This is a genomic window from Sandaracinobacter neustonicus (assembly GCF_006385875.1).
GTDB lineage: Bacteria > Pseudomonadota > Alphaproteobacteria > Sphingomonadales > Sphingomonadaceae > Sandaracinobacteroides > Sandaracinobacteroides neustonicus.
Genome location: NZ_VFSU01000018.1, coordinates 1 through 54,356, shown reverse-complemented (window position 1 = coordinate 54,356; position 54,356 = coordinate 1). Strand labels below are relative to the sequence as shown.

Here is a 54,356-nt window from a genome sequence, read left to right as displayed (position 1 = left end):
GGTGGCGATGGGTTCTCCCCCCTCCGTCGCGCTGACGGCCACATCCAGCCGCACAAGGTCCGGCATCAGCACCGGGTCCGGCGCGGGTTGCGGCGTCACCTGCCAATACCATGGCCGCCCGGCCACTTCCGTCACGCCGGTTGTGGCGGCGGCGGGCGCGGCCGGGGCCACCAGCAGGTCGATCGCCAGATTGTCCGCCGCCAGCCGCCCGGCTGCGCCCACCGCCAGAGAGGCGGTGCTGCGCATCTGGAAACTCTGAAACCGCGCCAGCGTCAGCCCGACAAGGCTGAGGATCAGCATGGCGACCAGCATTTCAACGAGTGTGAATCCGGCCTCCGCCGACTTCACACGCGTGAAACGCCTATTTCGTGTCAGAGCGCAGGTCCGCATTCTCACCGTCGCCGCCTTCCGCGCCATCGGCGCCCAGCGAATAGACGACATAGGGCTGCCCGTTCGCCCCCGGCACGGCATAGCCATAGGGCTTGCCCCACGGATCGTTCGGCAGATTCTTCAGCTTCGCCCCCATCGGCCCGGGCGCGGCCAGCACCGCCAACCCTTCCTCGGGCGTGGGATAGCGGCCCGCATCAATGCGCCAGAACTCCAGCCCCTGCTCGATCAGCGCGATATCGGCCTGCGCCTTCTGCACCTGCGCCCGGCCCTGCATCGGCAGCACGTTGATCACCACCACGGTCGTCAGCAGGCCGATGATCGCCAGCACGACCAGCAGTTCCACAAGCGTGAAGCCCTGCTCCGATTGCGGGCGGCGGCGGATGGCGGGGGCAGACATGTCAATGGGCTCCAAGCGGTGCACCGGCTAGGGTGTTGAGTTCAAGGATGGGCAGCAGCACGGCAAGGATGATCACACCCACCATGCCGCCCAGTATCACGATGATGGCCGGTTCCGCCAGCGCCAGAAGCGTCCGGCTGCGGTCGGACAATTGCCGGTCGAGGCTGGTCGCCGCCGAATCGAGCAGCGGGGCCAGCCGCCCGGAACTTTCGCCCGATTGCACCAGAGACACCAGCAGCCCCGGCGGGTTCGGCAACAGCGGCAGCGTGGCGGAAAGGGAGGTGCCCGCCCGCACCTGCGCCACCATCTTCGTCGTCGCCTCGCGCCATGCGCTGTTGCCCAGCGTCGGCGCGGTGATCTGCAACGCCTCCGCCAGCGGCAGCCCCGCCCCCAGCATGGTGGCGAGCAGGCGCGACCAGCGCACCGCCTCCAGCGCGGACAGCCAGCCGCCCACGCCGGGCAGGCCCAGCAGCCAGCGGTCCATCTTCAGCCGGTTGTCCGGCTGCTTGCGCCACTGCCAGAGCGCCGCCGCCGCCAGCAGCGGGATCGCCAGCATCAGCCACCACCATCGCTGCACGAAGCCGGAAATGGCAAGGATGATGCGCGTCAGCAGCGGCAGCGGCTGGCCCGATCCCGTCAGCTGCTCGGCGATGGCCGGCACCACGAACAGCAGCATGGCCACGATCACCCCCAGCGCCACCAGCATCAGCAGCGCCGGATAGGCGAGCGAGGCGATCAGCCGCGAGCGCAGCGCCACCTGCGCTTCCAGCGTATCCGCCAGCCGGTTCAGCAGCAGCGGCAACCGGCCGGATGCCTCGCCCGCCGCCACGGTGGATTTCACTTCCGGCGGGAAGGCGGAGGCGGGCAGGGCGGCGGCCAGCGAACTGCCCGCCTGCAACGCCCGGTTCGTGCGTTGCAGCACCAGCCGCTCATTCTCTTTCCCCGGCTGGCGCGCCAGCGTGGCGACCGCGTCGGAAATGGGCATCACGGCGGCGAGCGTCGCCATCTGCCGGATCAATGTCGCCCGCGCCTGCGCCCCCAGCTTCGGTGCGGTGGGATCGGCTTTCTGGCCGCCGATCTGGATTGGCCGCTTCCAGAAGGGCAGCTGCTCAGCGCCCTTCGCGGCCTTCAGCGGCGCGTTCACGGCCTGTCAGACCGGATCGCCGCCGGGTCGATCCCGCCCGCCACGCCCGCATGGCTCAGGTCCCGCGCGGGTTCGCCCTGAAATAGCGGCAGCACTTCGGTGGGGGTGGTGCGACGCGCCCGCACGGCCTCGCGCGCGGATTCCTTCAGGCTGCGGTGCAGGCCCGCCGCTTCCAGCCGCCCTTCGCCCGCGCCTTCGTTGATCAGATTGCGCACCGGCCCATCCGCCGTGATCAGCTCGAACAGCCCGCGCCGCTTCAGATAGCCGGTCTGGCGGCAGCTGGGGCAGCCGTTCGCCTTCGCCACCGGAATGCCCGCCGGAAGCCCCAGCCGCCCGGCCAGCGGTGCCGCGAGCGGCTCCTCGCCCACGCACACCGGGCACACCTGCCGGGCGAGCCGCTGCGCCACCACCGCGCGCAGCGTGGCGGCGATCAGGAAGGTCTCCACCCCGAAATCGCGCAGCCGGGTGATGGCCCCGGCCGCTGAATTGGCGTGCACGGTGGACAGCACGAGGTGCCCCGTCAGCGCCGCCTGCACGGCGATCTCCGCCGTCTCGCGGTCGCGGATTTCCCCCACCATCACCACGTCCGGGTCTTGCCGCAGGATGGCGCGCAACCCCTGCGCGAAGGTCAGGCCCACGCGGGTGTCCACCTGCGTCTGCCCCACGCCGGGCACGGCATATTCCACCGGGTCTTCCACGGTCAGGATGTTGCGCTTGCCGTCGTTCAGCAGCTTCAGCGCGGCGTACAGCGTGGTGGTTTTCCCAGCCCCCGTCGGCCCCGTCACCAGCACGATTCCGTTCGGCGCGCCCAGCGCCTCGGTCAGCGCGCCCAGCGTCGTCGGGTCCAGCCCAAGGTCAGTCAGCTCCAGCCCCACCGAGGACTGGTCGAGAATCCGCATCACCACCCGCTCACCGCCGCGCGCGGGCAGGGTGGAAACCCGCACGTCCAGCGCGCGCGCGCCCAGCGTCAGCGAAATCCGCCCGTCCTGCGGCAGGCGTTTCTCCGCGATATCCAGCCGCGCCATCACCTTCACCCGGCTGACGAGCATCGGCGCCACCTGCGCGGGGAGGCGCAGCACTTCCTCCATCACCCCGTCTCGCCGCAGCCGAACAGCCATGCCATCTTCTTGGGGTTCAAGGTGAATATCGGAGGCACCCTGCTGCACCGCCTGCGCCACCAGCGCGTTGATCAGCCGGATCACCGGCGCGGCGTCGTCATTGTCCAGCAAGTCGGCGGTGTCGCGCGCCAGCGTGGCGAGGTTGGACGAAGCCGCCGCATCGGCCGCCGCCGAAAGCCCGTCGGTTGCATAGGTTTCAGACAGCAGCCGGTCGAACGCCTCGTCGCTGAGCGTGTCGATCTGGATCGGCTGCCCCGCCACCCGCCGCGCTTCCAGCAGGGCGGCGGGCTTCGCCCCGCGCCGCACCGCCAGCCGCCCGCTGCCGGGCGCGATCAGCACGCCCTGCGCGCGGGCAAAGGCATAGGGCAGCAGCAGCAGAGGCCCCATCCTCGGCCCGCCTGCCGTGGGGGGCGTTTCCGCCATGCTCAGCGCTTCTTCTGAACGGGCGCGGGGGCCGGCTGTGCTGTCGCTGCGGGCGGCGGGAACGGCGCGGGCTTGTAGGGCGGCGCCACCCGTAGATAATCCCACGCCATCGCATCGAGCGAACTGAAGCCCAGCATCGCCTCCTGCGATTCGCGGATGCTGTCCCAGCGGTTCGCCGTCACCGCGTCGCCATCCGCCTGCGAGCGGATGATGGTGGGGCGGATGAAGATCATCAGATTGGTTTTCACCCGGCTTTTGCCGGTGGAACGGAAGAACACGCCCAGCCCCGGAATATCCCCCAACAGGGGAATTTTCTGCAGCGATTTCCGTTCATTGTCGTCCAGCAGGCCGCCCAGCGCCAAGATCTGCCCGTCGCCCACCGTCACGGCGGTTTCCAGCTCGCGCTTGTTCAGGATGAAATCCGTGTCCGCCACCGTCGCGGCGATGGAGGAGACGATCTGGTTGATCGTCAGCGTCACCGTGCCGCCCGCGTTGATCTGCGGCTTCACCGCCAGCTGGATGCCCACATCCTGCCGCGACACCGTGCGGAAGCTGTTGTCCAGATTGTTGCCCAGCGCTTCGCCGGTGGTCACCGGGATTTCCTGCCCCACCAGAATCCGCGCGGGCTGATTGTCCAGCGTCAGGATCGAAGGGGTGGAGAGCACGTTGGAATTCACGTCGCTTTTCACGGCGTTGATGACGAAGCCGAAAATCGTGTTGCCCGCAAGACTGGCGATGCCGGAAGTGAGGCCCGTGGTGCCCAGCAAAGAGGTGACGGCGGCCTCCTTGAACTGGTCCGCCGCGTCGCCGGTGATCACGCCCTTTTCCGCCGCCACCGCGCCCGCAATCGCCAGCAGATTGGGGGCCGCGTTGGAGAAGTTGGAGGAGATCAGCGGCACGGTGCCGTCTTTCCCGGCCAGCATGAACTGCACGCCCAGCTGCCGCGCCGCCGTGTCGGAAATCTCCACGATGATCGCTTCCACCTGCACCTGCGCGCGGCGGGTATCCAGCTGGCGGATCACCTCACCCAACTCGCGCTGGATTTCCGGCGGGGCCGCGATGATCAGCGCGTTCGCGCCTTCATAACGGGTGATGATAGCGCGGCGGCGGCTGTTCCCGGCGGCCACCCCCACATTGGCGGCCGTGGCGGCAACCGGCGCGGCGGCGGCCTGTTGCTGCGCCTGCTGCTGGCGGTTGCCGAACGGCGTGCCCGCCAGCCCCTGAATCCCCGTGCTGCTCTGCACCGGCGTCGGCGTCTGCCCCATCAGCTGTTGCAGCACCGGCATCACCGCGCTGGCATCGGCATGCTGCAGGAAGATCACCCGCGATTCCGACCCGCCCGCCGCCTTCTGATCCAGATCGCGGGCGATCTTCGCCACCCGCGCCACCTGCGTCTGCTCGCCCCGGATGGCGATCGCGTTGGAGGCATCCACCGGCACCACGGACACCGCCGTCGCCGTGGCGCCATCGGTGCCGCCCGGCTGCCGCACCAATTGCTGCAACGACGTGGCGAGATCGCGCGCCCCGGCGTTGCGCAACTGCACCACCTGCGTGGTGGAGCGGTCGCGGTCCACGTCGCGCAGCACCTGCCGCGCGCGGCTGATATTGTCGGCGAAGTCCGTGACGATCACGGCATTGCCCGCGCGGTTGGCCGAAGCTGAGCCATTGCGGCTGAGCACCGGGCGCAGCGAATCGACCGCCTGCTGTGCGTCGATATTGGTCAGCTGGATCACCGCCGTGGAAAAGCGCGCGCCGCCCACACCGGCCCCGGCCTCGGCCGGCTGGACGCGATATTGCCCCGTGCCGGACGGCACCGCGACATAGCCATTGGCCCTCAGCGTCGCCAGAAACAGCTCGAAATACTGGCTGCGCCCCAACGGCTTTTCGGACACCACCGAAACCTTGCCCTGCACGCGCGGGTCGATCACGAAGGTCGCGCCCGTCACCCGCGCCACATCGTCGATGAAGGCGCGGATATCGGCTTCGCGCAGGTTCACCGTCGTCTGCGCGGGCGAGGGCATCGCCGCCATCAGCGCGATTGCGGCCACGGCATGCCGCCACAGAGGGATGCCGCGCCTCATGGCTGCGGCTCGTCCGCCTGTTGCGCCTGCTGCCGAACGGCGCGCGCGGGGGCGGGTTGCTCATCCTCGTCTCCGGGCATCACCGAAGGCGGCGCGTTTTCCGGGGTCAGCCCTTCACCGCTTCCATTGCCTGCCCCAGCCTGCTGCCGCGACATACCGGGCGGCGGCGGGGGCGGGCCGGGATCGAAGCGCTGCACCGCTTCCCCGCCGCCCGAATCCAGCCACAGGGCCTCGCGCGTGCCGCCACGTTCCAGCACCACATGATCCGCAGCGATAGCCGCCAGCGACACGCCGTCGGCAAGGGTTTCGCCCACGGCATAGACCTTCTGCATCCCGTCTCCGCCCGCGATGATCGCGCTGCCCCGGCCCGTCGCCGAATCGGCGCGCACGCCGTGCAGGGTGAAGGGCAGGGCGGTTACCGGCAGGCCCTCCCCGCTGTCTGCGCGGGCGGGGAAGAAGGGATCGAATCGCGCCAGCAGCGCCCGGTCTGCCAGCCATGGGGCCTGAAACGGCGGCGCCGAGGGGAAGGGTTTCGTGGCCAGCGCCACCGCGCGCCAGCCCAGCGCCAGCACAACCAGCAGCAGCAGGCCCAGAAGCAAATGGCCCGGATTGAATCGCGATGCCGTCACGCCGAAAACCCGGAATCGGTTACGCCGGAACCCGCCCGGAGAGATACGCCCAACAGGCCGGAATGGTTGCACGGAAACAGAGTCAAACTGGCCTCAAGGCTCGATTTTCGGGATGCCGAAGCCCATGGCGTAAGGCTGTTACCGATTCGTTTCAAGCGCTTGTCCCCCACCCTCTGCTCCGCTTATCCGATTCCTAACCGATTCAAACGACTGCATTTGCCGCCACTCAGACAGCCGCCGTCGCGGCAAACTAAACAGCCGCCGTCGCGGCCAGCCAGATCGGAAACCCGGCCAGAGCCAGACAGGCCCCGAACGGCACCCGCAACGGCCCATCCGCGCTGCTCTCTCCGCGCCAGCGGGAAACGCCCGCGAACAACAGCCCCGCCACAGAGGCCAGCAACAGCAACGGCCCGATCCAAATGAAGCTTAACCATGCGCCCAGCGCCGCCATCAGCTTCACATCGCCCATCCCCAGCCCTTCTCGCCCACGAATGGCGCGATAGCCCAGCGCCAGCGCCCACAGCGCCCCACCGCCAATGGCCGCTCCCAGCAGCCGATCCGGGAAACTGCCCACACCGCCCGCCAGCCCCAGCGCCAGCAGCGGCAGCGTCAGCCTGTCGGGCAGCCAGTAATGCTCAAGGTCCAGCGCCAGCAGCGCCAGCAGCCCCCAGCCCAGCAACGCCCCCCACAGCCCCTGCGGCCCCGGCACCGCCACGAACGCCAGCGCCCCGATCAGCGCGGCGGCCGCCTCGAACGCCGGATGCGTGCGGTCGATTGCGCCGCCACAGGCCCGGCAGCGCCCGCGCAGCCAGAGGAATCCGAAAAGCGGAACCAGATCGAACCAGTTCACCACCGCGCCGCAATGATCGCAGCGGGACCGCCCCGACAGCGGCTCGCCGCGCGGCCAGCGCAGCACCAAGGTCGCCAGAAAAGACCCGGCGATCAGCCCCAGCAGGGCGCCCAGACTCGGCCAGATCAGCATCGCCATCCGGCACGCGTCCGGTAGGGCGCGGCAAATGTAAAGGCCGGGAAAGGTCCGGCCCGACTTGCAACACTGTTAATATCCGTCAATAAACCGGCCGGGGTCAGATCGGGGGGATAGCAACGTGTCGAACGTCGCCGGCAAGGCCTATGCGATGAACGTGGTCACACCCATGCGCCCGGGGCTGGGCAGCCGGGTGAACCATTTCCTGTTCTACGCGGCGCGCGCGCTGCCGGAACGGCTGATGGGCCTGCTGGGGCTGTCCATCATCCATTTCGCCCGATGGGTGATCGTGAAGCAGGATGAATGGCCCGATCTCGGCCAGCCGAAAGAGGAATTGCTGAACGATTACACGATCTTCATTTCCAACTTCAACGGCACCTGGGATCAGTATATCGATGCCTTCGCCGATGGCCTGCCGTCGGGGCTGGACCTTTTCTGGTATGCCGCCACCAAATATCCGAAGTCGATTCCGGTCAGCCCGTTCAAGGCCTATATCCGCGCCAACCAGATCGACACCGATCATTATTACAACGCCACCCCGGGCGCGGCGCAACGCGACATCAAGGCGGCGCTGAGGGTCAGGCGCGCGGTGCTGCGGCTGGAACAGGCGCATGCCGCCGGGCCGGATGCGTTCAAGGCCGCATGGGCGAAGGAATTGCGCACAATCCAGAACGATCTCGGCTCGCCCGGCTTCGCCCCCGTCGCCTCCAACGACACCGCCCGCGCCGATCTGAATCGCCAGCCCCTCGTGCTGGCGCGCTGGGCCCCGCGCGGCGGCGCGAAAACGGGAGACAAATAATGCCCAACATAGACGGCGGCCATTATTTCCTCACCCTGCTTGCCCCGGTGAAAACCGGCGAGCCGGTGACGGACGGCGGCGTGGTGACGACGCACGGCAATCTGCTGCGCGAGGAACTGGCAAATCTGCCCACCGCGATGCAAAGCCCGGTCTCCATCGACACCGGGCTGATCAGCCCGTTCGCCCGCTGCCGCCGCACGCATTTCCTGCGGCTGTTCGTGATCGATCAGCCGATGTTCAACGGCCGCGATTCGATTGATCCGCTGTGGAACATCATCAAGAAACGCGATCAACTGGTGCATCAGCCGTTCGACACGCTGTCCCGGCCATGGCTGGTGCTCTCCGCCGATTTCGACCTTCGCCCCAACGAGCCGGACCAAGGCCTGCGCAGCTGGGCCGAAGCGCTATGGACCCGCACGGAAGCGGAAATGCGCGCCATCTTCACCCACTGCCACGGCTTTGAAGATGTGAACTCCGCCAGCCAGTTCGCCGATTATGTCGCGCGCTGTCAGGTGGAAACCACCATGAGCTTCAACGATTACTGGCCCGAACGCCCGCCGCTGAAGGGGCCGTCGCTGAACGGCCTGCTGGCGCGCGCGCTGGCCCCGGCGGTGGTGCTGGCGGCTCTCGCGCTGCTGCTCGGCTGGGGCTGGTGGGCGCTGCCCGTCGCGCTGATCGGCCTTGTGCTCGGCATCGGGCTCGTGCTGCGGATGCTGTGGACGAAGGGCAAGGCTCCGTTCCCGCCTGCGCCAGACAGCGATCTGCCCAGCGTGCTGAAGGCGCTGCACGTGCAACAGCGCTTCGCCTTCTTCGCCGAAGCCGTGCAGGGGATGGAGGCGGATGCGCTGCACAACAGCTTCGGCCAGTGGCTGGCGGGCGTCCGCCCCGCAGATGTCGAAAGCCCCACACAGGCCCCCGGCGTGATCCGCTCTGACGGGGTGCAGCTGGAACGCCCTGAACTGGTGACAGACAAACAGGTGGACGCGCAAGGAAAGGCCATGACGCTGTGAGTGCTCCGCTTCCCGTCGAGCTGGAACTGGGCGACCTGCAGGGCGGAATCCTCTCCGCCTATGGCAAGCTGGGGTTCCCCAAGGCGCGTTACATCCTGTTCCATGTGGAAACCCCCAAGGGCGGCCGCGCCTTCGTAGAGGCGCTGCGCCCGAAGATCACCACCGCCCGGCGCTGGCCCAGCAGCAAGGGCATTTCCACCGGCAGCAGCCCCGTCAGCCGCCCGGATTGCACGCTGAACATCGCCTTCACCTTCTGGGGCCTGTTCGCGCTGGATGTGCCCACCCGCACCCTGCGCGGCCTGCCGGACGAGTTCATCGACGGCATGGGCGTGCGCGCGCCGATTTTGGGCGATGATGTGCAGGACAATGGCGCAGACCATTGGGACGACGTGTGGAAACCCGGCCTGCCCAAGCCGCACATCCTGATCATGCTGAACGCCCGGGCCGATGCAGACGGCAACCCGCTGCCTGCGCTGGCGGACATGACGGACTTCGTTCTGAAGGCCGCCGCCGCCAATGGCGTCACCCTGCTGCAAGGCCATAAGGGCGACGATCCGCGTTGGCAGGACCTCTCCGCCATCTATGCGCTGGGCGCAGACGGCAAGCCGCAGCCGCAACCCACCGAACATTTCGGCTTCGTCGACGCCATCGGAGACCCGGTGTTCGAAGGCCAATATCCCGGCGGCGAGGAAAAGCTGCGCTGCGTGGGGCAGGGCGCGGTGGACGGAAAGGGCAATTGGCGGCCGCTGGCGCCGGGCGAATTCATCCTGGGCTGGACAGACGAGGCGCAAGAGGTCGCGGGCGGGGCGATGCCGCTGGATTTCAGCCGCAACGGCAGCTTCTTCGCCTATCGCAAGCTGCACCAGCATCTGGACGCGTGGGACGATTGGGTCGCCGCGCGCGCGAAGGATCTGGCCGCCACATGGGAGATCGCAGACCTGCCCACGGCCATCGCCCTGTTGAAGGCGAAGATGGCCGGGCGCTGGCCCGATGGCGTGCCGCTGCTGCTGGCCCCTACGCCCGCAGCCCATGCGGCGTTCAACCAACGCCTTGCACCCGGCAGCAAGGAATGGCTGGCAGCCATCACCCATTTCGGCTTTCTGGACGATCTGGACGGCGCGAAATGCCCCGTCACCTCGCACATCCGCCGCGCCAACACGCGGGACATGCTGGACCCGTTGTGGGATCAGGGCGCAGACAGGCGAATGGGCTCCGCACTGAACAACCGCCGCCGCATCCTGCGCCGCGGCCTGCCCTATGGCGAGGCGGGGCGGGCGGATTCCGAACATGGAATCGTGCTGCTCGCGCATTGCGCCAGCCTGTTCCGCCAGTTCGAATTCGTGCAGCAGCAGTGGATGAACTACGGCCTCGATTTCAACGCCGGGAACGATAGCTGCCCCATCGTCGGCACCCACCCGCCCGGCGCGCGCTTCGTGATCGCCGCCCCGGACGACAGCAAGCCGCCCTTCATCGCCTCGGGCATCCCGCAGTTCGTCAGCACGCGCGGCGGGGAGTATTTCTTCGCCCCTTCGATGACGGCGCTCAGGATGATCGGCACTGGTGTCGTCGACCCGACTTGACGGGGCGCGCAGAAAGGGGCGTCGACCCGACTTGACGGGGCGCGCAAGGAAAGGATTCGGACCCGACATGAGCTGGTTTTCGCGCTTCCAGGCCGCCATCGACGGCGTCGCGGGCATCGGCGGCGGGGTGATCGCCGCGCAAGGCGGGCTGAAATCCCGCATCGCCGCCGTGCTCGCCAGTCCCGCCGGGCAGCGCGACGCCATGGCGGTGCTGCGCTTCGCCAAGCCCCGGCTGCACCTGAAGCAAGACCTCATCAAATCCTATGACGGCAACGGCACGCTGCTGCTGACCCACGCCGCCGATTTCCACGCCGTGATCGAGCGGCAGGCGGAATTCGAAGTCGTCTATGGCCCGCGTATGCGCCTGCTGACGGGCGGGCGCGATTTCTTCCTCGGGATGCAGGACGGCACCGCTTACCGGCGCGACACCGATGCGATGCGCTCCATCGTGAAGGCGGATGATCTGAAGCCGGTGATGGCGATGGCGCGCAGCGAAGCAGCCGCCGCGCTGGCGGGGGCAGAGGTGGACCTGCCGCCGATGCTCTCCGCCCGGATTCCAGCGCTGATGGTGCAGCAATATTTCGGTGTGCAGATGGAGACGGACCAGCTGATCGCAGACGCGACGGTGATGTTCCACTTCCTGTTCGCCGATCTTCAGGCCGACCCGAAGGTGATGGCAGCCGCCATGGCCGCGAAAGACCGGGTGAACGCCGCGATAGACGCCAGCGCCCCCACCGCAGGCCCGGATACGCTGCTGGGCCGGGCAGTGGCCTCGGGCAAAGCGGGCACCGCCGCCTTCGATGCGGACGGCATCCGCGCCAACATCATCGGCATTGTCATCGGCGCGATCCCCACGCTGTCGAAGGCCAGCTGCCTCGCGGTGGAGGAATTGCTGCGCCGCCCGGCCGAACTGGCAAAGGCGCAGGCGCTGGCGGCTGCGGGGGATGAAGCGGGCGTGGCCGATTATCTGTGGGAAGCCCTGCGCTTCTCGCCGGTGAACCCCATCCTTTATCGCCGCGCCGCGCAGGCCACGCATATCGGCGACACCGAAGTGGCGGCGGGCACGATGGTGCTGCCCGCCAACCTGTCCGCCATGTTCGACGAAGCAGCCGTGCCCACCCCCAACCGCTTCATCGCGGGCCGCCCATGGAACGTCTATGCGCTCTGGGGCGAAGGCCTGCACCTCTGCTGGGGGGACCGCATCAACAAGGCGATCCTGCCCGCCATGCTCACCCCGCTGCTGGCGAAACCGGGCCTGAAACAATTCGCCAAGCCAGACGGGGAGGGCACGCCCTTCCCCCGGCATTATCGGCTGGGCTGGGGCTAAGCCCCGAGCCGCTTCAACGCTTCGTCCCGTCCAATCAGCGGCAGCATCGCGGCCATGTCGGGGCCGTGCGGCTGGCCCGTCAGCGCCAGGCGCAGCGGCATGAACAGCGCCTTGCCCTTGCGGCCGGTGGTGGCCTTCAGCGCCTCCGTCAGCGCCCCCCACACGCCATCGTCGAACGGCAGGGCAGCCAGCATGGTCGCGGCTTCGTTCACAAAGGTCTTGTCTTCCGCCTCCAGCGCCGGGGCGGGCAGCGGGCCGTCGATCACGGCGGCCCATTGATTGGCTTCGGCGATGCTGTGGATATTGCCGCGCACCGCGTTCCAGCCCGTTTCCGACAGCGACACGCGATCCGCCACCGCTGCATAAGGCGTCTGGTGCAGGATGCTGGCGTTCAGCCGCTCCAGTTCGGCTTCATCGAAGCGGGCGGTGGCGCGGCCCAGATGGCCGATGTCGAACGCGTCCAGCAGCGGCGCGTCAGACGTCACCGGCTCCACCGACAAAGAGGTGCCCAGCCGCGCCAGCAGCGCCTTCACCGCGATCGGCTCGATCCCGCGATCGCGGAATTCCGAAACGCCGATCGAGCCAAGCCGCTTCGACAACGCCCCGTCCGCGCCCGTCAGCAGCGCGGCATGGCCAAAGTGCGGGAACGCAGCCCCCATGGCGGCAAACATCTGCAACTGGATGCCGGTGTTGGTCACATGGTCCTCGCCGCGCACCACATCGGTCACGCCCATGTCCACATCGTCGATCACAGAGGGCAGCATATACAGCCAGCTGCCGTCCGCGCGGCGGATCACCGGGTCGGACAAAGAGGCCGGGTCGATCTTCGACGGCCCGCGGATCAGGTCGGTCCATTCATGCGGCAAAGCCGGGTCCAGCCTGAAGCGCCAGTGCGGCTTGCGGCCCTCTGCCTCGAACCGGGCATGGTCCGCCTCCGTCAACGCCAGCGCGGCGCGGTCATACACGGGCGGCAGCCCGCGCCCCAGCAGCACCTTGCGCTTCAGATCCAGCTCGTCCGGCGTTTCATAAGCGCGATAGACATGGCCGGCGGCAGCCAGCTGCCCCAACACCTCCTCATAACGCGCCAGCCGCGCCGATTGCTTCTCCTCGGCATCGGCCGACATCCCCAACCAAACGAGATCGTCGCGGATGGACTGGGCATATTCCTCTGTCGAGCGCGCGACGTCCGTATCATCCAGACGCAAGAGGAATTTCCCACCAGCCTTGCGAGCCAGCAGCCAGTTCAAAAGGGCGGTGCGGACGTTGCCGACATGCAGCCGGCCCGTCGGCGACGGGGCGAAACGGGTAACGATCATGCGCGCCCCCCTAATCCCCCGCGCGCTCGCAGGCAAACGGGCATTGTGCGGGTGGGGGGGAGCGCCATCCTCACCACACGTCACCCCGGAGCTGATCCGGGGTCCAGTTGTTCTGCGGAGAGGGCAGAGTTGAGGAGGCTCTGCCCCCTCAAACTCCCCCGGCAGGGGCGTGACGCCCCTGCACCCCCGAACTTTTTCTTAGCCCCTCCTCCTTTAGGGGAGGGGTTGGGGTGGGCGCCATCCGCTTGGCGCGAGGTCGGGGGCTTACTGCCTGCGGCGCTTTGGGGGAGTGCCCCACCCATCTCTCCACACGTCGCCCCGGATCAAGTCCGGGGTGACGGTTGGAGGTACGGGGGGCATCGATTATAGCCTGCGGCGGCTTTTGGCTCGCGTCCCGTCATTCTCTCCCGCTCAGGCTGAGCTTGTCGAAGCCCCGTGTGGAATAAGTCCGGGCTTAGCCATTGCGCGTTCTCGTCCCGGGCTTCGACAAGCTCAGCCTGAGCGGGTTGGAGGGGTGCAGCCTGAGCGGGTTGGGGAGACTGTGTGTTTGTGGCGAGGTCAGTGGATCAGGCCCGGCGTTGCTCCCCTCTCTCCACCTCTCTCCCCAACGGGGAGAGAGAGCCACGTAGCGCCGCAGGCAATCGAATCCGATCACTCACACAGCATCGGAGTGGGCCACAACGCAAATGTTGAGGGTGCAGGGAAATCATTTCCCTGCTGGGTTCCAAGGGCAAAGCCCTTGGCCGCCGGAGGCAAAACCCGCCGCCGCCCGCTAAAACGCCGCCCGCCAGCTAACCGCCGCGCCGTTATCCACCACCCACGGCAGATTCCCGGCATTGCGGCGATGGAAGGCCGCGAGGGAGAGCGGCCCGCTCGACCAGCCCAGTTCGGCGGCGGTTTCGCGGGCGGTGACGGCTGCGGAGAGTGGAGTGCCGTTGGCGAGGCGCAACCGCCCGGCGGTGACGGCGATGGGCTGCGCCAGCGTGAGGGAGAGGCGGCCTGCGCGGCCGGGCAGCAGGGCGAGCGGGGCGTGGGCGGTGGCGGACCAGCTTTGCACGCTGAGCGCACCATCGGCCTGCAACAGGCTGCCACCGTGGAAGCGCGGGGTGGAGAGGCCCTGCGTGCCCGCCAGTCTCAGGCCCCAGCCCTGATGCGAAAGGTCCAGCGCGGCGGCGAGGGAGCGGCTGTGCCCGCCCAGCAGCCCGAAGGTGGAGGAGAGGCGGGTGCCGAGGAAGGCGCCGCTTTCCTGCGTGTCGGCGGCGTGCAGGGTGAGGGCGAGCGGCCCGCGCGCCCAGTTGGCGGCGAGCAGCAGCTGGCTCTGCCGGTTGTCTGTGGTGAGGCCGTCCAGCCGGGGCAGGGTGAGGCGGCGGTTGCTGGCGGCGACGGCGAGGGTGAGGTCTTTGCCGCGCCAGTCCGCCATCAGCAGCTGGCGGTTTTGCGTGCCGGTGGCGTCGTCCGGGGTCAGGCCGTCGTCTGCGGCGAACCCGGCGGGCGCGCTGCCGGGCAGCGCTTCGCGAGCGAGCCGGCCGCTGGCGAGGCTGAGGCCCAGATCGCCCTGCCGCAGCGTCAGGCGGGTTTCGCGCAACGGGTTGCGGCTGGCGGCGCGGCTGTCCACGCCGCGCTGGGCGAAGCCCAGATGCGCGGTCTGGCTGTCGTCGTCGCGGAACCAGTCCTGCCCGGGGCGGTCCCGCGACGGCGCGGCGCGCAGCGTCAACGCGGCCTTGAAGGGGCCGGTGGCAAGTTCGGTGTCCGCGCTTTCCAGCCCGGCGGCAGAGAGCCGCCCGGCAAGGCGGCCGGGGGAGGCAGCGCGGAAGCGGCTGTTCAGCGCGAAGCTGTAAAGCCGGTCGAACGCATCGGTAACGGGCACGTCAGCAAGGCCGGAGGCGGTGGACAGCCCGCTTCCGAAGGCGCTGCCCAGCGCGCCGCTGCTGGTGGCGGAAACGGGGATGGCGGTGCCCGCAAGGCTCGTCTGCCCCAGCGGGGCCATGGCGCGGCTGATGTTCAGCCGCCCGCGCCCATAGATGGCGTCTGTTCCGGGATCGCCCAGATCATCGGCGGAGGTGAGCAGGATTTCGGTGATGCGCGCGCCCGTCAGCGTGGGGAAGGCCTGCGCCAGCAGCGCCACGGCGGCGGTGACGGTGGGGGTGGAGAAGCTGGTGCCGGTGTAGAGATAGGCGGTGCCGCTGTTGTCGAAGCTGCGCACGCCTTCGCCCAGCGCGACGAGAAAGTTATTGGCGGCGCTGCCCGCGCGGTTGGAAAAGTCGCTGATGACGCCGTCTGCCTCCACCGATCCGACGATGATGACGGCGGATGGCCCGGCCGCCGTCAGCGCGCCCAGCGGCAGCGGATCGGGGTTGGCAAGCCCCTCATTCCCGGCCGCGATCACCAGCACGACGCCCTGGCTGGTGGCGCGCACGAAGGCGGAGCGGAGCGGCGCGTTGGCAGAGGAACCGCCCAGCGAAATGTTGATGGCGCGTGCCCCGGCGCTCACGGCGGCATCCACCCCGGCGGCGATGGACGAATCGGTGTAGCGGCAGCCATCGGTGCAATTGCCATTGTCCGCGCGGAAGACAGCAATGGTCGAATCGAAGGCGACACCCATGATCTGCGAATCGTTGCGCGCAGCCGCCGCGACGGCGGCGACGGCCGTGCCATGGCCGGAGCCATCGACCACGCCGCGCCCCAGCCCGGAGACGTCGCGACTGGCGGCGGAAATGCGGCCCGCGAATTCGGCGCTGGCGCTGTCGATCCCGCTGTCGATGAAGGCGATGGTGACGCCTTGCCCGGTGGCCCCGGATTGCCATGCGGTGATCGCCCCCGAAGCGGTGGCCGCGCCGGAGCGGCGATATTCCGCGGTGTCATAATTCACCGGGGTGGGCGTTGGTGTTGGCGTGGGTGTGGGCGTGACAGTGGCCGGGGTGGAGGACACCGGCGTGACGCCGCCGCCAGCGCCGCCGCAAGCCGCCAGCGCCAGCCCGGCGCTGCTCAGCAGCAGCCCGCGCAGCCGCGTGCTTTGCCCGTGAACCCGGCAAAATGGCGCGGCCCGCCAACGTGGAACTGGCCTCATCCGTTCGTCCTCGTCTATGGGCGGCCGATGCCAAGCCCCGCGACACCCCGAGGAACCGCCCCTTTGCAGGGCTTCTCGTTGCAGCGCAGCCTGCCGGGGCGTCTTGCGGGCGTCAACTGCTGGCTGTTCGACATGGACAATAGTTTATACCAGGCCAGCGCCAATTTGTTCGCGCAGATCGACAGGAAGATGGAAGCCTATGTCGGCGAACTGCTGGGGCTGGGCCGGGAGGAGGCGCGGCTGCTGCAGAAGCGCTACTTCCACGAGCATGGAACCACGCTGAAAGGGCTGATGCTGAGCCATGGCGTCGATCCCTATCATTTCCTTGCCGCCGTTCATGACATCGATACATCCGTGCTGGATGTGAATCCGCGCCTGCACGCCAGCCTGATGCGGCTGCCGGGCCGCCGCATCGTTTTCACCAACGGCGACCGGCCCTATGCCGAACGGGTGCTGACGGCGCTGGGCATCCTCGATTGCTTCGAGGATATCCATGATATCCACGCCATGGATTACCACCCGAAGCCCGATCCGCGCGCCTATTCCGGGCTGTGCGCGGCGCATGGGGTCGATCCGGCGCGGGCCTTTTTCGTGGATGATATGGCGCATAACCTGAAGCCCGCGCACGCACTGGGGATGGTGACGGGCTGGGTGAACAATGGCTCCGAACGGGGCGACCATGGGCATTCGCCCGACTTCATCGATCATGAGATCGCCGACCTGACGGACTGGCTTGAGGAGTTGACTGCATGACGGACTGGACTGCCACGCAAAGTGCCATCGAAGCCGCATGGGACGCGCGCGACACGCTGACGCCGGGCGACAGCGGCGTGGCCGCCGCCGTGGAAGCGGCGCTGGCGGGCCTCGATTCGGGCGCGGTGCGCGTGGCCGAGCGCAAGACCGACGGCCAGTGGGTGGTGAACCAGTGGCTGAAAAAGGCGGTGCTGCTGAGCTTCCGGCTGTCTGCCAACGCCCCGGCCGATGGTGTCGGCGCGCCTGCCTATGACAAGGTGCCGCTGAAAACGCTGGGCTGGGGCGACAATCGCTTCGCCGAAGCCGGGTTCCGCATGGTGCCGGGCGCGGTGGTCAGGCGCGGGGCCTATGTGGCGCCGGGCGTGGTGCTGATGCCCAGCTTCGTGAACATCGGCGCGCATGTGGGCAAGGGCAGCATGGTGGACACATGGGCCACCGTGGGCAGCTGCGCGCAGATCGGCGCGAATGTGCACATCTCCGGCGGCGCAGGCATCGGCGGCGTGCTGGAGCCGCTGCAGGCCGGGCCGGTGATCATCGAGGACGGGGCCTTCATCGGCGCGCGATCCGAAGTGGCCGAAGGCGTGATCGTGCGCGAAGGCGCGGTGCTCTCCATGGGCGTGTTTCTGGGGGCCTCCACCAAGATCGTGGACCGGCAGACCGGCGAAATCTTCATCGGCGAAGTGCCGCCCTATGCCGTGGTGGTGCCGGGCGCGCTGCCGGGCAAGCCGCTGCCGGATGGCACGCCGGGGCCGAGCCTTGCCTGCGCGGTGATCGTGAAGCGGGTGGATGCGCAGACGCGGGCGAAAACCGGCATCAACGAGCTGCTGCGCGACTGATCCGGCAATCGCCACCTTGCGGGGCGGCGGGCTTCAGCGCACAGCGGCATCGTCGTGCGACTCGACGAAAGGTGCCAATGATGCGCGTGCCCGTAACTCTGCTGCTGTCCCTGCTGGTTGCAACCCCGGTGCTGGCGCAAAAGCCGGTGACACCGACGGGCGTGTGGCAAAGCCCCGGCGGCAACACCCGCATCCGCATTTCCAAATGCGGGCAGAATATCTGCGGCAAAGTGGCATGGGCCAGCGAGCGGGCGAAGGCGGATGCCGCGCGCGGCGGCCACCCGAACCTGATCGGCATGAATTTGTTCGAGGATTTCAGCCGCACCGGCCCCAACCAGTTTCAGGGCCGGGTGTTCGTGCCAGACATCAATCGCCGCTTCAACGGCACGCTGACGGTGGACAATCCGAAGACGATCACGGTGCGCGGCTGTCTGGTGCGCAACACGGGCTGCCGCTCTGAAACATGGACCCGCGTGGGCAACTGACCTCTTCACACCTGTTAGCCCGAACTTGCCACCACACCCGTCACCCCGGACTTGATCCGGGGTCCAGCTGTTCTTCGGCAATGTTGCAGTTGAGGAGGCTCTGCCCCCTCAAACTCCCCCGTCCCCACCCCCATGAACAAGTTCATGGGGACCCCGGGCAGGGGAATGATTCCCCTGCACCCCCGAACTTTTTGGTGATTCTTTCCTCTGCAATTGGGCATCGCTTGCCCGTCCTCTCCCCCGCTCAGGCTGAGCTTGTCGAAGCCCCAAACGCGAAAGCACAACGGCTGAGGCTGGCGGGACATGCCCTATGGGCTTCGACAAGCTCAGCCTGAGCGGGCGGAGGGCAGTGGTGGCAAAGGACGAAAAGCCTATGGATTTGCAAGGAACAGGATTTCCATGCAGCTAGCCCCTCCCCTGCAGGGGAGGGGTTGGGGTGGGGGGCATCCGCCTGGCGCGAGGTCGCGGTTTATGGCCTGCAACGCCCCGCGCAGCCCCCATCGCGTGGAACAGTTCCAACAAACCCAACAATCCCTACACGCAAGCCGTTGATTTCAAATTGTAGGGCAATATTCCACGCGGAATAACCAATGTGGTTGAGCGCGCAAAGGCAGCGGCTGGCGGAGAACATCCCCGCCAGCCCCGCGCCTCAACCCAACCCGACATCCGCAAAAAACGCCTGCATCGCCGCCCAAGACCGCCGGTCTGTCCGCTCATGGAAGATGATGGTGGACATCAGCTGCCCCTTCGCCTCCGGGTTGGTGAAGGCATGCTTCGCGCCCGTATAGGCGATGGTCTGGCAATCCACCTCTGCCGCCGCCATCTCGTCCAGAAAGGCGTTCAGATGCGCGTGCGGCACCAGTTCGTCTTCCGCGCCGTGGCAGACCAGCACGCTGGCCATCACCTTGCCCTTTTCGGCCGGCGCAGGCGTGTCCAGCGCGCCGTGGAAGCTCACCACCGCCCGCACGTCCGGATTGCCGGAGCGGGCCAGTTCCAGCACCGTGCGGCCGCCGAAGCAGTAACCGATGGCGGCGATCCGGCCGTCGCACTGCGGCACCGCTTTCAGCGCGGCGACTGCCGCCGCCACGCGGGCGCGCAGCTTCGGCGCATCCGCGGCCAGATCGCCGATGATCTTGAACGCTTCCGGCGGGTCCAGCGGGATGTAGCGATCACCGAAGATATCGGCGGCGAGCGCCACATAGCCCAGATCGGCCAGCATCTTCGCCCGCCGCCTCACCTGATCGCCAAGGCCCCATGCCTCGTGCACGGCGACGACCGCGGGGCGCGGCCCCGGGAATTTCGCCGGATCGGGCAGCTCCAGCACGCCGAGGCAGCGCTGGTCGCCGTCGAAATACTCAAGATCCATGGCTCCGTTCCCTTACAGCTGCGCCAACAGATGTTCGGCAGACGAAACCTTGAACGCGCCCGGCTCTTCCACGTTCAGTTCGGTCACCTTGCCGTCTTTCACCAGCATGGAGAAACGCTGCGCGCGCAGCCCCATGCCAAAGCGGGAGCCGTCCATCGTCAGGCCCAGCGCCTTGGCGAAATCGCCATTGCCGTCTGCCAGCATGGTGATCTTGCCTTCCGCGCCGGAGGATTTCGCCCATGCGCCCATCACGAAGGCATCGTTGACGGACAGGCAGACGATCTCGTCCACGCCCTTCGCACCGATCTCGCCGGACTTTTCGATGAAGCCGGGCAGATGCTTGGCGGAGCAGGTGGGGGTGAAGGCGCCCGGAACCGCGAACAGAGCAACGGTGCGCCCCTTGAACAGCTCGTCGGTGTCCACGGGCGACGGCCCGGCCTCGGTCATCTTGGTGAGCGTGGCATGCGGAACGGCATCGCCGACCTTGATCGTCATGGCTTTTCTCCCTCTGCTATCGGTTCGTCGAAAATCGGCGTTAATGCGGGCGGTTCACCACGTCTAGCGCCTGTTCATGACAGGCTGCGCGGCGTAGGGATTTTGACATGACTGACGCGCCCTACCTTCCCGGCCAGTTTCTGCTGGCCATGCCGGGAATTGGCGATCCGCGATTCGAGCGGAGCGTGGTGGCGATGTGCGCGCATGACGCGGGCGGCGCGATGGGTATCTGCCTGCACGAGCCGCTGGCCGACATGACGGTGCCCGATCTGATGCGGCAGCTGGATATCGATCCGGGCGAAACCCCGGCGCTGCCGGTGCTGATGGGCGGCCCGGTGGATGCGCAGCGCGGATTCGTGCTGCACTCGCCGGATTGGGGCGGGCAGGATACCCGCCATGTCGCCGGGCGCTGGGCGCTGACGGGATCGCGCGATGTGCTGGCCGCCATCGCGGCCGGGCGCGGCCCGCGCCAGTGGGTGGCGGCGCTGGGCTATGCCGGATGGTCGGCCGGGCAGCTGGAAATGGAACTGGGAATGCACGGCTGGTTCAGCACCCCGGCCACGGTGGGGCTGATCTGGGACGTGCGGACGGCACAGCGCTGGCTGGACGGCTTCCGCGCGGCAGGGATCGACGCCCGGCTGCTCTCGCCGGAAATGGGCCACGCCTGAGGCGTCCCGACCGCTGCATGGCTGTCATGCCGCAGCCGCACCTCATCAATGGATTAGGCGCCATGGCTTGACGCTGGGCGATGGCTCGTCTTTGACCGGGGCCTGCATTCGTATGTGCCGACTTTGATGGGGGTGGCCTTGGCCAAGCTGTTCGACAAGATCCTGATTGCCAACCGTGGCGAGATCGCCTGCCGGGTGATCCGCACCGCGCGAAAGCTGGGGATCCAGACTGTGGCCGTCTATTCCGACGCAGATGCGGCCGCCGTGCATGTGGAAATGGCGGATGAGGCGATCCACCTCGGCCCGCCGCCCGCCGCCCAATCCTATCTGCTGGGCGAAAAGATCATCGAAGCCTGCAAGGCGACCGGCGCGCAGGCCGTGCACCCCGGCTATGGCTTCCTCTCTGAACGGGAATGGTTCGCCAAGGCGCTGGATGAGGCGAACATCGCCTTCATCGGCCCGCCGGCCAGCGCAATTGCCGCCATGGGCGACAAGATCGAATCGAAGAAGCTGGCGAAGGCTGCCGGGGTTTCCGTGGTGCCGGGCTTCGTGGGCGAAATCGCCGACACCGCGCACGCCGTCGAGATCGCCAACGGCATCGGCTATCCGGTGATGATGAAGGCCTCGGCCGGCGGCGGCGGCAAGGGCATGCGGCTGGCCTTTTCAGAGGCGGACGTGCGCGAAGGCTTCGAATCGGTGAAGCGCGAGGGGCTGTCCAGCTTCGGCGATGACCGGGTGTTCATCGAGAAGTTCATCACCGAGCCACGCCACATCGAAATCCAGCTGCTGGGCGACAAGCATGGCAATGTCGTTTACCTGAACGAGCGGGACTGTTCGATCCAGCGCCGCCACCAGAAGGTGGTGGAAGAAGCGCCGTCGCCGTTCGTCACGCCCGAAATGCGCAAGGCCATGGGCGAACAGGCGGTCGAGCTGGCGAAGAAGGTCGGCTATTATTCGGCAGGCACGGTGGAGTTCATCGCGGGCGCGGATCGCGGCTTCTACTTCCTTGAAATGAACACCCGGCTTCAGGTGGAGCATCCGGTGACGGAAGCGATCACCGGCCTTGATCTTGTGGAGCAGATGATCCGCGTGGCGGCCGGGGAAAAGCTGGCGTTCGCCCAATCGGACGTGGGCATCAACGGCCATTCGATCGAAACCCGCTTCTACGCGGAAGACCCGTATCGCGGCTTCCTGCCCTCCATCGGGCGGCTTTCTGACTATCGCGAGCCGGCCTCGGGCAACGGCGTGCGGGTGGATACCGGGGTGATCGAGGGCAGCGAAATCTCGATGTTCTACGATCCGATGATCGCCAAGCTGATCACCCATGCGCCCACGCGCACGGAAGCCGCCGATCTGCAGATCGCCGCGCTGGATCGTTATTATGTGCGCGGAATCAGCCACAATGCCGATTTCCTCTCCGCCCTGATGCAGCACCCGCGATTCCGCGCAGGGGAGACGGTGACCACCGCCTTCATCGCCGAGGAATATCCCGAAGGCTTCCACGGTGCCGCGCCGGACGAAGCCGGGCTGCCCGCGCTGCTGGCAATCGCCGCCGTGGTGGGCCGCGCCGCCGCCAACCGCGCCGCCCATGTGGACGGACGGCTGGGCGGAGACGCTGACGCCGCCGCCGAATGGGTGGTGGAACTGGACGGCGAGCAGCATCGTGTGATGGTGGCCGGAAACGGCAATGGCGGCACCCGCGTGACCGTGGACGGCGTGGTGCAGTTCGTGGAAACGGCGGGGCGGATTCCGCCGTTCGGGGTGGTGGAAGCGCAGGTGAATGGTGCGGCCATCGCCGTGCAGGTGGACCGCAAGGGCAGCGGTTTCAGGCTGACGCACAAGGGACGCCAGCATGCCATGCGGCTGCTGACACCGCGCGCGGCCGAACTGCAGGGCTTCATGCTGCCCAAGGTCGCGCCGGACCTCTCGCGCTTCCTGCTGTGCCCGATGCCGGGCCTTGTCGTCTCCATCTCCGTGGCGGAAGGCGACAAGGTAGAAGCCGGGCAGGCGCTGGCCGTGGTGGAGGCGATGAAGATGGAGAACATCCTGCGCGCCGAGAAGTCGGCCACGATCGGCAAGCTGCACGCCAAACAGGGCGACAGCCTCGCGGTTGACGCCATTATTCTTGAATTCGAATAAGTTATCCTGAAAATTCGGGCTGCGGAACGGCGTTGGTGAAGCGCCGTTAACCGTTGCATTCCTTCACAATAGCGCCGTTGCATCCCGGCGGGCGAATGCGCAATATGCTGACAACGGCAAAGGTCGCTGCCGAAAAAACGAAATCACTCGGAGCCCAAATAAAGGGCAACAAAAACGAAGCCGGGAGAATGAAAATGTCGATGGTCGCAAAATATAGTGTCGCCTTTGCCGCTTCCGTGATGCTGACGGCAATTTCCATGGCAGCCCTTTCGGGCCTCTCTTTCGAGACTCTGGTCTCACCCCACTTCTGGGTGATCAGCGTTTCACTGGCCGGCATCTTCAGCCTTGCCATCGGCAACGGCATCGGAACCGCCCCCAATCGCCGCGCCCCGAGCCTGCCCGCCACCGGGCTGCTGCCGGCCTGATCGCGCACAGGGAAATCCCGGCGTTCTGATGGGGCTGGTGCGGCGCACCGGCCCTTTTCGTTTGTGGGGGCTTTCTGCCTCCGGCGGGCAGGGCTCTGCCCTGCACCCTCAACATTTGTGTCGTGCCCAATCTCCAGCGCCGTGCGGGTGATCAGATTCGATTGCCTGCGGCGCTACGAAGCTCTCTCCCCCTGCAAGGGGGAGAGTTGGAGAGGGGGTGTCACCGGTTGGCCTGATCCACCACCTTCCCCACAAACTCACCCCAAAACCCGCCGTTTACCTCAACCCGCTCAGGCTGAGCTTGTCGAAGGCCCCAACGTGAAAGCGCAACGGCTGAGGCCGGGGATACGCCACATGGGGCTTCGACAGGCTCAGCCTGAGCGGGGGGAGGGGTGACGGGACACTGCCCAGAAGCGCCGCAGGCAATAAACACCCAGCCTTGCGCCCGGCGGATGGCCCCCACCCCAACCCCTCCCCTGGAAGCGAAGCTGACGCGAAGCGTCAACGGGAGGGGCTAAGTAAAAAGTTCGGGGGTGCAGGGGCGTCACGCCCCTGCCGGGGGAGTTTGAGGGGGCAGAGCCTCCTCAACTCCGAGGTTGCCGCACTCAACTCCGACGTTGCGGCAGAACAAGCCGGACCCCGGGTCAAGCCCGGGGTGACGGCGTGGATGAGGAGAGGGTAGGCGCGATCAAGCCGCCGGGCGGCAGCCGAAATTCCCCGGCGCCTGGAACAGGCATTCCACGCGTTGGCCGCCCCGGTTCAGGCCGAACAGGGTTCGGTTGGGGTTGGCGGTGAGCGCGCCCTGCACGTCGGACACGCTGGCGACGCGGTTGCCGTTCACGCTTTCCACGATGTCGCCGGGGCGGGGGAAGCCGGTTCGGGCGGCTGGGGCCTGCGGCGGCACCTGCACCACGACGACTCCGCGTTCGGGCAGGCCCGCGCCCAGTTCCTGCGCGAGCGCGGGAGAGAGGTTGGCGATGGAGACTCCGGCGAGGATGTTGCCATTGGGAATTTGCGTCAGCTGCCGGGCCGGGGATTCGGGCGGGGCGACCAGCTTCATCTGCAGGTTGCTGGCCGCGCCGCCGCGCAGGATGGTGAGGGTGACGCTGTCGCCCACCGGTTGGGTGGCGATGCGGTAGCGCAGGTTGGAGGGGTCGATCACATCCTTGCCGTCGACGGCGTAGACGATGTCGCCGGGGCGCAGGCCAGCGGCGGCGGCGGGGGAGCCGGGGGAGACTCCGGTGACGAGCATGCCGGTGGGACGATCCAGCCCGGCCTTGGCGGCGGAATCGGTGGTGAGCGGTTCGCCTTCCACGCCGATCCATGCCGTGACGAAGCGGCCACTGCTGGCCCCGCGCAGGAAGGTTTTTACCATGTTGGAGGGGATGGCGAAGCCGAGGCCGATGTTGCCGCCGTCTCGCCCGCCCGAGAGGATGACGGAGTTGATGCCGATCACCTCGCCGTTCATGGCCGCCAGCGCGCCGCCCGAATTGCCCTGATTGATGGCGGCGTCTGTCTGGATGAAGAATTGCGCATCGGACACGCCGATGCCGGTGCGGGCGGTGGCGGAGACGATGCCCTGCGTAACCGTCTGCCCCACGCCGAAGGGGTTGCCGACGGCGAGCACGAGATCGCCGACCTGCGCGCGATCGCTGTCCCCCAGTTTCGCAACGGGGAGGGCGGCGCCCGCCGGTTCGATCTTCAGCAGCGCAAGGTCCAGCCGGGGTTCGGCGAAGATCAGCTTGGCGGGATATTCGCGCCGGTCCGCCAGCGCGACGAGGATCTGGTCTGCGCCCTGCACGACATGGTTGTTGGTGATGACGAGGCCGCCCGCATCGACGATCACGCCAGAGCCCAGCGCGTTTTCCACGCGCGGCTGGCTGTCGAACATGGCGAAGAAGCCGCCCATCTGCTGGCGCTGGCGCACCACGCGGGCAGTGAAGATGTTGACGACCGCCGGTTGCACCTGCCGGGCGACGGGCGCGAAGGACAGGTTCACCTGCGCCGCCGATTGCGGGACGGCGCGATCCGGCTCTCCACCGGCCTGCCGGGCCAGCGTGGCGGCTTCCTGCGCGGACAGCGTGCCGCTGCCGTTCCAGCTGTTGAAGGAGAGCGCGAGGGCAACTCCCCCTGCAAGGCCTGCGGCAAGCAGGGCGATTGAACGTGCCTTCATGGGCGGGGGCTGCTCCTTCCCGTTGATGTCGCCTGCCAGATCGGGGTTTGGCGGGCCTGTTGCAAGGGCGGCTATCGGGTGCGCGTTGAAGCGATGCTGAACGGGCGGCGCGGCCTTTGACAAACGCGGCGACCGCTTCCAGCATGTGATGGCCCCGCAAAGAGGGCGAGCGAGGGGGACGGTAGCGTGCTGGATCGCAGGCGGTTCGTGGAGATGGCGGCGCTGGCCGCGCTTTCGGCTGGAGGTTCAGCAACGGCGGCTGCCGCGTTCGAGGGCGGCACGGCGGATGCCGCGGCCATGGCGCTGGCGCTGAAGCAGGGGCGGGTGACGTCGGCGGCGCTGGTGGAGCAGGCGCTGGCGCGGCTGGAGAAGGTGAACGGCGCGCTGAACGGCTGCCGCTTCCTCTATGCCGATGCCGCGCGGGCGTTGGCAGCGGCGAAAAGGGCCGGGCCGGTGGCGGGAATTCCCACCTTTACCAAGGATTTAACCGAGGAGGCAGGCCGGGCCTACACCGAGGGGTGCCGCGCCTATGCCGCGCGGCTGGGCAAGGCGGATGGCGGCACGGCGAAGGCGCTGGCGGCGGCGGGATTGATTTCGCTGGGGCGGAGCACGACGCCCGAATTCGGGCTGTTGCCGACGACGGAGCCGCTGCTGGGCGGGCCGACGCGCAACCCGTGGAACGTGGCGCACAGCGGCGGCGGATCGTCTGGCGGTGCGGCGGTGTTGGTGGCGGCGGGCGTTGTGCCCTTCGCCCATGCCTCTGACGGGGGCGGCTCCATCCGCATTCCGGCCAGTTGTAACGGGCTGGTGGGGCTGAAGCCCTCTCGCGGGCGGATGTCTGGCGAGGAGGGCCGCACAGGGGTGACGGCGGTGAGCGTGAACGGCTGCGTGAGCCGCAGCGTGCGCGACAGCGCCGCATGGCTGGCGGCGATGGAGGCGAAGGCCGGGCCGCATAAGCCCGTGGGGCTGGTGACGGGGCCGTCGCGGCGACCGCTGCGCATCGGCCTGCGCGCGGTGGGGCCGGGCATGGCCCCGCATGCCGATGTGCTGGCGGTGTTCGACAGCGCGACCGATCTGTTGAAGCGGCTGGGGCATCGGCCGGTGGAGGCCCCCACGCCCTATGACGCGCCGCGCGCGACCGAGGCGTTTCTGGCGATCTGGAGCCTTGGCGCGGCAGGCGCGGTGCGCGATGTGGGCGAGTTTCTGGGCCGGGCAGCAGGGCCGGAGGATGTGGAGCCGGTGACTTTGGCCTTTGCGGCGCGCGGCGCGGCGCTGTCCAAGGAGCAGCGCGGGGCGGCTTTGGCGGCGCTGGAGGCTTCGGTGGCGGCCTATCTGGACCAGTTCGATTCGTTCGACCTGCTGATGACCCCGGTGCTGGCGCAGCCGCCCGCCGAAATCGGCTGGTTTGGCCCCGGCTTGCCGTTCGAGACGGTGCTGGAGCGGGTGCTGGCCTATGTGGCCTATACGCCGCTGGAGAATGTGGCGGGCGCGCCGGCCATCTCGCTGCCGCTGGGCATGTCTGCCGCCGGGCTGCCGATCGGCCTGCAATTCACCGCGCGGCCGGGGCAGGAACGGCTGTTGCTGGAGCTGGCCTATGCCATCGAGCGGGTGCGGCCATGGGCGCGGCTGAAGCCCGCGATCTGGGCCGGCGGCTGACTTGGGGACGCGGACCAGACGGCCCGGCACGGGGCAGCCGCAGCGGCTGGAAACCGCGCTGCTGCTGCGCGCCTATTCCGCCGGGCTGTTCCCCATGGCCGACACGCGGGAGGCCGTCGACGTGTTCTGGGTGGAGCCGAGGCGGCGCGGGCTGTTGCCGCTGGAGAAGTTCCACTTGCCGAAATCTCTGGCCAAAGTGCTGAAGCAGGGGCGGTTTTTTCACACGCAGGACATGGCGTTTGCGCAGGTGATCCGCGCCTGCGCCGAAGCTGCGCCGGGGCGGGAGCAAAGCTGGATCAACGCCAGCATCCTGGACGGCTATTCCCGGCTGCACGCGGAAGGTCATGCGCACAGCATCGAGACATGGGATGCTGACGGGCGGCTGGTGGGCGGGCTGTATGGCGTGCGGCTGGGCTCGGCCTTTTTCGGGGAGAGCATGTTCAGCCGGGCGACCGACGCCAGCAAGGCAGCGCTGGCGCATCTGGTGGCGCGGCTGCGGCTGGGCGGGTTCGAGCTGCTGGATACCCAGTTCCTGACGGCGCATCTGGCGCAGTTCGGGGCGATGGAGGTGAAGCGGACGCAGTATCTGGCGCTGCTGGATGCGGCGCTGGGCAAATCCGGCGACTGGGGGCGGATCGACCGCGAGGCTCAGGTGCCCGGTGTCGGCTCCGGCGTTGCGGGGGCCGGTGCGGCTGCGGGCGCTGCCGTTGCGGGCTTCGGCGCAGCGGGCCGCGATCTGGTGGCCTTGCCCGCGCTGCCTGTCGCGCTGCTGGCGGCCTTGGGGCCATCCGGGAAGCGCATCGTGCAGCTTTTAAGCCAGACATCATAGACCGGGTGCACGAACGGGTTCAGCGACGGCGATTCGGCGAACAGCCAGCCTGAAAACACCCGTTTCACCGGCTCCTGCGGCTTACCCTGCAGCCGCGCCGGGGTTTCAGACACCTGCACGAAGGCGGCGGATTGCGGCCGTTCGAACGGCTGGGTTTTCTCGCAGCCTTGCAGCACGCCTGCGATGCGGCCGAAGCTGAAGCGCTCGCCGGGTTTCAGGGTGAATTCGCCCGTTGTGCCCAGCCGTTTGTCCAGCACGCCGATCACGGCGGTGCGTTCGGACATGGGCGTGGGCTGCGGGGTGGCGCGGGTGGTTGCGGCGGGGCGCTGGACGGGCGCTGCCTTCGCCGGAGCTGCCTTGGCCGGGGCGGCCTTCGCAGCTTCGGGTGTGGCGGGCTGGGCGTGCAGCGCGGCCGGAAGCAGCAGCGCCGCTGCGAGCGGGGCGATGGGCCGTCGCGTCATTCGGCGGCGCCGACGGCCCCGCCTGCTGCAGGTTCGGATTTGGCTGGTTCAGACTTTGCTGCCGCATCCCCGCCGCTGCGATTGATGACGGAGCCGATCAGGCCCATCAGGTCTGTCGCGCCCTGCGTGTCGGTGATTTCCTCGCCCGGGGCGAGCATCTCAGGGTCTCCGCCGGGGATGAGCGCGACGAAGCTGCCGCCCAGCAGGCCTTCGGAGGTGATGGCCGCCGAACTGTCGAGCGGGAGCTTCACATCGCTGGCGACGGAAAGCGTGACCTGCGCCTGATAGGTGGCCGGATCGAGCCGTTGCGCCGTGACGCTGCCCACCTTCATGCCCGACACGCGGACATCGGAACCGACGGCAATTCCGGCGGCGTTGGGGAAGCTGGCTTTCAGTTCATAGCTGCCGCCGCCCGCGCTGCCGGTGCGGCCCAGCGTGAAAGCGAGAAACCACGCCGCGATCAGCAGCACAGCGAGCCCCGCGAGCGCTTCGACCACATGTTCCTTGAAAATCTGGGGCATGCGATCCGCCTTAGCTGCCCGGTGTCCAGGCGTTGTAATCGGCGGGCGAGGCCGCGCGGGCCTTGCCTGCGCTGAGCGCGCCCGGCGGAAGCTCGGCCGCAGCCGAGCCGGTGGGGTTGGGACGCCATGGCTTTTCCCATGCCTTCACCGGCAGCGGCACCTGGCTGGGCGCTTCGGCGCGGGTTTTGTGCAGCCACAGATGCCATTCGGGCGGCACCCGGCTGGAATCATTGTCGGTTGCGTAGATCACCCAGCGCTTGCCGCCACCTTCATAATAGATGTTGCCGTCGCCATCGCGGCCGACTTCCTGCCCCGTGCGGAGCGTCTGCAGCCATGTGCCGAAGGTCTTGCCGGACCACCAGGTGAAGAGATTGAAGCCCATGGCTTGCCCCTAGCTTGTGGGAGGGGGGATGCGCAAGGTTGCAAGCTGGCGTTGCGCGCCTGAAACAGCCCTTACCAGCTGACCTTATCGCCCGGCTTCGCGCCGATGCGGTCCGCTTCGCCGCCCGCCAGTTCCAGCACGGCGGCGACCGGCCCTGCCGAATTCAGCGAGGCGCGCGATTTCGGCACCGCGTTGGAGACGATGTTGCGAATCCGTCCGTCTGCGCCGATGAACAGAAGGTCCAGCGGAATCAGCGTGTTCTCCATCCAGAAGCCTGCCGGGCGGGGCGGGTCCATCGGGAAGATCATGCCTGTGTTCGGCGCCATCTTCGTGCGGAACATCATGCCATGGGCCTGTTGCGCGTCTGTCCGGGCGACTTCCACCTTATAGGCATGGCGCTTGCCCCCCGCCTCTATGGTGAGGGGGACGATTTTCAGGCCGGTCTGCGGCCGCCCGGCGGCGATCGAACCCGTGGCGTATGCGGGCGCGGCGGCAGGCAATGCCGCCAGCGCAAGCGCCAGTGCGGCGGTTTCAGCCCAGCGGCGCAAGCTGGACGCAGAGCGCGCCGCGCGGCCCGTCATGGATTCGGGCGCGGACGGCCTGACCGGGCAGCAATGCCTCGAAGCCGCCACGGCGAACGGTTTCCATATGAACGAAGACCTGGGTGACACCATCATCCCTCAGCAGGAAGCCATAGCCCTTGGAGCGGTTGAACCAGCGAACCTCCACCTGCTCGAAATCGCCGGCATCTTCCAGATAGGCCAGCGGATCGACGCGGTTGGAACTGCGTTCTTCCATCTTGTCCTGATCGGGGCCGGTGGCGGTGCTGAGATCGAGTTCGATGATGGTGACGGCCTGCCGACCCCGCGGGCCCTTGCGCGCCACCACGGTGACGGCCGTGCCTTCCGGCAGGGATTTGCGGCCGATCTGGCCCAGCAGATTATAATGCAGCAGGATGTCGCCGCCGCCATCGTCGGGCGTAACGAATCCGTAACCTTTGACCATGTCGAACCATTTGACGCGCCCGGAAATCGGCTCGCCAACCTCGTCGCCCCCCGTCCGGGATGCGGATTCGACCGCCCCCTCGCTGTCGGAGACTTCCTTTATCAATGCCCTGTTCCCTTCCATGAAGGCTCTGCGACTCCTTCGACGGCCAAACCGCCTGACGAGGTTATAGCCAAACTTGCCTGCGGCTGGCGACACGCTAACACAGCTTTGGGATGACGCAAGCTTGGGTTTTTTACACCATGGTTATGAAAGTCCAGTCATAATGCGTGTGAGCGGAGACGTGCGGATCGACGCGCCAAGGCCGGAATTATGGGCTGCGCTGGCCAGAATGGGGGGAGAATCGCGCGGAATCGAGGGCGTGGAGCGGTTGGAAACGGCAGGCGAAGACCATTTGGCAGCCGTTGTGGCGAGCGGCGGGCGGCTGACCCGGCTGGATATTCGGTTGCTGAATGCGACGAACGGAGGCACGCAACTGGCCTATGAGGCCGACCTGCGCGACGCGGCGGGGGCAGCCGAGGTGGATGCGGAGATCCGGGTGTTTTTGGCGGAGCTGGCCCGTGCCGTGCACCGCCCCGGCCTCCCGGGCTGGGCATGGATCGGCGGTCTGGTGCTGATGGTGCTGGCCACGCTGCTGGCGCTGATGCGGTGACGGACGAGATCGGCGTGCTGCTCGCCACCGCGCGGCGCTGGCGCGCGGATGGGCATGGGCTGGCGCTGGCGACGGTGGTGAAAACATGGGGGTCCGCGCCGCGCCGACCGGGGGCAATGTTGCTGGTGCGCGACGACGGGCTGTTCGAAGGCAGCGTGTCCGGCGGCTGTGTGGAAGGGGCGGTGATCGCGGCCGCGCAGCTGCGCATCGGCAAAGGCGGCGGCGAGTTGCTGCGCTTTGGCGTGGCGAGCGAACTGGCATGGGAAGTGGGGCTGGCCTGCGGCGGCGAGATCGAGGTGCTGGTGCAGGCGCTGGATGGCAGCGGCTTTCCGCCCGAATTGCTGGAGCGGCTGGAGGCGGCGCGCGGCGCGGGCGAGGCGTTGAGCATTGGTTACAATTTTCAGGACGGGCGGGCGACGGAAGGCGCGGCTGGCGATTTCGTGCATCGTTTCGATCCGCCGCTCAGGCTGATGATCGTGGGGGCGGTGCATATCGCGCAGGCGCTGGCGCCGATGGCGGCGGCGCTGGGGCACAAGGTGCTGATCGTGGACCCGCGCGGGGCGTTTGCCGCTGGTCCGCGCTTTACCGGGTTGGAGGTGGACGCGCGCTGGCCCGACGAGGCGTTGGCGGCGTGGCGGCCGGATTCGGCGAGCGCAGTGGTGGTGCTGAGCCATGATCCGAAGCTGGATGACGGGGCGCTGGCGGCGGCTTTGCGGTCTGATGCTTTCTATGTCGCGGCGCTGGGCAGCCGGAAATCCCATGCGGCGCGGCTGGAGCGGCTGCGGGCGATGGGGTTCGCGGACGAGGCGCTGGCGCGGATCGAGGGGCCTGCCGGGTTGCCCATCGGCGCGGCGAACCCGGCGGAAATCGCGCTGAGCATTGCCGCTGGGATGGTGCGGGCGTGGCGGACGCGGGGTTGACAGCACCGCAGGAGCAGGTCGGCGCCATCGTGCTGGCGGCCGGGCAGAGCCGCCGCATGGGCTCCGCGAAGCTGGCGCTGAACGTGGAGGGCGTGCCGATGCTGGCCCGCACGCTGGCGGCGGTGCGGGAGGCGGGTTTGCCGCTGCTGCTGGTGACGGGCGGGCATGAAGCGACGGTGCGGGCCGTGGCGGGCGATGCGCCGTTCGTGCGGGCTGAGGCCTATGCGCAGGGGCTGGCGGAAAGCCTGAAGGCGGGGTTGCGCGCCGCGCCGGGCGATTGGGGCGCGGCGCTCGTGGTGCTGGGCGATATGCCGTTCGTGCAGGCGGAGACGTTGCGCGCGCTGGCGCAGGCGCTGGCGAGCGGAGCTATGGCCGTGGTGCCGGTGCAGGGCGGCCGACGCGGCAATCCGGCGGGGTTCGCGCGGAGTGTATGGCCGCAGTTGATGGTTTTGGAGGGGGGCAAGGGCGCGCGCGGATTGCTGGATGCGCTGGGCGTGGTGGAGGTGGCAGTGGCCGATGCGGGTGTGCACCGGGATTTGGATTCGCCGGGGGATTTGCGGTGAGTTGTTTGGTCGGGAGCCTCCGGCGGGCAGGGAAATGATTTCCCTGCACCCTCAACATTGGTTTTGCGCTCTAACTCCAACGTCGTGGACGTGATCAGATTCGATTGCCCGCGGCGCTACGCACACTCTCTCTCCCCTCACGGGGAGAGAGTTGGAGAGAGGGGTCTCAGCGTCGGGCCAAACCCACCACCCTCTCCACAACAACAACCTTCACCCCGGACTTGATCCGGGGTGACGAAGCAAGGCATGCCGAGGCGGCACGGTGGGGCGCTGCCGCCTGCCCTCAGGCCTCCACTTCGATCAGCTTGCGGTCCTGCGAAATCCGCAGCATTTCCTTTTGCAGCTTTTCGAACGCCCGCACTTCGATCTGCCGCACCCGTTCGCGGCTGATGTCATATTCCTGGGACAGGTCTTCCAGCGTCTGCGGTTCGTCGATCAGGCGGCGTTGCGTCAGGATGTGGCGCTCGCGGTCGTTCAGGGTCATCAGCGCTTCGCGCAGCAGGTCGTGGCGGATGTCCGCCTCCTGCTTGTCGGCGACTGTCACGTCCTGCGTGGGGCCGTCATCCGCCAGCCAGTCCTGCCATTCGCCTTCGCCGTCTTCGCGCAGCGGGGCGTTCAGGCTGGTGTCTCCGCCCTTGGCCATGCGGCGGTTCATGGAGACGACGTCATCCTCTGACACACCCAGATCGGTGGCGATCTTCTTCACATCATCCGGGTGCAGGTCGCCATCCTCGATGGCTTCCAGCTTGCTCTTCATCCGGCGCAGGTTGAAGAACAGCTTCTTCTGCGCCGCGGTGGTGCCGATCTTCACGAGGGACCAGCTGCGCAGGATATATTCCTGAATAGAGGCCTTGATCCACCACATCGCATAGGTGGCCAGCCGGAAGCCGCGCTCCGGCTCGAACTTCTTCACGCCCTGCATCAGGCCGATATTGCCCTCTGCGATCAGTTCGGACACCGGCAGGCCATAGCCGCGATAGCCCATGGCGATCTTCGCCACGAGGCGCAGGTGCGAGGTGACGAGCTTCGTCGCCGCCTGCGGGTCCTCATGTTCCTGCCAGCGCTTGGCCAGCATATATTCCTCTTCCGGTTTCAGCAGCGGGAATTTGCGAATTTCCGACAGATATCGGTTCAGGCTGGCGTCTGGCCCCAGCGCGGGAATGGTGGCGGGCAGGTTGCTCTTGGTCATCCGGGTCTCCTCGCGCTTGCGGTTTCGTCAGGCTTCACGCAGCGCGGTTAGCAGTTGCTGAATATCAGCAGGCGCGGGGCTTTCGAAACTGAGAATATCTTTGCTGATGGGATGTTCGAATTTCAGCTGCGCGGCATGCAGGGCCTGCCGGTGGAAGCCCAGCCGCTTGCAGACCTCTGCCAGACGGCCCTGCCCATAGACGGGGTCGCCCACCAGCGGGTGGCCGATGTGCGCCATGTGCACCCGCACCTGATGCGTGCGGCCGGTTTCCAGCCTGCATTCCACCAGAGACGCTTTCACCAGCGGTTCCAGCAGCTTGTAATGGGTGATGGCGTGCTTGCCCCTGGGCGGATGCACCACCGCGATCTTCTGCCGGTTCTGCTCGGAGCGGGCGAGATTGGTTTCGATGCGGCCCGCAGGCGGCACCGGCAGGCCCGACACCACCGCCAGATAGCGGCGGCCGATGCTGTGCTTCGCGAATTGCGCGGCAAGGCCCGTATGGGCACGATCCGTCTTGGCGACCACCAGCAGGCCTGAGGTGTCTTTATCGATGCGGTGGACGATGCCCGGCCGCGCGACTCCGCCGATTCCGGAGAGCCGCCCGGCGCAATGGTGCAGCAGCGCGTTCACCAGCGTGCCGTCCAGATTGCCCGCCGCCGGATGCACCACCAGCCCGGCGGGCTTATCGACCACCAGCAGATGATCGTCCTCGAAACGGATTTCCAGCGGGATATCCTGCGAAACCGCCTCGGCCGGGCGGGCGGGCGGGATGGCGACGGAGACCGCCTCTCCGCCCTTCATCTTGCGCGCGGGATCGCGTTCCATGCGCCCATCCACCTCCACCGCGCCCGCCGACACCAGTGCCTTCAGCCGCTCACGAGACAAGGTGGGGATGGCGGCGGCCAGCGCGCGGTCCAGCCGCCAGCCCGCGGCTTCGGGCGCGAGCGCGGCGCTACGCACATCGGCAGCTTCTTCTTGTGCGGTGTGGATAACGCCCCCATTCATTGGCCATGGACTTGGGGTGCAATTCGCGCGGTTCAAGCCCGCTTCTGCTCGATCACCGGGCGGCGGCGGCAATCCGTGCCGCCGTGCGGCAATCGGGCCACAATGAGGCCTGCGGCCTGCTGCTGGGCACGCCGGGCCACATTACAGAGGCAACGGTGGCGCGCAACATCTCCCCCGAACCGGCGCGCCGGTTCGAAATCGACCCGGCGCACCTGTTCGACATCCATCGCCGCGCCCGCGCCGGGCCGCTGGCGATCCTCGGCTGCTGGCACAGCCACCCGAACGGCAACCCCCGCCCCAGCCGCCATGATCGGGACGGCGTTGCGGACGAAAGCTGGCTGTGGCTGATCGCCGCCGGGGAGGATTTATCCCTCTGGCGGCCCATCGAAGGCGGATTCGCGCCCGTTGCCTTCGCTGTCGCGGCTTTGTAACAGATGTGACACTATGGCGCATGGCTCCATCCTCTGGTTCGATTCTGCGCGCGGCTTCGGCTTCATCCGCCCGGACATGGGGCCGAAAGACGTCTTCATGCACGCATCCGCACTGGTGGACGGCGAAGCCGACCCGTTGGAGCCGGGCGTGAAAGTGGAATTCGAACTGGTGCAGGCCGGAGACGGCCGGCTGACCGCCCAGCACGTGCTGCTGCTGGAAAAGCCGCAGGGGCGGAAACGGGCGGCGCGGCGGTAGGTTGGGGGCTTTGGCGAGGGGTCTCTTGCCTCCGGCGGGCAGGGAAATGATTTCCCTGCACCCTCAAAATTCACGTCGCGCCTCAACTCCAGCTTCGTGCGTGTGATCAGATTCGATTGCCTGCGGCGCAACGAGGCTCTCTCTCCCCGTTGGGGAGAGAGGTGGAGAGAGGGGAGCAACGCCGGGCCTGATCCACTACGACCCATCACACCCACACCCGTCACCCCGGATCAAGTCCGGGTGACGGGGGAAGACGGCGGGCGGCGGCGGGCAAACCCTCTCGCTTGATTCCCGCCCGCTACCCGAAGCACAGGGATAGTCCCGCGCCCGCTCTCACGCTAAGGCTGGTGCGTCATGACGATCTGGGCTCTGCTGATGGGAAGCGCCGTGGGGCTGGCGCTGGGCGGCCCGCTGGGGGCGCTGGCCGGGGCTGCCGTGGGCGTCGCGGTGGAACGGGTGCGCGCGGTGCGGGCGCAAAATCCGCGGCGGCGGCAGGTGGCCTTCACCATTGCCGCGATCGCGCTGGCGGCGAAGATGGCGCAGGCGGATGGCCATGCTTCGCACAAAGAGGCCGAGGCGTTCGAGCGGCTGTTCCATGTACCTGCGGGCGAACAGGAAAATATGCGGCGTTTTTACCGGCTGGCCAGCCAGTCCGCCGACGGCGCGGAGGCTTATGCCCGGCAGGCGGCGGACCTGCTGGGCAGCGGATCGCCGGTGCTGGAGGATCTGCTGGAGGCGTTGCTGATGATTGCCACGGTGGATGGCGTGCATCCGGCCGAACTGCAATTTCTGGAACGGATGGCCGGGCTGATGGGCTTCACCCCGCGCCAGTGGGCGGCGATTCAGGCGCGTTACGTGCCGCTGAGCGCGGATGATCCATGGGCGGTGCTGGGGGTGGCACCGGGTTCGCCGGATGCGGATATCCGCGCAGCCTATCGGCGGCTGGTGCGGCAGCATCACCCGGACAAACACATCGCCGCCGGAACTCCGCCCGAATTCATCCGCGTAGCCGAAGCGCGGATGGCGACCATCAACGAAGCCTATGCCCGGCTGATGAAGCAGACGGCCTGAACCATGCGCCCGATCCACATTTTGTTCATCCTGATCATCGACCTGCTCTGGGCGTTCAACATCGTCGCCATCAAGGAGGCGGTGCTGGCGATGCCGCCGCTGCTGGCGGTGGCGCTGCGTTATTTCGTGGTGTTCGCCGTCTGCGCCTCGTCCGTGCGGATCGTGCCGGGGCGGATGCGGCTGCTGTTGCTGACGGGGCTGGTGACGGGCGCACTGCAATTCGGGCTGGGCGGTTACAGCTATCAGGTGACGACGAACCTCTCCGCGCTGGCGATTGCCGGGCAGCTGGGGGTGCCGTTGTCTCTGTTGCTGGCGATCCTGATCGATGGCGAACGCATCGCCTGGCGACGGACGCTGGGGATCGTGCTGGCGATTGCAGGCGTCATGCTGCTGGTGTTCGATCCGCGCATCGTCGATGAACGGCTGGGCATCCTGCTGACCTTTGGCGCGTCGCTGTGCTGGGCGGCAGGCAATCTGATGTTCAAGCGGCTGACCGGCATTCCCATCTTCAACATCTATGGCTGGCAGGCGATTGTCTCCATCCCCTTCCTGCTGGCGGCGAGCTGGTTCTTCGAGCCGGGCGGCATCGCCGGGCTTCGTGACGTGCCGCTGCCTGCGTTCGGCTGGATCGTCTATTCCGCCGTGGGCGCGTCGCTGATCGGCCATGCCGGGATGAGCTGGCTGGTGCAGCGCTACCCCGTCACGCTGATTACGCCATTCACCTTGCCGACGCCGCTGCTGGCGGTGGTGTTCGCCACGCTGGTCTATGGAACGCCGGTGACGCCGATGATGTGGGTGGGCGGCGCGCTGACGCTGCTGGGGGTGGCCATTATCACCCTGAGGACTGCAAAGAAGGCAGTGGAGCCGGAGGCACAATGAGCCTTGCCGACGAAATCGAATGGCGGCCCTCGCCCAACTACAACGCCCGGGTGGTGCCCGAAGGCGAGCGGCCGATCCGCCACATCATCCTGCACTATACCGGCATGGAGGATGGCGAAGCGGCGGTGGACTGGCTGTGCAACCCTGAGTCCGGCGTTTCCTCCCACTATCTGGTGCATGAGGATGGCCGCATCATCCAGATGGTGGAGGAGCTGGACCGCGCATGGCACGCGGGCAACAGCCGCTGGCGCGGGCAGACGGACCTGAACAGCAGTTCCATCGGCATCGAAATCCAGAATCCCGGGCATGAATGGGGGTATCGCCCCTTCCCGGACGTGCAGATGCGGCAGGTGCTGCGACTGGTGGCCACGCTGTGCGTGCGCCACCGGGTGGACCGCGCCGACGTGACCGGCCACGCCGACATCGCCCCCACCCGCAAGCAGGACCCGGGCGAATTGTTCGACTGGCCCCGCCTCGCCCGCCACCGCATCGCGCTGGCCCGGCCGGAAAAACTGCTGGCCGATCCCGGCTGGACAGACGCCGCCTTCGGACTGGCACTGGAACGCTTCGGCTACGACATCACCAACCCCGAAGCCGCCACCCGCGCCTTCCAGCAACATTTCCGCCAAAACAACCCGGACGGCGTGGTGGACGGCGAAACCCGCGCGGTGCTGTTCACGCTGCAGGTGTTGGAGGAGCAAAGGTTGCAGGCGATTGGGGCTTCGACAAGCTCAGCCTGAGCGGGTTCAGAGGAGCGGCGGGGCGGGCCGCAACCCACACAAAGGCTCTACCAATGCCGCGCTCCATCAAACTCAGGCTACCCCCAACCCGCTCAGCCTGAGCTTGTCGAAGGCCCCGGGGATCGCGCAGCAACCTCACCGCCTCGCGCGAGGGCACTGACGAGTTCCCAATCCCCGGCCATCATCGCTTCCTTCTTCGCCCGGCTCCATCCCTTCAACTGGCGTTCTGCCGCGAACGCATCGTCGCGGGTCTGGAAGCTTTGCGCCCATAGCAATGTAACGGGGCGTCGCTGCGCGGTGTAGCCGCCAAACGTGCCCGCCTGATGCTCGGCCAAGCGTTGTTCGAGGTTGTCGGTATGGCCGACGTAGTAGGAATTATCCGCGCAGCGCAGGATGTAGGTGTGGAAGGCCATTGAGAGCGAAAGGTGCCACGGCGTCCGGGGCTTCGACAAGCTCAGCCTGAGCGGGTGGAGAGGGGAATTATAGAGAAAGGCGGCCGGTGCCTCTGCCTCGTTGCGATCCTGCGATCCCAAGCCGCTCAGGCTGCGAGCCACAAAACCGCTCAGGCTGAGCTTGTCGAAGCCCCGGACGATAGCTTGCCGCGCTAGCCACAGATGCGGAAAGCATCTCCGCCTCAGCTATTCTGTGGTGTAGGGGCCCGCTGTCCCACCCGGGAGTTTGAGGGGGCCGCGCCCCCTCAGCCCCAACCCCTCAACGCGTCAGCTTTGAGGCCATGCCGAGGATGTCGTCCAGCGGATTCCCGTCGCCGTCGAGGTCCAGCATGGAGGCGAGGCCGCCGAGGCCGCCTGCCGCTGCGGGCTGGCCGCCGCCGAGGCCGCCCAGCACTTGTCCCAGCAGGCCGCCGAGGCCGCCCTGCGCGGGGGCCGCCGCCGTTCCGGCGCTGGCGGATTTCGCCATCATGCCCGCCGCCGCCATGGCGACGATGGGGAGCAGCTTCTTCAACAAATCCGGGCTGATGCCGGTGCTGCCCGCTGCCTGCCCGGCGACGGTGCGGCTGACATCCGGCGTGCCGAAAATCTGCCCCAGCACCTGATTCCCCTGATCCACCGGCGTCGCCTGTGGAGACAGCACCGCATCCAGCAGGCCGCCGCCGCCAAGGCCGCCCAGCGAACCGAGCAGGCCATCAAGACCCGTGGGTTGCGCCTGCGCCTGCTTTTTGAAGCCGCCCAGCACGGCGGGCAGCAGCGCCGCCGCCCCGGTGGCGACCGTTTGCTGATCCACGCCCAGTTCGCTTGCGATCTGCTGCAGGCCACCAAGGCCGCCGAGCGCTTCGATCAGATTGTTGCTCATCTTCGTTGATTCCCCTGTTGAATGGTGATGGCTGATATCCACTGCCGCGCGCCCGGCTGCAAGGACGGGATACGTGCAATTGTCAGCTTTCGACCGTAAAGCCATGGGACCTGAACGACCGATGGCCCGTTGGAGATGAATTGCATGCGATACCTGCTTGCCGCCCTGTTGCTGACCGCGGCTGCCCCCGCCCTTGCCTGGGGGCAGAACGGCCACCGCATCACCGGGGCCATCGCAGACCGGCATCTTTCCCCCAAGGCGCGCGCGGGGCTGATGGAGATTCTGGGCACGGAGGGGCTGGCCGAAGCCTCCACATGGGCGGATTTCATGCGATCCGCGCCGGGGGATTTCTGGCAGAAGGACTCCACGCCCTTCCATTATGTGACGATCCCCATCGGCAAGGGCTATTCCGGCGCGCCGCCGCAGGGCGATGCCGTTACGGCGCTGGCGAAATATTCCGCCGTGCTGCGCGATCCGCGCGCCAGCCTTGCGGATCGGCAGCAGGCGCTGCGCTTCGTGATCCATATCGTCGGCGATCTCTCCCAGCCGCTGCATGTGGGGCGCGAGGGGGACCGGGGCGGCAATGATGTGAAAGTGAGCTTTTTCGGCAGCCCCAGCAATCTGCACACGGTGTGGGATACGCTGCTGCTGGAAAACCAGAACCTCTCTTACAGCGAGTTCACGCCATGGCTGCTGGCGGCGGCCAGCCCTGCGCAGATGCGGGACTGGTCCAGTGCCGATCCGATGCAGTGGATCGCCGACAGCATCGTCGTGCGCGAGACGATCTATCCGGCCAATCCCGATCTTGGCTATGCCTATGTCTATGAGCAGAATGACAATCTGCGCCGCCAGTTGACCAAGGGCGGACTGCGGCTGGCGAGTTATCTGAACGCGCTGTTCGACGCGCCGGTGGCGAAATAGGATGGGCGGCATGAAGCTTGGAATCATCGGCGGCAGCGGGCTTTATGGCCTCTCCCAATTGCAGGGCGCGCATCGGCACGCGCAGGAAACGCCGTGGGGCTGGCCGTCCGACGTGTTGCTGGAGGGCGAGATCGAGGGGCTGCCGGTGGTGTTCCTGCCCCGGCACGGCCCGAGGCACGCCATCGCCCCGCACGAGATCAACTACCGCGCCAATGTCGCCGCGCTGAAGGCGATGGGCTGCACGGCGGTGGTCTCCATCGCGGCTTGCGGCAGCTTCACCGACGATCTGCCGCCCGGCGCGCTGGCGGTGCCGCACCAGATCGTGGATCGCACGCAAGGCCGGGCTGGCAGCTTCTTCGGCGACGGGCTGGTGGCGCATGTGAGCCTTGCCGATCCGATCGCCACCGAACTGGCCGATGCGATCATGGCGGCCGCCACCGGCATCGGCGCGCCCGCGAAGGCGGGCGGCACCTATCTGGCGGTGCAGGGGTTGCGCTTTGCCACGCGGGCGGAAAGCCGGTTGGCCAAGGCCGAAGGCATGGACATCGTGGGGATGACGGCGATGCCCGAAGCCGCGCTGTGCCGCGAGGCGGAGATGGCCTATGCGGTGGCCGCCTTCGTGACCGATTTCGACAGCTGGAAAGACGAGGCCGTGACCAGCGCTGCCGTGCTGGAGGTGATGGCCGCCAACCGCACGCGATCGCAGATGCTGGTGGCGGCGCTGTGCGCGCGGCTGGCAAAAACGCCGCTGCCGATCCCTAGCCGCGAAGGCTGGGAACAGGCGCTGGATCATGCCATCGTCACCCCGCGCGCGGCCTGGCCGACGCAGGCCGCCGCCCATCTGCGCGCCATCGCGCCGCGTTTGTTTGCCTGAGGAGCGCATGTTGGACACGATTTCCGCCCATATCCGCGTGGTGCCCGATTTCCCGAAGCCCGGAATCCAGTTCCGCGATCTGACGCCGCTGCTGGCCGATGGCCCGGCCTTTCAGGCGACCACGGCGGCGCTGGCAGAGCGCGCGGGCGAATTCGACATGATCGCCGGGGTGGAGGCGCGCGGCTTCCTGTTCGGCGCGGCGCTGGCGCAGCTGACGGGGCGGGGGCTGGTGATCGTGCGCAAGCCGGGCAAGCTGCCCGCCGCCACCATCGGCCATGATTATGATCTGGAATATGGCACGGATCGGCTGGAGCTGCACGCCGATGCCTTCGCGCCGGGCACGCGCGTGCTGCTGGTGGATGATGTGCTGGCGACCGGCGGCACGGCGGAAGCGGCCGTCACCCTGTTGCGCAAGGCGGGTGGCATGGTGGAGCGGGCGATGTTCGTGATGGAGCTGGACGGCCTGCCCGGCGCGGCGCGGCTGCGGGCGATGGGTGTGGAGCCGGTGAGCCTGCTGCACTATCCGGCCTGATCCCATGAGCGCCGCCATCCCCCGCATCATGGGGATATTGAACGTCACGCCCGACAGTTTTTCCGACGGCGGCCGTCATGCCGACCCGGTGGCGGCCGGGCTGGCGCTGCACGAAGCCGGGGCGGACATGGTGGACGTGGGCGGCGAAAGCACGCGGCCCGGTGCCGCTCCGGTGCCGCTGGACGAGGAACTGCGGCGCACCATTCCCGTGGTTGCGGCGCTGGCGAAGGCGGGCGTGCCGGTGTCCATCGACACCATGAAGGCCGAGGTGATGCGCCGCGCGGTGGAGGCGGGCGCGGTGATGCTGAACGACGTCTCCGCCTTGCAGGCCGACGCCGCGAGCAGGGGCGTTGCAGCCGCCTGTTCAGCGGACGTGGTGCTGATGCACATGCCGGGCAATCCGCAAACGATGCAGCAACTGGCGCAGTATGACGATCCGGTGGCCGAGGTGCTGGCGCATCTCAGCGACCGCATCGCCGCGGCGGAAGCAGCGGGGATCGCGCGCGGGCGGCTGATCGCCGATCCCGGCATCGGCTTTGGCAAGGGCGCGGAGCACAATCTGGCGATCCTGCGGCAGCTGGAGGATTTCCACGCGCTGGGGGTGCCGCTGTTGCTGGGGGCCAGCCGCAAATCGGTGATCCCCGCCATCGTCGGCCCGACGCCAGCTGCCGAGCGCCTGCCCGGCAGCCTCGCGCTGGCGCTGCGCGGCGCGGAGGCCGGGGTGGCATGGCTGCGCGTGCATGACGTGGCCGCAACCCGGCAGGCGCTGCGCGTGTGGGCGGCGATCCGGCGCTGATCACTTGCGCCGGGCAGGCAGGCAGCGCAAAGACACGGGATTGTCCGTCAAACAAGGAACATGATGCATGTCGATCAATCGCAAGGCCGAAAAGGCACTGCTCGACCATGAGGAATGGACTCTGGTGCAAGGCACGCACCAGCCGGAGATCAAGGCCCTGTCCGACAAGGAGTTGTCGGCCGCGCGCACCCGCCTTCGTGGCCTGCACGACAAGCAGCGCGACCTGAGCCACGCCAAGCGCCGCATTTCGCAAGGCAAAGCCGATCCGCGCGGCGGCAGCTTCCCCGGCACCTACGAACGACCGGGCCGACGCAAGCAGGTGTTCGCGCAGGCGATCCGTCGCATCAATTCCGAAAAGGAACGCCGCGAAATCGCCGCCGCACGCAGCACCATCGTGGAATCGCAACACCGCGCGTTGGCGAAAAAGCGCCGCGCCACCTCCACCCGCCCCACCAACACACCCACGGCTTCGGCTGGCAAATCCAGCATCACCAACCCCAAGCGCGCAACCAAGGTGCCGGGCGCGAAGGTGGGCTCCGTGTCTCAGCAGACGAAGAAGGCGCAGGCGAAGAAGGATCGGTGAGGGTTGGCCGAGGGGTGCTTGCCTCCGGCGGGGCGGGCTCTGCCCGCCACCCGGCAGGGACATGATGTCCCTGCACCCTCTAGATTGGCGTCGCGGACCAACTCCAACGCCGTTTGAGTGATCAGATTCGATTGCCTGCGGCGCTACGGAGGCTCTCTCTCCCGGCCGGGGAGAGAGGTGGAGACAGGGGGGGACGCCGGGTCTGATCCAACACCATCCTCACAAACCCTCCGTTACCCCAACCCGCTCTCCATCCCGCTCAGGCTGAGCTTGTCGAAGCCCCTGAAGGGAAAGCGCAATGGCTGAGCCCGGTGGGTCAGCCACATGGGGCTTCGACAAGCTCAGCCTGAGCGGGGAAAGGAGAACGGGAGACTCCCCCCAAAGCGCCGCAGGCCATAAACCCCAGCCTCGCGCCAGGCGGATGGCCCCCACCCCAACCCCTCCCCTCGAAGCGAAGCTGACGCGAAGCGTCAACGGGAGGGGCTAAGTAAAAAGTCCGGGGGTGCAGGGGAAACATTCCCCTGCCGGGGGAGTTTGAGGGGGCAGAGCCTCCTCAACTGCAACGTCGCCGAAGAACAGCTGGACCCCGGATCAAGTCCGGGGTGACGTGTTGAGGAGCGCGCGCGCCCTCAAACAATCGTCGCGCCGCCGTCGATCACCATCGCCTGCCCGGTGGTGAAGGCCCCCGCCTTGGAGGCCAGAAACACCGCCATGCCGGCGATTTCATCCGGTTCGCCGATGCGCTTCAGGCTGCTGCCGGCGGTGGCCTGCTTCAGGATGTCCGGGTTTTCCCACAGGGCCTTGGCGAAGTCCGTCTTGATCAGGCCGGGGCAGATGCAGTTCACCCGCACGCCTTGCGGGCCATATTCGGCCGACAGGTTGCGCGCCAGTTGCAGGTCTGCCGCCTTGGAGATGTTGTAGGCTCCGATCATGGTGGAGGCCTTCAGCCCGCCGATCGAGCTGACGATGGTGACGGAGCCTTCGCCGCGCGCCAGCATTTGCGGAGCCAGAGCCTGAATCAGCCAGTGGTTGGAGACGACATTGTTCATCAGGATCTTCACGAATTGCTCGTCCGCGATGCCCGCCATCGGCCCGAAATAGGGGTTGGAAGCGGCGTTGCAGACCAGCGCTGTGACCTTGCCGAACCGGCCCAGCGCGAAGGCGGCCAGCTCCTGCAAGGCCTCTTTCGAGCTGATGTTGGCGGCCTTTGCCACGCAGGCGTCGCGGCCGACGGCGGCGTTCAGTTCGGCGGCGACTTCCTCGCAGGCGTCCTGCTTGCGGCTGGAAATCACCACGCTGGCACCATGTTCGGCCATGCGGTGGGCGATGGCCTTGCCGATGCCGCGTGAAGACCCGGTAACAACGGCGACCTGGCCGGTGAGATCGAACAAACTGCCCATATTCCTCCCTTTCGTTGCAATAGCCTGATGGCCCGCTTGCGGCTCGCGCACAAGCATGCTTCACGTCAGGTCCATGGCCACACTCAATGTCCGCGCCTCTCGCAAGCTCAACATACGCGCGTCCCGCGCGATGCTCGCCGCCTGTCTGTTCTACGCTGCTTTCGGCGGCCTGATTCAGTGGTTTCCCATCTGGCTGATCGAGGAACGGGGCTTCACCGGCGAACAGCTAGGGCTGGTGATCTCGCTCGCGGGGATCGGGCGAATCGTCGCCGGGCCGTTGACAAGCGCATGGGCCGATGGCCGCAGCGACCGGCGCGCGCCGATCAAGCTGCTGGCGGCGATTTCGCTGCTGGCGCTGGGTGCCTTGTGGTTTTCCAGCGCGTTCGGGGTGTCGTTCGCCTTCGCCTTCGTGATCGAAGTGACCTTCTGGGCGATGATCGCCTTCCTTGAGGCGGCGCTGCTGCGGCTGTGCCGGCCGGACCAGTTCCCGAACTATGGGCTGGCGCGTGGGCTGGCGAGCCTTGCCTTCGTTGTGGGCAATGTGGCGACCGGCATGCTGGTGGACTGGATGGGCAATGTGGGCATCTGGTGGTGGCTGGCGCTGACGACGGCCGGGCTGCTGGCCGCCAGCATGATGATGGCGGCGGAGCCGGTGAACCGGGTGGTGCAGCCGCCCTTCGCGCAACGGCTGGCGGACGGGCTGGCGATGGTGAAGCGGCCGGAATTCGCGCTGCTGATGTTCGGCTGCGGGCTGATTCAGGCCGGGCACCAGTTCTACTACATCTTCGGCACCAAGCTGTGGATCGACGAGCTGGGGATTTCCGCCACGCTGGCGGGCTGGATTTTCGCTTTCGGGGTGATCATGGAGGCGTTGTTCCTGATGCTGATCGCGCCGCGCATCGAGCATGTGCGCCCGGCCACGCTGATGGTGATCGGCGGTTTTGGCGCGCTGCTGCGCTGGGGGCTGATGGCGACGGGGCCGGGCCTGCCGCTGCTGGTGCTGGTGCAGGCGCTGCACGCGCTGAGCTTCGCCTGCACCTTCCTGGGGGCGATGCGCGGCATCCAGCATCTGTGGGGCGATGATCGCACGCCCACCGCGCAGATGATGTTCATGGCGCTGGCGACCGCGCCGGCGCAGGCGCTGTCCAGCTGGATCGCGGGCCGGGTGTTCGACACCGGGGTGGGCAGCGCGGGCTATGCGGCGATGCTGGCCCCGGTGGCCGTGGGCACGCTGCTGGTTCTGCTGCTGTGGCGGCGGCCGGAGCCGGTGGCTGCCGCCGCCGCCTGACGGGCGCTCAGCGCGGTTCCGGCGGATGGCCCTTGGGTTTCGCGGAACTGTCGCCCATCCGCAGTTGCGCGGGCGTCTGCGGCAGGGTTTCCAGCGTGAGATAGCCGCGCTGCTCCGTATCCAGCATGGTAAACCGGTCTGACAGGGTGCGCGTCCATTCCTCGCGGGTGACGCGGCTGTTCATGTCGCGGTCTGCCGCCTTCACGGGGTGGGGGCTGTTGATGAGGCCATACATGCCTGCGCCGCTGGGCATTTCCGCGCGGGGGCGGGATTTGCGGCCCATCGGGCCCGCGCCTGCAGGGGGGGCTTTCGTGCCCTGATCACCTCCGGGGCCGCCGCCCGGAGCACTGCCGCCGGGCGCGCCGCCACCCGGATTGCCGCCGCGCCGCTGGTTCAGCGGAGCGAGCACGCCTGCCTCGTAAGCATCCACCTCTGCGGCGTCGATCTGGCCGTTTTTGTTGCTATCCAGAAGGTCGAAATAGCGGTTGGCGTCTGCCAGAAACTCGGCGCTGGTCAGGCGGCCGTCATGATTGCTGTCTGCGGCGGCGAACCATGCCGCCACGGGGTAGGGCTGGCCCGGTTCCGCGCGGAACGGCTCGCCGGAAGGGGCGATGAACTGCACGCGACCCTGCTGGGGCGGGGTGGGTCCCTGTGGGGCCTGTGGCGATCTGGGCGCGGTTCCCGGCGGGGGCGGTGCGCCGCCCGGCGATTGCGCGGCGGCGGGGGTGCCGGCCAACAGCGTGAGAAGCAACAGGCAGGTCGGGCGCTGGATCATGAAAGGCTCCGCAAAGGGCGGGATGGCGATGGGCGGGGGCGGCTGAACGCAGCATTGCGAACCGAGGGAACGGGAACAATGCGGCGGGCCGCTGGTTGAATACGCACCCGCGCGGTGAAATCCCGCGCTGCGATTGAAGGAGCGAACCGATGGGCGAACTGAAAGACCGGACCAAGGGCCTTGCCAATGAAGCGGTCGGCAATGTGAAGCAGGGCATCGGCAAGATGACCGGCAATGACAAGCTGAAGGCTGAAGGCATTGCGCAGGAGCGCAAGGGCGAGGCGCAGCAGGTCGCCGGAAAGATCAAGGGCGCGCTGGGCGACAAGGTTTAACGCGCGCAGTCAGGGTCGGTGAACATCGAAGTCGGCAGGTCCTGACTCCCTGCCCGACCGGAAGGCGGTGCCCCCACGGGAGGGCACCGCTTTCTTGGGTTTCGGGGGTTAGTTCCGGGCTTTATCCACCAGCTTGTTCTTGGCGATCCACGGCATCATTGCGCGCAGTTCGCTGCCGACCTTTTCGATCTGGTGCGCTTCGGCCTGCTTGCGGGCGGCCTTCAGTTCCGGCTGACCCGCGCGGTTGTCCAGAATGAAGTTCTTCACGAAGCGCCCGGCCTGAATGTCGGCCAGCACCCGCTTCATTTCCGCCTTGGTTTCGGGCGTGATGATGCGCGGGCCGGTGGTGATGTCACCATATTCGGCGGTGTTGCTGATGGAATAGCGCATGTTGGCGATGCCGCCTTCATACAGCAAGTCCACGATCAGCTTGGTTTCGTGCAGGCATTCGAAATAGGCCATTTCCGGCGCGTAACCGGCTTCCACCAGCGTTTCGAACCCGGCCTGAATCAGGTGGGTGATGCCGCCGCACAGAACTGCCTGCTCACCGAACAGATCGGTTTCGCATTCCTCGCGGAAGTTGGTTTCGATGATGCCCGAACGGCCGCCGCCCACGGCGGAGGCGTAGGACAGCGCGAGGTCCATCGCATTGCCGCTGGCATCCTGCGCGATGGCGACGAGGCAGGGCACGCCGCCGCCCTTCACATATTCGCTGCGCACCGTGTGGCCGGGGCCTTTGGGGGCGATCATGATCACGTCCAGATCGGCGCGCGGTTCGATCAGCCCGAAATGCACGTTCAGGCCGTGCGCGAAGGCGAGCGCAGCGCCCGGCTTCAGGTTGGCGGCGAGATCGTCGGCATAGATGGCGGCCTGATGTTCATCGGGCGCGAGGATCATGACGATATCGGCCCATTTGGCGGCCTCGGCGTTGCTGAGCACCTTGAAGCCCGCGGCTTCGGCCTTGGCCGCCGTGGCGGACCCGGGGCGTAGCGCGATGGCGACTTCGGAGACGCCGGAGTCGCGCAGATTCTGGGCGTGGGCGTGGCCTTGCGAGCCATAGCCGACGATGGCGACCTTCTTGGCCTTCACCAGCGCCAGATCGGCATCGGCATCATAATAAACGCGCATGTGCAATGGTCCTTCGGTTGATGGCCCCCCGGTCCCTGTGGCCGGAGGTGATGATGAGAATGGGGGAGGCGGGCTATTGCGCCGTCGCGCCCCTTGAAAGGGCGACGACGCCGCCGCGCGCGACTTCGACGAGGCCGACTTCGCGCATCAGTTCGATGAACTGGTCCACCTTGGTGGTGGAACCGCTGATTTCGAACACGAAGCTTTGCGTGCTGGTATCCACCGGGCGGGCGCGGAAGATGTCGGCCAGCCGCAGCGCCTCCACCCGCTTTTCGCCGGTGCCTGCCACCTTCACCAGCGCCAGTTCGCGCTCCACGAAGGGGCCGAGTTCGGAGAGGTCGGTGACAGAATGCACCGGCACCAGCCGATCCAGCTGGGCGCGGATCTGGTCGATCACCCGGCGCGGGCCGGAGGTGACGATGGTGATGCGGCTGACGGCTTCGTCCTCGGTGATATCGGCCACCGTCAGGCTTTCGATATTGTAGCCACGCGAGGAGAACAGGCCGGTGATGCGACCGAGCACGCCCGCTTCATTGTCGACGAGGATCGACAGCGTGTGGCGTTCCACCACTTCCTGCACCAGCAGAGGTTTGATCTTGGCAGCCATCAGACCAGCGCCTCCGCAGATTTATCGACCTTGCCGGCGACCTGATCCGGCCCCAGCAGCATTTCCGTGTGGGTGGCCCCGGACGGGATCATCGGGAAGCAGTTGGCGTGGCGTTCCACCATGCAATCCACGAACACCGGGCCATCATGCGCCAGCATGTCGGCGATGCCCTGCTCCAACTGGTCTAGCGTTTCGATGCGGATGCCCTTCCAGCCATAAGCCTCTGCCAGTTTTACGAAATCGGGCAGGCTGTCGGAATAGCTGTGCGAATGGCGGCCTTCATAGGTCAGGTCCTGCCACTGGCGGACCATGCCCATATATTCGTTGTTCAGCACGAACACTTTCACCGGCAGATCATATTGCGTGGCGGTGCCCAGTTCCTGAATATTCATCTGGATGGAGGCTTCGCCCGCGATATCGATCACGAGGCTTTTGGGATTGCCCAGTTGCGCGCCGATGGCGGCGGGCAGGCCATAGCCCATGGTGCCCAGCCCGCCGCTCGTCAGCCATTTGTTGGGCTGTTCGAAATCGAAATGCTGGGCGGCCCACATCTGGTGCTGGCCGACTTCGGTGGTGATGATCGGGTTCTTCTTGTGCGTCGCCTCCCACAGCGCGCGGATGGCGTGCTGTGGCTGAATTTTCTCACCTTCCTGTGTGAAGGCGAGGCTTTGCTTGGCGCGCCAGCCCTTGATACGGCTCCACCAATCGTCCTGCGGCTGCGCCTGATGCCCGCGTGCGCGCCACAGCTTCACCATATCTTCCAGCACATGGCCGACATCGCCTTCGATGGCGAGGTCCACCCGCACCGTCTTGTTGAAGCTGGACGGATCGATATCGACATGGATCTTGCGGCTGTGCGGGCTGAAGCCGTCCAGCTTACCCGTCACCCGGTCATCGAAGCGCGCGCCCAGGCACAGCATCAGGTCGCACTGGTTCATCGCCAGATTGGCTTCGTAGGTGCCGTGCATCCCCAGCATGCCGAGGAACTGCGGATCGGAAGCCGGGAAGGCGCCCAGCCCCATCAGCGTGGACGTGACGGGGGCCTTCGTCAGCCGGGCCAGATCGCGCAGCAGTTGCGACGCGCCGGGGCCGGAATTGATGACGCCGCCGCCCACATAGAGGATCGGGCGCTCGGCCACCGCCAGCATTTCCACCGCCGCTTCGATGGCGGCGAGATCGCCCTTCACCTTGGGACGATAGGTTTTATGTTCGAAGCGGGCAGGGCGCTCGTAACGGGCGGTCGCCACCTGCACATCCTTCGGGATATCCACCACCACGGGGCCGGGGCGGCCGGTGGTGGCGATATGGAAGGCCTCATGGATGGTGCCGCCCAGACGCGACGTCTCTTTCACAAGGTAATTGTGCTTGGAACAGTGGCGGGTGATGCCCACCGTGTCGCACTCTTGAAACGCATCAGAGCCGATCAGATGCGTGGCGACCTGCCCCGTCAGCACGACGATGGGGATCGAATCCAGCAGCGCGTCGGCGATGCCGGTGACGGCGTTGGTCGCGCCGGGGCCGGAGGTGACGAGTACCACGCCGGGCTTGCCGGTGGAGCGGGCATAGCCTTCCGCCGCATGCACCGCGCCCGCTTCATGGCGGACGAGGATGTGGCGAATCTGCTTCTGCCGGAACAGCGCATCGTAAATCGGCAGCACCGCGCCGCCGGGATAGCCGAAAATGGTGTCGACGCCGAGATCGACGAGCGCGCGGACGATGATGTCCGCCCCGCTCATCTCCCTGCTGCCACCATCCCGGCCCATCGTCTCCCGGCCTTGCATGCGTTTATCCTTCGTGCTCGAATTCAGTTGGAGGGCGCGGCATAGGGAGGCCGCCCCGGGCTGTCAACGGCGAAATTGTCAGAAGATTGCCGTTTTCGAACTTTCTTTGTTCATTTATGTCTTTTGGGGCGCAATCATGATGCGATTCATGCAAGTTCTGGCCGGACTGGTCGGGGCGCTGTTGCTGGCGGGAGAAGTGGCGCGGCGCGGCGACTCGGTTTTGGCGCAGCCGAAGGCGTGGGACGATCTGCTGGCCGGGGCGGTGCTGCTGGGGCTGGCGCTGGCTGGCGCGCGGGCCACGCCCGCGCTGCACGCGGCGGGCTGGGGGCTGTTCTCAGGGGTGATGCTGGCGACTTTGGGCGTCAATCTGGATGCGTGGATCGCAGATGCGCAAAAGCCGCGCGCCGGGCTGTATTCCGGCGCGCTGGCGCTGATGTTGGGGATTGGTGCCGCCGCAGCCCTGTGGTGGGCGCGGCGGCGCTGAACGGTCAGGCTGTGGTGATCAGGCTGCGGCGGAAATCCGGCGGCGGCGGCGCGCTGCGGCCCCCACTAGGCCGAAACCGGCGATCATCATCGCCCAGGTGGCGGGTTCCGGAACCACGTCGCCAAAGCCCAGATTGCCATCATCTGTGCCCAGATGCACTTCGCCGTTCATGTTGAACGACTTCGCGACCACCGTGCCTTCCAGCGCGGTGTTGTTGGCGATCTGCGCGAAGGGCGCGAGAATGGAGCCGTGCACCATGCGCTGGAAATCGATGTTGGTGGCTTCGTAGAAGTTCCAGATGATCGACTGGTTCAGGCTGCCGTTGTAATTGCCCACCGGGTTGGACAGCCATGTGATGTTGGTGCCGCCGACGTTGATGACGATGGTCGCATCCCCGGCCGAGAAATCCAGCAGGTTGAAGTTGATCTCGTTGCCAAGCTGCGAGGCGTTGATGTTGAACAGCGCATAATCATTGCCGCCCAGCGCCGCGTTGAAGATCGCACCCTGGCTGCCTGCGACAACAGTGGAGGGGTTGGAGGTGAAGCTGAGACCATAGAGCGCATTGGACAGCGCCTTCAGATCGGCTTCCAGCGAGGTCGCCGCCGCAGCCGTGACGTCGCTGGTGCTGGCCGCGTTCCAGCCGGTGCCAAGGCCTTGCACGAAGGTCGCGCCATTCTGGTTGCCGCTGATCGTGCCGCCAGCCTTCACGGTCGCGCCGCCTGTGCCGTTCACGCCCGACGCATTGCCGCCGATGTTGTAGGTCTGCCCCGGGCCGACATTGCTGTTGCCGGTCAGATTGCCGCCGACATCGAAGCCGGACCCCGCCCAGTTGAAGTTCATGCTGGTGGAGTTGCCGCCGATCAGCGCGCCGGGGTTGGTGGAAACCTGCCCCACACCGCCGTTCGAGCCGTTGTTCACCTACCCCGAATTGCTGTTGTTGCCGTTGACGGTGAGGGTGCGCCAATCCGACACGGCCGCGCCCTGGCTGCCGTTGCCGATGCCCCAGTTGGTGCCGCCGCCAGTGAGGTCGCCGCCGATGAAGCTCTTGCCTTCGACTTCCTGACCGTTCGCGTGCACGTTGCCGAACACGATCAGGTTCAGCTCGCGCATGGCCTGCAGGCCAGCACTCGCGTCACCGGCCGCCAGTGCCGGAGAAGTCGCAACGCCAACAGCCGCCGCGCACAGCGCAGCCCGAATATAAGTCTTCACGGGTCCGACCCCTATATGCACAAGATGTGTCAGTAGTTGACAATGTGTTGCACATAAACAGTTCGAACGCCAGTTTCCAGTCCCACCTTTTGGTTAATCGTGGCGGAGGGCCATGCCGCAGAGTTATGGCTGCGACAGATCAGTTGCTGCTGTGCGCGATCCGCCCGCGGCGTTCGCGGCGACGAAGCGCTGCGCCCACCAGCCCGAAGCCCGCGATCATCATCGCCCAGGTCGCCGGTTCCGGGGCCGGGTCGGCAAGGCCGATATCCGTGCCGTCGAACGCGGCCATCTTCACGCCGCTGCTCGCCTGCAGGTCTTTGGCGACCACCGTGCCGCGGATCGCCGAATTGGCACGCAGATCGGCGAAGGGCGACAGCAGCGAGCCATAAACCGTCTGGTTGATGTTCAGCGACGTCGCGTCGGAGAAGTTCCAGATGATCTGGTCCGCAAAGGCCGAGAAGGCACCCGCGAGGTTGCTGTTCCACAAATAGCTGCCATCGCCGGTGACGTTGAACACGATCGTGAGTGTCGGGTCGGCTGCGTTCAGCGTCCACTGCCAGCCGCTGAAGGCGGCTTCCGTCAGGTTGAACACGCTCTTGCCGGTGCCGTCGCTGACAGCGGTGAACACCATCGCGCCATAGCTGTTGGTGATGCTGTTGCCGTCGGTGGTCTCCAGCCCGGCGAGCGAGGTGGAGAGCGCCGTCAGATCGGCTTCCAGCTTCGCGGCTTCGCTGCTGATGCTGCTGGTGACGCCGGAGGTGAAGCCTGCGCCTTTGCCAGTGGCGAAGCTGCCGCCATTGTCGCCCAGCCAGCCCGAACCGGTGCCGCCGGATTCCACCGTGCTGCCCGACGAGGCCGAGCTTTGCGCGACGGTGCCGCCGATCTTCACCGCGACATTGTTCGTGCCCAGCGCGAGGTTGGAAACATTGCCGCCCACGTCCACGGTCGCAGGCGAGCCCACGCTGCCGCTGCCGCCGTTGGAGCCGTTCAGGATGCGGGTGTAGGAATTGCTGTTGCCGCCGACCGTCAGGATCGCGCGGCTGGACGCCGCCTCGGACTTGCTGGCGTTGCCGCCGCCGAACTCGCCGCCATTCTGCACGGTGCCGCCGACGAAGGTCTTACCCTCCACGCTCAGCCAGCCGTGCGTATCACCGAACACGATTGCGTTCAGTTCGCGCATGGCTTGCAGGCCGCCCAGCGGATCGCCCACCGGCGCGGTGGCCAGTGCGGGTTGCGCGGCAAGCACAAGGCTGCCTGCGGCGAGGGTGGCGAAAAGGCGGATGTTCATGGGTGTCTCGCGTCCGTTTGTTCCCACATTCCCCAAGTAAATCGCTGATTTTGCTGTCAGGATCTCAATATTTCCGATATAAATCATGGTGTTGATGGCCGTGAGGGGCGCGTTTGATGGATCACCCAGAGGGTGCGGGTTCGAAGCGGGCAGATCGGGTCGAGTTCGACCGCCGGGTGCATGTGGAGTTCCGAGGTGCGCAGCTCAGTTCCGACGGCGGCCTGCTGGTGATGCGCGAGCTGGATGACGCGCTCGGGCTGTCCGATCTGGCGGCAAAAGCATTGCGCGACACCCGGCGCGGCAAGAACACGGTCCACCGGCTTGACGGGTTGTTCCGGCAATCGGTGTTCGGGCGACTGGCCGGATACGAGGATGTGAACGACGCCGACCGCCTGGCCCTCGATCCGGTGATGCGCCAGGTCGTGGGTGGAAGGGCTGTCGATGCGCAAGCGGCCTCGGCCTCGCAGATGGGACGGTTCGAGACCGAGACACTGGCACAGCCCGAGAACCGTGCCGCGCTGGCCGACCTGAATGGCCAATGGATCGACCGGTTCCATGACCGTAACGGGCTGAAGTACATCGTTCTGGACATGGACAGTTCGGTCAGCCCCACCCATGGCGATCAGGAGGGCGCGGCCTGGAACGGGCATTTCGACTGCACCTGCTATCACCCGAACTTTTTGTTCAACCAGTTCGGCATGCTGGAGCGCTGCGCCTTGCGCCATGGCAACGTCCACAGCGCCGATGGCTGGCGGGACGTTCTCGACCCCGTCATCGCCCGCTACGCGGAGCGCGACCTTTGCGGCCGGTTCTTCCGGGCTGACGCCGCCTACGCGATCCCCGCGATCTATGAGCGGCTGGAAGAAGCCCGATTCTTCTAC

Annotated in this window: 56 protein-coding genes and 2 pseudogenes (1 of these 58 running past the window's edge); 29 read left to right on the top strand and 29 right to left on the bottom strand. The window is 67.1% G+C overall.

Annotation, left to right across the window (positions count from 1 at the left end):
• From gspI to FJQ54_RS06125, 7 genes are all read right to left on the bottom strand, one after another.
• Positions 1-390: the 5' portion of a type II secretion system minor pseudopilin GspI gene (gspI, locus tag FJQ54_RS06155; RefSeq protein WP_268920562.1), read on the bottom strand. The gene continues 51 nt to the left of window position 1, outside the view; the window shows 390 of its 441 coding nt (coding positions 1-390); its start codon is at positions 388-390; its stop codon lies beyond the left edge, outside the window.
• Complete coding sequence (gene gspG, locus FJQ54_RS06150) at positions 362-787, bottom strand: type II secretion system major pseudopilin GspG (protein WP_140927538.1); 426 nt, start codon at positions 785-787, stop codon at positions 362-364. Before gspG ends, gspI begins: the two co-directional genes overlap by 29 nt.
• Position 788: 1 nt before the next feature.
• The gene (locus FJQ54_RS06145; protein ID WP_140927537.1) at positions 789-1,931 is read right to left on the bottom strand and encodes a type II secretion system F family protein; all 1,143 of its coding nucleotides are present in this window, start codon (positions 1,929-1,931) and stop codon (positions 789-791) included.
• Entirely contained in the window at positions 1,928-3,472 is a 1,545-nt protein-coding gene (locus tag FJQ54_RS06140) for a GspE/PulE family protein (protein WP_207790374.1), read from the bottom strand. Before FJQ54_RS06140 ends, FJQ54_RS06145 begins: the two co-directional genes overlap by 4 nt.
• 2 nt (positions 3,473-3,474) lie before the next feature.
• Positions 3,475-5,553 (bottom strand): type II secretion system secretin GspD, encoded by a 2,079-nt coding sequence (gene gspD, locus FJQ54_RS06135; RefSeq protein WP_140927536.1) that lies wholly within the window; start codon positions 5,551-5,553, stop codon positions 3,475-3,477.
• Complete coding sequence (locus FJQ54_RS06130; RefSeq protein ID WP_235890339.1) at positions 5,550-6,182, bottom strand: type II secretion system protein N; 633 nt, start codon at positions 6,180-6,182, stop codon at positions 5,550-5,552. The genes gspD and FJQ54_RS06130 overlap by 4 nt, the downstream gene beginning before the upstream one ends.
• Before the next feature lie 250 nt (positions 6,183-6,432).
• Entirely contained in the window at positions 6,433-7,170 is a 738-nt protein-coding gene (locus FJQ54_RS06125) for a prepilin peptidase (RefSeq protein WP_181160005.1), read from the bottom strand.
• Between the two features lie 118 nt (positions 7,171-7,288).
• On the opposite strand from FJQ54_RS06125, the gene FJQ54_RS06120 reads away from it, so the two are divergent.
• From FJQ54_RS06120 to FJQ54_RS06105, 4 genes are all read left to right on the top strand, one after another.
• Positions 7,289-7,966, top strand: coding sequence for a hypothetical protein (locus FJQ54_RS06120; RefSeq protein WP_140927535.1), 678 nt, complete (start codon positions 7,289-7,291; stop codon positions 7,964-7,966).
• Positions 7,966-8,976 carry a hypothetical protein gene (locus FJQ54_RS06115; RefSeq protein ID WP_140927534.1) on the top strand — a complete coding sequence of 337 codons (1,011 nt, stop codon included), beginning with the start codon at positions 7,966-7,968 and terminating at the stop codon, positions 8,974-8,976. The genes FJQ54_RS06120 and FJQ54_RS06115 overlap by 1 nt, the downstream gene beginning before the upstream one ends.
• Positions 8,973-10,556 (top strand): Dyp-type peroxidase, encoded by a 1,584-nt coding sequence (locus tag FJQ54_RS06110; RefSeq protein ID WP_140927533.1) that lies wholly within the window; start codon positions 8,973-8,975, stop codon positions 10,554-10,556. The genes FJQ54_RS06115 and FJQ54_RS06110 overlap by 4 nt, the downstream gene beginning before the upstream one ends.
• A gap of 67 nt (positions 10,557-10,623) precedes the next feature.
• Positions 10,624-11,883 (top strand): cytochrome P450, encoded by a 1,260-nt coding sequence (locus FJQ54_RS06105; protein ID WP_140927532.1) that lies wholly within the window; start codon positions 10,624-10,626, stop codon positions 11,881-11,883.
• Here the strand turns inward: FJQ54_RS06105 and FJQ54_RS06100 are convergent.
• Positions 11,880-13,199, bottom strand: coding sequence for a glutamate--tRNA ligase (locus FJQ54_RS06100; RefSeq protein WP_140927531.1), 1,320 nt, complete (start codon positions 13,197-13,199; stop codon positions 11,880-11,882). The two genes, FJQ54_RS06105 and FJQ54_RS06100, sit on opposite strands and share 4 nt — an antisense overlap.
• 772 nt (positions 13,200-13,971) lie before the next feature.
• Positions 13,972-16,266, bottom strand: a complete 2,295-nt coding sequence (locus tag FJQ54_RS06095; protein ID WP_140927530.1) for a S8 family peptidase — start codon at positions 16,264-16,266, stop codon at positions 13,972-13,974.
• Between the two features lie 90 nt (positions 16,267-16,356).
• On the opposite strand from FJQ54_RS06095, the gene FJQ54_RS06090 reads away from it, so the two are divergent.
• From FJQ54_RS06090 to FJQ54_RS06080, 3 genes are all read left to right on the top strand, one after another.
• Positions 16,357-17,019, top strand: coding sequence for a pyrimidine 5'-nucleotidase (locus FJQ54_RS06090; protein ID WP_140927550.1), 663 nt, complete (start codon positions 16,357-16,359; stop codon positions 17,017-17,019).
• The gene (gene dapD, locus FJQ54_RS06085) at positions 17,016-17,855 is read left to right on the top strand and encodes a 2,3,4,5-tetrahydropyridine-2,6-dicarboxylate N-succinyltransferase (protein ID WP_140927529.1); all 840 of its coding nucleotides are present in this window, start codon (positions 17,016-17,018) and stop codon (positions 17,853-17,855) included. The genes FJQ54_RS06090 and dapD overlap by 4 nt, the downstream gene beginning before the upstream one ends.
• Positions 17,856-17,932: 77 nt before the next feature.
• Positions 17,933-18,340, top strand: a complete 408-nt coding sequence (locus tag FJQ54_RS06080) for a DUF2147 domain-containing protein (RefSeq protein WP_140927528.1) — start codon at positions 17,933-17,935, stop codon at positions 18,338-18,340.
• A 649-nt stretch (positions 18,341-18,989) separates the two neighbouring features.
• Here FJQ54_RS06080 and FJQ54_RS06075 read toward each other — a convergent pair.
• Positions 18,990-19,706 (bottom strand): dienelactone hydrolase family protein, encoded by a 717-nt coding sequence (locus FJQ54_RS06075; protein WP_140927527.1) that lies wholly within the window; start codon positions 19,704-19,706, stop codon positions 18,990-18,992.
• A gap of 12 nt (positions 19,707-19,718) precedes the next feature.
• On the bottom strand, positions 19,719-20,201 hold the full coding sequence (locus tag FJQ54_RS06070; RefSeq protein ID WP_140927526.1) for a peroxiredoxin: 483 nt from the start codon (positions 20,199-20,201) through the stop codon (positions 19,719-19,721).
• A gap of 107 nt (positions 20,202-20,308) precedes the next feature.
• On the opposite strand from FJQ54_RS06070, the gene FJQ54_RS06065 reads away from it, so the two are divergent.
• The 3 genes from FJQ54_RS06065 to FJQ54_RS06055 all read left to right on the top strand — a co-directional run bounded on the left by FJQ54_RS06065 (position 20,309) and on the right by FJQ54_RS06055 (position 23,433).
• Complete coding sequence (locus tag FJQ54_RS06065; protein WP_140927525.1) at positions 20,309-20,869, top strand: YqgE/AlgH family protein; 561 nt, start codon at positions 20,309-20,311, stop codon at positions 20,867-20,869.
• Between the two features lie 147 nt (positions 20,870-21,016).
• Positions 21,017-23,008: an acetyl-CoA carboxylase biotin carboxylase subunit gene (locus FJQ54_RS06060; protein ID WP_140927549.1), complete on the top strand. Its 1,992-nt coding sequence runs from the start codon at positions 21,017-21,019 to the stop codon at positions 23,006-23,008.
• A 95-nt stretch (positions 23,009-23,103) separates the two neighbouring features.
• Positions 23,104-23,433 (top strand): hypothetical protein, encoded by a 330-nt coding sequence (locus FJQ54_RS06055; protein WP_140927524.1) that lies wholly within the window; start codon positions 23,104-23,106, stop codon positions 23,431-23,433.
• A gap of 688 nt (positions 23,434-24,121) precedes the next feature.
• On the opposite strand, the gene FJQ54_RS06050 is transcribed toward FJQ54_RS06055, so the two are convergent.
• A complete protein-coding gene (locus FJQ54_RS06050) occupies positions 24,122-25,606 on the bottom strand; it encodes a Do family serine endopeptidase (protein ID WP_140927523.1) in 1,485 nt (494 codons plus the stop codon).
• Between the two features lie 186 nt (positions 25,607-25,792).
• On the opposite strand from FJQ54_RS06050, the gene FJQ54_RS06045 reads away from it, so the two are divergent.
• Positions 25,793-27,262: an amidase gene (locus FJQ54_RS06045; RefSeq protein ID WP_140927522.1), complete on the top strand. Its 1,470-nt coding sequence runs from the start codon at positions 25,793-25,795 to the stop codon at positions 27,260-27,262.
• A 1-nt stretch (position 27,263) separates the two neighbouring features.
• Positions 27,264-28,091, top strand: coding sequence for a leucyl/phenylalanyl-tRNA--protein transferase (aat, locus tag FJQ54_RS06040; protein ID WP_140927521.1), 828 nt, complete (start codon positions 27,264-27,266; stop codon positions 28,089-28,091).
• A 35-nt stretch (positions 28,092-28,126) separates the two neighbouring features.
• Here the strand turns inward: aat and FJQ54_RS17760 are convergent.
• From FJQ54_RS17760 to FJQ54_RS06015, 5 genes and pseudogenes are all read right to left on the bottom strand, one after another.
• Positions 28,127-28,375: pseudogene (locus FJQ54_RS17760) on the bottom strand (DUF2155 domain-containing protein); the annotation flags it as partial.
• Positions 28,376-28,548: 173 nt separating this feature from the next.
• Positions 28,549-29,073, bottom strand: coding sequence for an outer membrane lipid asymmetry maintenance protein MlaD (mlaD, locus tag FJQ54_RS06030; protein ID WP_140927519.1), 525 nt, complete (start codon positions 29,071-29,073; stop codon positions 28,549-28,551).
• 10 nt (positions 29,074-29,083) lie between these two features.
• Positions 29,084-29,455, bottom strand: coding sequence for an NADH:ubiquinone oxidoreductase subunit NDUFA12 (locus FJQ54_RS06025; protein ID WP_140927518.1), 372 nt, complete (start codon positions 29,453-29,455; stop codon positions 29,084-29,086).
• Between the two features lie 71 nt (positions 29,456-29,526).
• Positions 29,527-30,003 (bottom strand): DUF192 domain-containing protein, encoded by a 477-nt coding sequence (locus FJQ54_RS06020; protein WP_235890338.1) that lies wholly within the window; start codon positions 30,001-30,003, stop codon positions 29,527-29,529.
• Entirely contained in the window at positions 29,987-30,583 is a 597-nt protein-coding gene (locus FJQ54_RS06015; RefSeq protein WP_140927516.1) for a cold-shock protein, read from the bottom strand. The genes FJQ54_RS06020 and FJQ54_RS06015 overlap by 17 nt, the downstream gene beginning before the upstream one ends.
• A 142-nt stretch (positions 30,584-30,725) precedes the next feature.
• Here FJQ54_RS06015 and FJQ54_RS06010 point away from each other — a divergent pair, with 142 nt between their 5' ends.
• The 3 genes from FJQ54_RS06010 to FJQ54_RS06000 are packed head-to-tail and all read left to right on the top strand — an operon-like array spanning position 30,726 to position 32,595.
• Positions 30,726-31,112, top strand: coding sequence for an SRPBCC family protein (locus FJQ54_RS06010; RefSeq protein ID WP_140927515.1), 387 nt, complete (start codon positions 30,726-30,728; stop codon positions 31,110-31,112).
• Entirely contained in the window at positions 31,109-32,032 is a 924-nt protein-coding gene (locus FJQ54_RS06005; RefSeq protein ID WP_235890337.1) for an XdhC family protein, read from the top strand. The genes FJQ54_RS06010 and FJQ54_RS06005 overlap by 4 nt, the downstream gene beginning before the upstream one ends.
• Complete coding sequence (locus tag FJQ54_RS06000; protein WP_140927513.1) at positions 32,029-32,595, top strand: nucleotidyltransferase family protein; 567 nt, start codon at positions 32,029-32,031, stop codon at positions 32,593-32,595. Before FJQ54_RS06005 ends, FJQ54_RS06000 begins: the two co-directional genes overlap by 4 nt.
• Positions 32,596-32,878: 283 nt before the next feature.
• Here the strand turns inward: FJQ54_RS06000 and rpoH are convergent, their stop codons facing one another.
• The gene (gene rpoH, locus FJQ54_RS05995; protein WP_140927512.1) at positions 32,879-33,784 is read right to left on the bottom strand and encodes an RNA polymerase sigma factor RpoH; all 906 of its coding nucleotides are present in this window, start codon (positions 33,782-33,784) and stop codon (positions 32,879-32,881) included.
• Between the two features lie 27 nt (positions 33,785-33,811).
• Entirely contained in the window at positions 33,812-34,789 is a 978-nt protein-coding gene (locus tag FJQ54_RS05990; protein ID WP_140927511.1) for an RluA family pseudouridine synthase, read from the bottom strand.
• 5 nt (positions 34,790-34,794) lie between these two features.
• Here FJQ54_RS05990 and FJQ54_RS05985 point away from each other — a divergent pair, with 5 nt between their 5' ends.
• The 5 genes from FJQ54_RS05985 (at position 34,795) to FJQ54_RS05965 (ending at position 38,166) form a co-directional block, all read left to right on the top strand.
• Entirely contained in the window at positions 34,795-35,220 is a 426-nt protein-coding gene (locus FJQ54_RS05985; protein ID WP_140927510.1) for a Mov34/MPN/PAD-1 family protein, read from the top strand.
• A 13-nt stretch (positions 35,221-35,233) separates the two neighbouring features.
• A complete protein-coding gene (locus FJQ54_RS05980; protein ID WP_140927509.1) occupies positions 35,234-35,476 on the top strand; it encodes a cold-shock protein in 243 nt (80 codons plus the stop codon).
• A 354-nt stretch (positions 35,477-35,830) separates the two neighbouring features.
• Positions 35,831-36,547, top strand: coding sequence for a J domain-containing protein (locus FJQ54_RS05975; RefSeq protein WP_140927508.1), 717 nt, complete (start codon positions 35,831-35,833; stop codon positions 36,545-36,547).
• A 3-nt stretch (positions 36,548-36,550) separates the two neighbouring features.
• A complete protein-coding gene (locus tag FJQ54_RS05970; protein ID WP_140927507.1) occupies positions 36,551-37,426 on the top strand; it encodes a DMT family transporter in 876 nt (291 codons plus the stop codon).
• On the top strand, positions 37,423-38,166 hold the full coding sequence (locus FJQ54_RS05965; protein WP_140927506.1) for an N-acetylmuramoyl-L-alanine amidase: 744 nt from the start codon (positions 37,423-37,425) through the stop codon (positions 38,164-38,166). Before FJQ54_RS05970 ends, FJQ54_RS05965 begins: the two co-directional genes overlap by 4 nt.
• Before the next feature lie 92 nt (positions 38,167-38,258).
• On the opposite strand, the gene FJQ54_RS05960 is transcribed toward FJQ54_RS05965, so the two are convergent.
• Positions 38,259-38,579, bottom strand: coding sequence for a GIY-YIG nuclease family protein (locus FJQ54_RS05960; RefSeq protein WP_140927505.1), 321 nt, complete (start codon positions 38,577-38,579; stop codon positions 38,259-38,261).
• A 298-nt stretch (positions 38,580-38,877) separates the two neighbouring features.
• The gene (locus tag FJQ54_RS05955; protein ID WP_140927504.1) at positions 38,878-39,477 is read right to left on the bottom strand and encodes a DUF937 domain-containing protein; all 600 of its coding nucleotides are present in this window, start codon (positions 39,475-39,477) and stop codon (positions 38,878-38,880) included.
• A 144-nt stretch (positions 39,478-39,621) separates the two neighbouring features.
• Between FJQ54_RS05955 and FJQ54_RS05950 the strand changes: the two genes are divergently transcribed.
• The 5 genes from FJQ54_RS05950 (at position 39,622) to FJQ54_RS05930 (ending at position 43,183) form a co-directional block, all read left to right on the top strand.
• Entirely contained in the window at positions 39,622-40,398 is a 777-nt protein-coding gene (locus tag FJQ54_RS05950; protein WP_140927503.1) for a S1/P1 nuclease, read from the top strand.
• Between the two features lie 10 nt (positions 40,399-40,408).
• Complete coding sequence (locus FJQ54_RS05945; protein WP_207790373.1) at positions 40,409-41,272, top strand: MTAP family purine nucleoside phosphorylase; 864 nt, start codon at positions 40,409-40,411, stop codon at positions 41,270-41,272.
• A 7-nt stretch (positions 41,273-41,279) separates the two neighbouring features.
• Positions 41,280-41,804 carry an adenine phosphoribosyltransferase gene (locus tag FJQ54_RS05940; protein WP_140927501.1) on the top strand — a complete coding sequence of 175 codons (525 nt, stop codon included), beginning with the start codon at positions 41,280-41,282 and terminating at the stop codon, positions 41,802-41,804.
• Positions 41,805-41,808: 4 nt separating this feature from the next.
• The gene (gene folP / locus FJQ54_RS05935) at positions 41,809-42,600 is read left to right on the top strand and encodes a dihydropteroate synthase (protein ID WP_140927500.1); all 792 of its coding nucleotides are present in this window, start codon (positions 41,809-41,811) and stop codon (positions 42,598-42,600) included.
• A 67-nt stretch (positions 42,601-42,667) separates the two neighbouring features.
• On the top strand, positions 42,668-43,183 hold the full coding sequence (locus tag FJQ54_RS05930; protein ID WP_140927499.1) for a hypothetical protein: 516 nt from the start codon (positions 42,668-42,670) through the stop codon (positions 43,181-43,183).
• Positions 43,184-43,812: 629 nt separating this feature from the next.
• On the opposite strand, the gene FJQ54_RS05925 is transcribed toward FJQ54_RS05930, so the two are convergent.
• Positions 43,813-44,583 carry an SDR family NAD(P)-dependent oxidoreductase gene (locus FJQ54_RS05925; protein WP_140927498.1) on the bottom strand — a complete coding sequence of 257 codons (771 nt, stop codon included), beginning with the start codon at positions 44,581-44,583 and terminating at the stop codon, positions 43,813-43,815.
• A 73-nt stretch (positions 44,584-44,656) separates the two neighbouring features.
• On the opposite strand from FJQ54_RS05925, the gene FJQ54_RS05920 reads away from it, so the two are divergent.
• On the top strand, positions 44,657-45,871 hold the full coding sequence (locus FJQ54_RS05920; RefSeq protein ID WP_181160004.1) for an MFS transporter: 1,215 nt from the start codon (positions 44,657-44,659) through the stop codon (positions 45,869-45,871).
• A gap of 7 nt (positions 45,872-45,878) precedes the next feature.
• On the opposite strand, the gene FJQ54_RS17445 is transcribed toward FJQ54_RS05920, so the two are convergent.
• Complete coding sequence (locus FJQ54_RS17445) at positions 45,879-46,646, bottom strand: EF-hand domain-containing protein (protein WP_181160003.1); 768 nt, start codon at positions 46,644-46,646, stop codon at positions 45,879-45,881.
• 149 nt (positions 46,647-46,795) lie between these two features.
• On the opposite strand from FJQ54_RS17445, the gene FJQ54_RS05905 reads away from it, so the two are divergent.
• Complete coding sequence (locus tag FJQ54_RS05905) at positions 46,796-46,978, top strand: CsbD family protein (protein WP_140927496.1); 183 nt, start codon at positions 46,796-46,798, stop codon at positions 46,976-46,978.
• A gap of 108 nt (positions 46,979-47,086) precedes the next feature.
• Here the strand turns inward: FJQ54_RS05905 and ilvC are convergent, their stop codons facing one another.
• The 3 genes from ilvC to FJQ54_RS05890 all read right to left on the bottom strand — a co-directional run bounded on the left by ilvC (position 47,087) and on the right by FJQ54_RS05890 (position 50,494).
• Positions 47,087-48,106, bottom strand: a complete 1,020-nt coding sequence (gene ilvC, locus FJQ54_RS05900) for a ketol-acid reductoisomerase (RefSeq protein ID WP_140927495.1) — start codon at positions 48,104-48,106, stop codon at positions 47,087-47,089.
• 73 nt (positions 48,107-48,179) lie between these two features.
• Entirely contained in the window at positions 48,180-48,713 is a 534-nt protein-coding gene (gene ilvN / locus FJQ54_RS05895) for an acetolactate synthase small subunit (protein WP_140927494.1), read from the bottom strand.
• Positions 48,713-50,494, bottom strand: a complete 1,782-nt coding sequence (locus FJQ54_RS05890) for an acetolactate synthase 3 large subunit (protein ID WP_235890336.1) — start codon at positions 50,492-50,494, stop codon at positions 48,713-48,715. Before FJQ54_RS05890 ends, ilvN begins: the two co-directional genes overlap by 1 nt.
• A 136-nt stretch (positions 50,495-50,630) precedes the next feature.
• On the opposite strand from FJQ54_RS05890, the gene FJQ54_RS05885 reads away from it, so the two are divergent.
• Positions 50,631-50,978 (top strand): hypothetical protein, encoded by a 348-nt coding sequence (locus FJQ54_RS05885; RefSeq protein WP_140927493.1) that lies wholly within the window; start codon positions 50,631-50,633, stop codon positions 50,976-50,978.
• 18 nt (positions 50,979-50,996) lie between these two features.
• Here the strand turns inward: FJQ54_RS05885 and FJQ54_RS05880 are convergent, their stop codons facing one another.
• The 3 genes from FJQ54_RS05880 to FJQ54_RS05870 form a co-directional block, all read right to left on the bottom strand.
• A complete protein-coding gene (locus tag FJQ54_RS05880; protein WP_140927492.1) occupies positions 50,997-51,896 on the bottom strand; it encodes a collagen-binding domain-containing protein in 900 nt (299 codons plus the stop codon).
• Positions 51,897-52,187 (bottom strand): collagen-binding domain-containing protein, encoded by a 291-nt coding sequence (locus FJQ54_RS05875; protein ID WP_140927491.1) that lies wholly within the window; start codon positions 52,185-52,187, stop codon positions 51,897-51,899.
• Positions 52,188-52,326: 139 nt separating this feature from the next.
• Positions 52,327-53,475: a collagen-binding domain-containing protein gene (locus FJQ54_RS05870; RefSeq protein WP_181160002.1), complete on the bottom strand. Its 1,149-nt coding sequence runs from the start codon at positions 53,473-53,475 to the stop codon at positions 52,327-52,329.
• A 116-nt stretch (positions 53,476-53,591) separates the two neighbouring features.
• On the opposite strand from FJQ54_RS05870, the pseudogene FJQ54_RS05865 reads away from it, so the two are divergent.
• Positions 53,592-54,356: pseudogene (locus FJQ54_RS05865) on the top strand (IS1380-like element ISKpn23 family transposase); the annotation flags it as partial.

Bases quoted from the DNA above. Each gene is read 5' to 3' on its own strand.
- gspG (WP_140927538.1), bottom strand. From the start codon at position 787: ATGTCTGCCCCCGCCATCCGCCGCCGCCCGCAATCGGAGCAGGGCTTC.
- FJQ54_RS06140 (WP_207790374.1), bottom strand. From the start codon at position 3,472: ATGGCGGAAACGCCCCCCACGGCAGGCGGGCCGAGGATGGGGCCTCTG.
- gspD (WP_140927536.1), bottom strand. From the start codon at position 5,553: ATGAGGCGCGGCATCCCTCTGTGGCGGCATGCCGTGGCCGCAATCGCG.
- FJQ54_RS06125 (WP_181160005.1), bottom strand. From the start codon at position 7,170: ATGGCGATGCTGATCTGGCCGAGTCTGGGCGCCCTGCTGGGGCTGATC.
- FJQ54_RS06115 (WP_140927534.1), top strand. From the start codon at position 7,966: ATGCCCAACATAGACGGCGGCCATTATTTCCTCACCCTGCTTGCCCCG.
- FJQ54_RS06105 (WP_140927532.1), top strand. From the start codon at position 10,624: ATGAGCTGGTTTTCGCGCTTCCAGGCCGCCATCGACGGCGTCGCGGGC.
- FJQ54_RS06100 (WP_140927531.1), bottom strand. From the start codon at position 13,199: ATGATCGTTACCCGTTTCGCCCCGTCGCCGACGGGCCGGCTGCATGTC.
- FJQ54_RS06095 (WP_140927530.1), bottom strand. From the start codon at position 16,266: ATGAGGCCAGTTCCACGTTGGCGGGCCGCGCCATTTTGCCGGGTTCAC.
- dapD (WP_140927529.1), top strand. From the start codon at position 17,016: ATGACGGACTGGACTGCCACGCAAAGTGCCATCGAAGCCGCATGGGAC.
- FJQ54_RS06080 (WP_140927528.1), top strand. From the start codon at position 17,933: ATGATGCGCGTGCCCGTAACTCTGCTGCTGTCCCTGCTGGTTGCAACC.
- FJQ54_RS06075 (WP_140927527.1), bottom strand. From the start codon at position 19,706: ATGGATCTTGAGTATTTCGACGGCGACCAGCGCTGCCTCGGCGTGCTG.
- FJQ54_RS06070 (WP_140927526.1), bottom strand. From the start codon at position 20,201: ATGACGATCAAGGTCGGCGATGCCGTTCCGCATGCCACGCTCACCAAG.
- FJQ54_RS06065 (WP_140927525.1), top strand. From the start codon at position 20,309: ATGACTGACGCGCCCTACCTTCCCGGCCAGTTTCTGCTGGCCATGCCG.
- FJQ54_RS06055 (WP_140927524.1), top strand. From the start codon at position 23,104: ATGCGCAATATGCTGACAACGGCAAAGGTCGCTGCCGAAAAAACGAAA.
- FJQ54_RS06050 (WP_140927523.1), bottom strand. From the start codon at position 25,606: ATGAAGGCACGTTCAATCGCCCTGCTTGCCGCAGGCCTTGCAGGGGGA.
- mlaD (WP_140927519.1), bottom strand. From the start codon at position 29,073: ATGCCCCAGATTTTCAAGGAACATGTGGTCGAAGCGCTCGCGGGGCTC.
- FJQ54_RS06025 (WP_140927518.1), bottom strand. From the start codon at position 29,455: ATGGGCTTCAATCTCTTCACCTGGTGGTCCGGCAAGACCTTCGGCACA.
- FJQ54_RS06015 (WP_140927516.1), bottom strand. From the start codon at position 30,583: ATGGAAGGGAACAGGGCATTGATAAAGGAAGTCTCCGACAGCGAGGGG.
- FJQ54_RS06010 (WP_140927515.1), top strand. From the start codon at position 30,726: ATGCGTGTGAGCGGAGACGTGCGGATCGACGCGCCAAGGCCGGAATTA.
- rpoH (WP_140927512.1), bottom strand. From the start codon at position 33,784: ATGACCAAGAGCAACCTGCCCGCCACCATTCCCGCGCTGGGGCCAGAC.
- FJQ54_RS05990 (WP_140927511.1), bottom strand. From the start codon at position 34,789: ATGAATGGGGGCGTTATCCACACCGCACAAGAAGAAGCTGCCGATGTG.
- FJQ54_RS05985 (WP_140927510.1), top strand. From the start codon at position 34,795: ATGGACTTGGGGTGCAATTCGCGCGGTTCAAGCCCGCTTCTGCTCGAT.
- FJQ54_RS05980 (WP_140927509.1), top strand. From the start codon at position 35,234: ATGGCGCATGGCTCCATCCTCTGGTTCGATTCTGCGCGCGGCTTCGGC.
- FJQ54_RS05975 (WP_140927508.1), top strand. From the start codon at position 35,831: ATGACGATCTGGGCTCTGCTGATGGGAAGCGCCGTGGGGCTGGCGCTG.
- FJQ54_RS05970 (WP_140927507.1), top strand. From the start codon at position 36,551: ATGCGCCCGATCCACATTTTGTTCATCCTGATCATCGACCTGCTCTGG.
- FJQ54_RS05965 (WP_140927506.1), top strand. From the start codon at position 37,423: ATGAGCCTTGCCGACGAAATCGAATGGCGGCCCTCGCCCAACTACAAC.
- FJQ54_RS05960 (WP_140927505.1), bottom strand. From the start codon at position 38,579: ATGGCCTTCCACACCTACATCCTGCGCTGCGCGGATAATTCCTACTAC.
- FJQ54_RS05955 (WP_140927504.1), bottom strand. From the start codon at position 39,477: ATGAGCAACAATCTGATCGAAGCGCTCGGCGGCCTTGGTGGCCTGCAG.
- FJQ54_RS05950 (WP_140927503.1), top strand. From the start codon at position 39,622: ATGCGATACCTGCTTGCCGCCCTGTTGCTGACCGCGGCTGCCCCCGCC.
- FJQ54_RS05945 (WP_207790373.1), top strand. From the start codon at position 40,409: ATGAAGCTTGGAATCATCGGCGGCAGCGGGCTTTATGGCCTCTCCCAA.
- FJQ54_RS05940 (WP_140927501.1), top strand. From the start codon at position 41,280: ATGTTGGACACGATTTCCGCCCATATCCGCGTGGTGCCCGATTTCCCG.
- folP (WP_140927500.1), top strand. From the start codon at position 41,809: ATGAGCGCCGCCATCCCCCGCATCATGGGGATATTGAACGTCACGCCC.
- FJQ54_RS05930 (WP_140927499.1), top strand. From the start codon at position 42,668: ATGTCGATCAATCGCAAGGCCGAAAAGGCACTGCTCGACCATGAGGAA.
- FJQ54_RS05925 (WP_140927498.1), bottom strand. From the start codon at position 44,583: ATGGGCAGTTTGTTCGATCTCACCGGCCAGGTCGCCGTTGTTACCGGG.
- FJQ54_RS05920 (WP_181160004.1), top strand. From the start codon at position 44,657: ATGGCCACACTCAATGTCCGCGCCTCTCGCAAGCTCAACATACGCGCG.
- FJQ54_RS17445 (WP_181160003.1), bottom strand. From the start codon at position 46,646: ATGATCCAGCGCCCGACCTGCCTGTTGCTTCTCACGCTGTTGGCCGGC.
- FJQ54_RS05905 (WP_140927496.1), top strand. From the start codon at position 46,796: ATGGGCGAACTGAAAGACCGGACCAAGGGCCTTGCCAATGAAGCGGTC.
- ilvC (WP_140927495.1), bottom strand. From the start codon at position 48,106: ATGCGCGTTTATTATGATGCCGATGCCGATCTGGCGCTGGTGAAGGCC.
- ilvN (WP_140927494.1), bottom strand. From the start codon at position 48,713: ATGGCTGCCAAGATCAAACCTCTGCTGGTGCAGGAAGTGGTGGAACGC.
- FJQ54_RS05890 (WP_235890336.1), bottom strand. From the start codon at position 50,494: ATGCAAGGCCGGGAGACGATGGGCCGGGATGGTGGCAGCAGGGAGATG.
- FJQ54_RS05885 (WP_140927493.1), top strand. From the start codon at position 50,631: ATGATGCGATTCATGCAAGTTCTGGCCGGACTGGTCGGGGCGCTGTTG.
- FJQ54_RS05870 (WP_181160002.1), bottom strand. From the start codon at position 53,475: ATGAACATCCGCCTTTTCGCCACCCTCGCCGCAGGCAGCCTTGTGCTT.